General features: G+C 68.8%; 49 protein-coding genes, 1 other RNA gene and 1 pseudogene (1 of these 51 only partly in view). 29 read left to right on the top strand and 22 right to left on the bottom strand.

Features of this window, described 5'->3' with window-relative positions; all coding sequences use genetic code 11:
• The 3 genes from ACYVF6_RS31230 to ACYVF6_RS31220 form a co-directional block, all read left to right on the top strand.
• Positions 1–496, top strand: partial view of a hypothetical protein gene (locus tag ACYVF6_RS31230; RefSeq protein WP_460526218.1) — the 3' portion only. The gene continues 446 nt to the left of window position 1, outside the view; 496 of the gene's 942 nt are visible here — the last part of the coding sequence; the start codon falls outside the window, past its left edge; it ends in the stop codon at positions 494–496.
• Between the two features lie 63 nt (positions 497–559).
• Positions 560–2,173, top strand: coding sequence for a signal recognition particle protein (gene ffh, locus ACYVF6_RS31225; RefSeq protein WP_460526217.1), 1,614 nt, complete (start codon positions 560–562; stop codon positions 2,171–2,173).
• On the top strand, positions 2,170–3,243 hold the full coding sequence (locus tag ACYVF6_RS31220; protein ID WP_460526216.1) for an amidohydrolase family protein: 1,074 nt from the start codon (positions 2,170–2,172) through the stop codon (positions 3,241–3,243). The genes ffh and ACYVF6_RS31220 overlap by 4 nt, the downstream gene beginning before the upstream one ends.
• An 83-nt stretch (positions 3,244–3,326) precedes the next feature.
• Here the strand turns inward: ACYVF6_RS31220 and ACYVF6_RS31215 are convergent, their stop codons facing one another.
• The gene (locus tag ACYVF6_RS31215) at positions 3,327–3,581 is read right to left on the bottom strand and encodes a DUF4242 domain-containing protein (protein WP_460526215.1); all 255 of its coding nucleotides are present in this window, start codon (positions 3,579–3,581) and stop codon (positions 3,327–3,329) included.
• A 68-nt stretch (positions 3,582–3,649) separates the two neighbouring features.
• Here ACYVF6_RS31215 and ACYVF6_RS31210 point away from each other — a divergent pair, with 68 nt between their 5' ends.
• A complete protein-coding gene (locus ACYVF6_RS31210; RefSeq protein ID WP_460526214.1) occupies positions 3,650–4,654 on the top strand; it encodes an AraC family transcriptional regulator in 1,005 nt (334 codons plus the stop codon).
• Here ACYVF6_RS31210 and ACYVF6_RS31205 read toward each other — a convergent pair.
• Complete coding sequence (locus ACYVF6_RS31205; RefSeq protein ID WP_460526213.1) at positions 4,644–5,378, bottom strand: GNAT family N-acetyltransferase; 735 nt, start codon at positions 5,376–5,378, stop codon at positions 4,644–4,646. The genes ACYVF6_RS31210 and ACYVF6_RS31205 overlap by 11 nt on opposite strands.
• Positions 5,379–5,441: 63 nt before the next feature.
• Between ACYVF6_RS31205 and ACYVF6_RS31200 the strand changes: the two genes are divergently transcribed.
• On the top strand, positions 5,442–6,290 hold the full coding sequence (locus tag ACYVF6_RS31200; protein WP_460526212.1) for an LLM class F420-dependent oxidoreductase: 849 nt from the start codon (positions 5,442–5,444) through the stop codon (positions 6,288–6,290).
• A gap of 190 nt (positions 6,291–6,480) precedes the next feature.
• Here ACYVF6_RS31200 and ACYVF6_RS31195 read toward each other — a convergent pair whose 3' ends face one another.
• Positions 6,481–7,824, bottom strand: a complete 1,344-nt coding sequence (locus ACYVF6_RS31195; RefSeq protein ID WP_460526211.1) for an MFS transporter — start codon at positions 7,822–7,824, stop codon at positions 6,481–6,483.
• 71 nt (positions 7,825–7,895) lie between these two features.
• Here ACYVF6_RS31195 and ACYVF6_RS31190 point away from each other — a divergent pair, with 71 nt between their 5' ends.
• Positions 7,896–8,897 carry a GlxA family transcriptional regulator gene (locus ACYVF6_RS31190; protein ID WP_460526210.1) on the top strand — a complete coding sequence of 334 codons (1,002 nt, stop codon included), beginning with the start codon at positions 7,896–7,898 and terminating at the stop codon, positions 8,895–8,897.
• A gap of 166 nt (positions 8,898–9,063) precedes the next feature.
• Here ACYVF6_RS31190 and ACYVF6_RS31185 read toward each other — a convergent pair whose 3' ends face one another.
• Positions 9,064–10,326 carry an MFS transporter gene (locus ACYVF6_RS31185; protein ID WP_460526209.1) on the bottom strand — a complete coding sequence of 421 codons (1,263 nt, stop codon included), beginning with the start codon at positions 10,324–10,326 and terminating at the stop codon, positions 9,064–9,066.
• Between the two features lie 233 nt (positions 10,327–10,559).
• Here ACYVF6_RS31185 and serA point away from each other — a divergent pair, with 233 nt between their 5' ends.
• From serA to ACYVF6_RS31155, 6 genes are all read left to right on the top strand, one after another.
• The gene (gene serA / locus ACYVF6_RS31180; protein ID WP_460526208.1) at positions 10,560–11,780 is read left to right on the top strand and encodes a phosphoglycerate dehydrogenase; all 1,221 of its coding nucleotides are present in this window, start codon (positions 10,560–10,562) and stop codon (positions 11,778–11,780) included.
• A gap of 101 nt (positions 11,781–11,881) precedes the next feature.
• Positions 11,882–12,802: an aldo/keto reductase gene (locus ACYVF6_RS31175; RefSeq protein WP_460526207.1), complete on the top strand. Its 921-nt coding sequence runs from the start codon at positions 11,882–11,884 to the stop codon at positions 12,800–12,802.
• 2 nt (positions 12,803–12,804) lie between these two features.
• Positions 12,805–13,770 carry an aldo/keto reductase gene (locus ACYVF6_RS31170; protein ID WP_460526206.1) on the top strand — a complete coding sequence of 322 codons (966 nt, stop codon included), beginning with the start codon at positions 12,805–12,807 and terminating at the stop codon, positions 13,768–13,770.
• Positions 13,770–14,654, top strand: coding sequence for an NAD-dependent epimerase/dehydratase family protein (locus ACYVF6_RS31165; RefSeq protein WP_460526205.1), 885 nt, complete (start codon positions 13,770–13,772; stop codon positions 14,652–14,654). Before ACYVF6_RS31170 ends, ACYVF6_RS31165 begins: the two co-directional genes overlap by 1 nt.
• A gap of 75 nt (positions 14,655–14,729) precedes the next feature.
• A complete protein-coding gene (locus ACYVF6_RS31160; protein WP_460526204.1) occupies positions 14,730–16,208 on the top strand; it encodes an FAD-dependent monooxygenase family protein in 1,479 nt (492 codons plus the stop codon).
• Between the two features lie 34 nt (positions 16,209–16,242).
• Positions 16,243–16,836: a TetR/AcrR family transcriptional regulator gene (locus ACYVF6_RS31155; RefSeq protein WP_460526203.1), complete on the top strand. Its 594-nt coding sequence runs from the start codon at positions 16,243–16,245 to the stop codon at positions 16,834–16,836.
• A gap of 45 nt (positions 16,837–16,881) precedes the next feature.
• Here ACYVF6_RS31155 and ACYVF6_RS31150 read toward each other — a convergent pair whose 3' ends face one another.
• Entirely contained in the window at positions 16,882–18,840 is a 1,959-nt protein-coding gene (locus tag ACYVF6_RS31150; protein ID WP_460526202.1) for an acyl-CoA dehydrogenase family protein, read from the bottom strand.
• 186 nt (positions 18,841–19,026) lie between these two features.
• Here ACYVF6_RS31150 and ACYVF6_RS31145 point away from each other — a divergent pair, with 186 nt between their 5' ends.
• Complete coding sequence (locus ACYVF6_RS31145; RefSeq protein ID WP_460526201.1) at positions 19,027–19,908, top strand: hypothetical protein; 882 nt, start codon at positions 19,027–19,029, stop codon at positions 19,906–19,908.
• A gap of 33 nt (positions 19,909–19,941) precedes the next feature.
• Here ACYVF6_RS31145 and ACYVF6_RS31140 read toward each other — a convergent pair whose 3' ends face one another.
• Positions 19,942–20,892 carry an NAD-dependent epimerase/dehydratase family protein gene (locus ACYVF6_RS31140; protein WP_460526200.1) on the bottom strand — a complete coding sequence of 317 codons (951 nt, stop codon included), beginning with the start codon at positions 20,890–20,892 and terminating at the stop codon, positions 19,942–19,944.
• 99 nt (positions 20,893–20,991) lie between these two features.
• On the bottom strand, positions 20,992–21,978 hold the full coding sequence (locus ACYVF6_RS31135; protein ID WP_460526199.1) for a phosphatase PAP2 family protein: 987 nt from the start codon (positions 21,976–21,978) through the stop codon (positions 20,992–20,994).
• 269 nt (positions 21,979–22,247) lie between these two features.
• Between ACYVF6_RS31135 and ACYVF6_RS31130 the strand changes: the two genes are divergently transcribed.
• The gene (locus ACYVF6_RS31130; protein WP_460526198.1) at positions 22,248–23,027 is read left to right on the top strand and encodes a cellulose binding domain-containing protein; all 780 of its coding nucleotides are present in this window, start codon (positions 22,248–22,250) and stop codon (positions 23,025–23,027) included.
• Positions 23,028–23,122: 95 nt separating this feature from the next.
• Here ACYVF6_RS31130 and ACYVF6_RS31125 read toward each other — a convergent pair whose 3' ends face one another.
• Both ACYVF6_RS31125 and ACYVF6_RS31120 read right to left on the bottom strand, forming a co-directional pair.
• Entirely contained in the window at positions 23,123–23,563 is a 441-nt protein-coding gene (locus ACYVF6_RS31125; protein ID WP_460526197.1) for a PNPOx family protein, read from the bottom strand.
• Positions 23,564–23,619: 56 nt separating this feature from the next.
• Complete coding sequence (locus ACYVF6_RS31120) at positions 23,620–25,803, bottom strand: beta-galactosidase (protein WP_460526196.1); 2,184 nt, start codon at positions 25,801–25,803, stop codon at positions 23,620–23,622.
• 100 nt (positions 25,804–25,903) lie between these two features.
• On the opposite strand from ACYVF6_RS31120, the gene ACYVF6_RS31115 reads away from it, so the two are divergent.
• The 11 genes from ACYVF6_RS31115 to ACYVF6_RS31065 all read left to right on the top strand — a co-directional run bounded on the left by ACYVF6_RS31115 (position 25,904) and on the right by ACYVF6_RS31065 (position 38,699).
• Positions 25,904–26,920: a LacI family DNA-binding transcriptional regulator gene (locus ACYVF6_RS31115; RefSeq protein WP_460526194.1), complete on the top strand. Its 1,017-nt coding sequence runs from the start codon at positions 25,904–25,906 to the stop codon at positions 26,918–26,920.
• 165 nt (positions 26,921–27,085) lie between these two features.
• Positions 27,086–28,618 carry an ABC transporter substrate-binding protein gene (locus tag ACYVF6_RS31110; RefSeq protein ID WP_460526193.1) on the top strand — a complete coding sequence of 511 codons (1,533 nt, stop codon included), beginning with the start codon at positions 27,086–27,088 and terminating at the stop codon, positions 28,616–28,618.
• A 3-nt stretch (positions 28,619–28,621) separates the two neighbouring features.
• Entirely contained in the window at positions 28,622–29,614 is a 993-nt protein-coding gene (locus ACYVF6_RS31105; protein WP_460526192.1) for an ABC transporter permease, read from the top strand.
• A complete protein-coding gene (locus tag ACYVF6_RS31100; RefSeq protein ID WP_460526191.1) occupies positions 29,611–30,456 on the top strand; it encodes an ABC transporter permease in 846 nt (281 codons plus the stop codon). The genes ACYVF6_RS31105 and ACYVF6_RS31100 overlap by 4 nt, the downstream gene beginning before the upstream one ends.
• 3 nt (positions 30,457–30,459) lie before the next feature.
• The gene (locus tag ACYVF6_RS31095) at positions 30,460–32,289 is read left to right on the top strand and encodes an ABC transporter ATP-binding protein (RefSeq protein WP_460526190.1); all 1,830 of its coding nucleotides are present in this window, start codon (positions 30,460–30,462) and stop codon (positions 32,287–32,289) included.
• A gap of 68 nt (positions 32,290–32,357) precedes the next feature.
• Positions 32,358–33,359 (top strand): Gfo/Idh/MocA family protein, encoded by a 1,002-nt coding sequence (locus ACYVF6_RS31090; RefSeq protein WP_460526189.1) that lies wholly within the window; start codon positions 32,358–32,360, stop codon positions 33,357–33,359.
• A gap of 15 nt (positions 33,360–33,374) precedes the next feature.
• A complete protein-coding gene (locus ACYVF6_RS31085) occupies positions 33,375–34,688 on the top strand; it encodes a sugar ABC transporter substrate-binding protein (RefSeq protein WP_460526188.1) in 1,314 nt (437 codons plus the stop codon).
• 1 nt (position 34,689) lies between these two features.
• Positions 34,690–35,595 carry a carbohydrate ABC transporter permease gene (locus tag ACYVF6_RS31080; protein ID WP_460526187.1) on the top strand — a complete coding sequence of 302 codons (906 nt, stop codon included), beginning with the start codon at positions 34,690–34,692 and terminating at the stop codon, positions 35,593–35,595.
• A gap of 2 nt (positions 35,596–35,597) precedes the next feature.
• The gene (locus tag ACYVF6_RS31075) at positions 35,598–36,440 is read left to right on the top strand and encodes a carbohydrate ABC transporter permease (protein WP_460526186.1); all 843 of its coding nucleotides are present in this window, start codon (positions 35,598–35,600) and stop codon (positions 36,438–36,440) included.
• Positions 36,440–37,498: an ABC transporter ATP-binding protein gene (locus ACYVF6_RS31070; protein ID WP_460526185.1), complete on the top strand. Its 1,059-nt coding sequence runs from the start codon at positions 36,440–36,442 to the stop codon at positions 37,496–37,498. Before ACYVF6_RS31075 ends, ACYVF6_RS31070 begins: the two co-directional genes overlap by 1 nt.
• Before the next feature lie 4 nt (positions 37,499–37,502).
• Positions 37,503–38,699 (top strand): ROK family transcriptional regulator, encoded by a 1,197-nt coding sequence (locus ACYVF6_RS31065; RefSeq protein ID WP_460526184.1) that lies wholly within the window; start codon positions 37,503–37,505, stop codon positions 38,697–38,699.
• A gap of 24 nt (positions 38,700–38,723) precedes the next feature.
• Here the strand turns inward: ACYVF6_RS31065 and ACYVF6_RS31060 are convergent, their stop codons facing one another.
• The 6 genes from ACYVF6_RS31060 to ssrA all read right to left on the bottom strand — a co-directional run bounded on the left by ACYVF6_RS31060 (position 38,724) and on the right by ssrA (position 47,075).
• The gene (locus tag ACYVF6_RS31060) at positions 38,724–42,590 is read right to left on the bottom strand and encodes a phage tail protein (RefSeq protein ID WP_460526183.1); all 3,867 of its coding nucleotides are present in this window, start codon (positions 42,588–42,590) and stop codon (positions 38,724–38,726) included.
• Between the two features lie 90 nt (positions 42,591–42,680).
• On the bottom strand, positions 42,681–43,541 hold the full coding sequence (locus ACYVF6_RS31055) for a hypothetical protein (protein WP_460526182.1): 861 nt from the start codon (positions 43,539–43,541) through the stop codon (positions 42,681–42,683).
• Between the two features lie 196 nt (positions 43,542–43,737).
• The gene (locus ACYVF6_RS31050; RefSeq protein ID WP_460526181.1) at positions 43,738–44,868 is read right to left on the bottom strand and encodes a serine hydrolase domain-containing protein; all 1,131 of its coding nucleotides are present in this window, start codon (positions 44,866–44,868) and stop codon (positions 43,738–43,740) included.
• A 129-nt stretch (positions 44,869–44,997) separates the two neighbouring features.
• On the bottom strand, positions 44,998–45,933 hold the full coding sequence (locus tag ACYVF6_RS31045; protein ID WP_460526180.1) for a nucleotidyl transferase AbiEii/AbiGii toxin family protein: 936 nt from the start codon (positions 45,931–45,933) through the stop codon (positions 44,998–45,000).
• On the bottom strand, positions 45,930–46,520 hold the full coding sequence (locus ACYVF6_RS31040) for a type IV toxin-antitoxin system AbiEi family antitoxin domain-containing protein (RefSeq protein ID WP_460526179.1): 591 nt from the start codon (positions 46,518–46,520) through the stop codon (positions 45,930–45,932). The genes ACYVF6_RS31045 and ACYVF6_RS31040 overlap by 4 nt, the downstream gene beginning before the upstream one ends.
• 179 nt (positions 46,521–46,699) lie before the next feature.
• Positions 46,700–47,075: a transfer-messenger RNA gene (gene ssrA, locus ACYVF6_RS31035) on the bottom strand.
• A gap of 196 nt (positions 47,076–47,271) precedes the next feature.
• Between ssrA and ACYVF6_RS31030 the strand changes: the two genes are divergently transcribed.
• On the top strand, positions 47,272–47,454 hold the full coding sequence (locus ACYVF6_RS31030) for a hypothetical protein (RefSeq protein WP_460526178.1): 183 nt from the start codon (positions 47,272–47,274) through the stop codon (positions 47,452–47,454).
• Positions 47,455–47,502: 48 nt separating this feature from the next.
• Positions 47,503–48,330 (top strand): Rossmann-fold NAD(P)-binding domain-containing protein, encoded by an 828-nt coding sequence (locus ACYVF6_RS31025; RefSeq protein WP_460526177.1) that lies wholly within the window; start codon positions 47,503–47,505, stop codon positions 48,328–48,330.
• A gap of 48 nt (positions 48,331–48,378) precedes the next feature.
• Here ACYVF6_RS31025 and ACYVF6_RS31020 read toward each other — a convergent pair whose 3' ends face one another.
• Positions 48,379–51,507, bottom strand: coding sequence for an ATP-binding protein (locus ACYVF6_RS31020; RefSeq protein WP_460526176.1), 3,129 nt, complete (start codon positions 51,505–51,507; stop codon positions 48,379–48,381).
• Complete coding sequence (locus ACYVF6_RS31015) at positions 51,504–52,151, bottom strand: hypothetical protein (protein WP_460526175.1); 648 nt, start codon at positions 52,149–52,151, stop codon at positions 51,504–51,506. The genes ACYVF6_RS31020 and ACYVF6_RS31015 overlap by 4 nt, the downstream gene beginning before the upstream one ends.
• A gap of 200 nt (positions 52,152–52,351) precedes the next feature.
• On the opposite strand from ACYVF6_RS31015, the pseudogene ACYVF6_RS31010 reads away from it, so the two are divergent.
• Positions 52,352–52,659, top strand: a pseudogene (locus tag ACYVF6_RS31010) (adenylyl-sulfate kinase).
• A 10-nt stretch (positions 52,660–52,669) separates the two neighbouring features.
• Positions 52,670–52,912 carry a hypothetical protein gene (locus ACYVF6_RS31005; RefSeq protein ID WP_460526174.1) on the top strand — a complete coding sequence of 81 codons (243 nt, stop codon included), beginning with the start codon at positions 52,670–52,672 and terminating at the stop codon, positions 52,910–52,912.
• Positions 52,913–52,987: 75 nt separating this feature from the next.
• On the opposite strand, the gene ACYVF6_RS31000 is transcribed toward ACYVF6_RS31005, so the two are convergent.
• From ACYVF6_RS31000 to ACYVF6_RS30980, 5 genes are all read right to left on the bottom strand, one after another.
• Complete coding sequence (locus ACYVF6_RS31000; RefSeq protein WP_460526173.1) at positions 52,988–53,683, bottom strand: GntR family transcriptional regulator; 696 nt, start codon at positions 53,681–53,683, stop codon at positions 52,988–52,990.
• Between the two features lie 156 nt (positions 53,684–53,839).
• Positions 53,840–54,787, bottom strand: coding sequence for a catechol 2,3-dioxygenase (locus ACYVF6_RS30995; protein ID WP_460526172.1), 948 nt, complete (start codon positions 54,785–54,787; stop codon positions 53,840–53,842).
• 13 nt (positions 54,788–54,800) lie between these two features.
• The gene (locus ACYVF6_RS30990) at positions 54,801–55,874 is read right to left on the bottom strand and encodes a 2-methylaconitate cis-trans isomerase PrpF family protein (protein ID WP_460526171.1); all 1,074 of its coding nucleotides are present in this window, start codon (positions 55,872–55,874) and stop codon (positions 54,801–54,803) included.
• Entirely contained in the window at positions 55,871–56,554 is a 684-nt protein-coding gene (locus ACYVF6_RS30985; RefSeq protein WP_460526170.1) for an RraA family protein, read from the bottom strand. Before ACYVF6_RS30985 ends, ACYVF6_RS30990 begins: the two co-directional genes overlap by 4 nt.
• Before the next feature lie 103 nt (positions 56,555–56,657).
• Positions 56,658–57,410: a PIG-L deacetylase family protein gene (locus tag ACYVF6_RS30980; protein ID WP_460526169.1), complete on the bottom strand. Its 753-nt coding sequence runs from the start codon at positions 57,408–57,410 to the stop codon at positions 56,658–56,660.
• Positions 57,411–57,671: the final 261 nt, after the last annotated feature.

Raw genomic sequence — 57,671 nt, 5'->3', positions numbered from 1 at the left:
GACCGAGCCCGCCATCGCCGAGTTGTTCGGCCTGTGCGAGCGGATCTCCGAGCGGCCGCCCGCCGACCACCCGGCCTTCCTCGCTCAGGCGAGACCGCTGCTCGCCAACGGCGGCGGTCAGGTCCTCCGGAAGGCCGTGCTCGTCGCGCTGGCGCACGTGCCGGTCGACACGACCGTCTGGGTACGCGGCCGGCAGGAACGGCAGCGGATCTGGTGCCGTCACTCGACCCAGCGCGTACTCGACGCCGTGCTGCTGGCGCTCTCGGAGGTGCCCGAGCCCTGGGTCGACCCGCTGCTGGGAGCGATCGGCACGCGGGAGGTCCTCGCCCATCCGGCCCGGCGAGGCCGCCGTCCGCCGCTGCTGAGAAGCGCCATGCAGGCGCTCCTACGCCGCAAGACGGAGGCGGCGACCGGAGAGCTGGGCCGGATGTACTCCGCGTACCCGGACGAACTGGATCACTGGCGCTGGGTGATCGAGAAGCGCCTGAGGCGGTGACGGGTAGGCTGGGCCGAACCGACTCACTTCGCATACTCGACGGCCAGAGGGATCTGCCTACACGTGTTCGCCACACTTTCGGACCGCCTCGAGGCGGCGTTCAAGAAGCTCCGGGGGAAGGGCCGGCTCACCGACGCCGACCTCGACACGACCGCGCGCGAGATCCGGATCGCGCTGCTCGAGGCCGATGTCGCGCTGCCGGTCGTCAGGGACTTCATCAAGCAGGTGAAGGAGCGGGCCCGCGGCACCGATGTGCACCAGGCGCTCAACCCCGCCGAGCAGGTCATCAAGATCGTCAACGAGGAGCTCATCCAGATCCTCGGTGGCGACACTCGCACGCTCCGGTTCGCCAAGAACCCACCGACCGTGATCCTGCTCGCTGGTCTCCAGGGTGCCGGTAAGACCACGCTGGCCGGCAAGCTCGGTCGCTGGCTGAAGGGCCAGGGCCACACTCCGTTGCTGGTCGCGGCCGACCTCCAGCGCCCCAACGCCGTCGAGCAGCTCCAGGTGGTCGGCCAGCAGGCCGGCGTGCCCGTGTTCGCTCCCGAGCGCGGCAGCGGCGTCGGCGATCCGGTCGACGTGGCGCGGCAGAGCATCGACTACGCCAAGCGGCAGCTTCACGACGTAGTGGTCGTCGACACCGCGGGCCGGCTCGGCGTCGACGCCGACATGATGCAGCAGGCGATCAACATCCGCGATGCGGTCAAGCCCGACGAGATCCTGTTCGTCGTCGACGCGATGATCGGTCAGGACGCGGTGACGACCGCCGAGGCGTTCCGCGACGGCGTGGGCTTCGACGGCGTCGTGCTGGCCAAGCTCGACGGCGACGCGCGTGGTGGTGCGGCGCTGTCCGTACGCCACGTGACCGGCCGTCCGGTGATGTTCGCGTCCAACGGCGAGAAGCTCGACGACTTCGACGTCTTCCACCCCGACCGGATGGCCTCGCGCATCCTCGGCATGGGCGACGTGCTGACGCTGATCGAGAAGGCCGAGCAGGCCTTCGACGAGAAGCAGTCCGCCCAGATGGCGGAGAAGCTCAAGACCGAGCGCGGCTTCACCCTCGAAGACTTCCTCAGCCAGATGCAGGCCGTCCGCAAGATGGGCTCGCTGTCGAAGATCCTCGGCATGCTGCCCGGCATCGGCGAGATCCGTGACCAGGTCGAGAACATCGACGACCGCGAGCTCAACAGAGTCGAGGCGATCATCCGCTCGATGACGCCGGCCGAGCGCGACGATCCCAAGATCATCAACGGCTCCCGGCGGGCTCGGATCGCCGGCGGCTCGGGCACCACCGTGACCGACGTGAACCAGCTCGTCGAGCGGTTCATGGAAGCCCGCAAGATGATGAGCCAGCTCAGCCAGGGCAAGGGATTCCCCGGCATGGGCGGGATGCCCGGCATGCCGGGCATCGGCCCGGGTGGCGGCGGTGGCGGTGGAGGCCGGCGCGGCAAGAAGGGCGCGAAGGGCAAGAAGCAGAAGCGAGGCTCGGGCAACCCCGCCAAGCGGGCCCAGCAGGATGCCGCCGACCAGCAGCGCCGCGACGACTCCGACGATCCGGCCGGTCCGGGCGGGTTCGATCAGCTGGGCGGCCTCGGCGCCGGCGACCTGCCGGAGATCCCGAAGGACTTCGAGCTGCCCAAGGAAGTCCGGGAGATGCTCGGGAAAAAGAACAAGTGAGCCTTCGCTTCTCCGGGGTCGTCCTGCCCGAGGGGGAGCAGCGTGACCTCTACGTCGTCGACGGGACCGTGACGTACGAGCCGGTCGCTTCGGCTGCCACGGTGTCGCGCGGTGGGTTTCTCGTTCCCGGGCTGGTCGACGCGCACTGCCATGTGGGGCTGGCGCTCGACGGTGGAGTGCCCGCCGACGAGCAGGAGGCGCAGGCGCTGGCCGACCGCGACGCCGGCGCGCTGCTGTTGCGCAACCCCGGCACGCCGGTCGACACCCGCTGGATCGACTCGCGTGCCGATCTGCCGCGGATGATCCGGGCGGGGCGGCACATCGCGCGGACCAAGCGCTACCTCCGTAACTACGGCGTGGAGATCGAGCCTGCCGAGCTGGTGCCGGCGGTGGTCGAGCAGGCGCGTGCGGGCGACGGCTGGGTGAAGCTGGTCGGCGACTGGATCGACCGCGAGGTTGGCGATCTGGCGCCGTGCTGGCCGTTGGACGCGCTGCAAGCGGGGATTGCGGCGGCCCACGCCGAGGGCGCGCGGGTCACGGCCCACGTCTTCGGCGAGACCGCACTGCCCGACCTGCTGGCGGCGGGAATCGACTGCCTCGAGCACGGCGTCGGACTGTCGGACGCCCTGCTGGCCGACATGGCGGCGCGGGGCGTCGCCCTGGTTCCCACCCGGCTGCAGATCGACAACTTCGAGGGCTTCGCGGCCCAGGGCGAGGCGAGGTTCCCGGCGTACGCGTCGCACATGCGCGCGTTGCTGGGCCGGGTCGACGACATGCTCCGAAACGCTTACGACGCAGGCGTTCCGCTGTACGCCGGCACCGACGCGGGCGGCTTCCTGCCGCACGGGCTGATCGGCCAGGAGATCCTGGCGATGTCGTCGAAGTCGGGCATCCCGGCGTTCGACGCGCTCGGTGCGGGCTCCTGGCGCGCCCGCGAATGGCTCGGTCTCAACCCCACACTGGACGAGGGCGCTCCCGCCGATTTCGTCGTGTACGAAGCGAATCCGCTCGACGACCTGCGCGTCCTGCAGTCGCCGTCGCACATCGTGCTGCGGGGATCTGTTTACTAGCGTGAACGTCGGCCGCTGAAACGCAGAGCGGTGGAGGCTTCCGGCCTGTCGGCCGGGCAACCTCCACCGCTGCCGGGCAAGCCTCAGCTGCCCTCGGTGACCTCGTAGATGTGGTCGGGAACCAGGCCGTGGGCCTCCCGGTGCACCGCGATCGCCGCTTCGGCGTCGGGGGCGTCGACCAGGCAGAAGACCTTGCCTTCCGCCTCGTCCGCCCAGTAGCGCAGGTATTTCACGCCGTAGTCGCCCTGGACGCGCAGGTCAGCCTCGTGCGCGCTCGCGACGTCGGCCAGCTTGGCCCCCTCGGGCAGGTGTTCGTGTACATCCATGAACAGCGGCATCGCAGTTCTCCCTAACTACTTTCGGAGCTGTCCGGTTCAACGGCTCCTTCGTGCCAGAATCAAGTTTCGTGGGGGGCATCACACAGCACCATGACCAAGCCACCGCGGCGCCTGACCAGGCAGCCACACTCCAGGTGGCGCTCAGCCGGCTGCGGCTGCAGGGAGCGATCTTCCTGCGCGGCGAATACACCGAGGCCTGGGCCTACGACTCGCTACCGCCGGGCGACGCGGCCGCGTTGCTGGCGCCCGGTGCCGGCCGCGTGATCCTGTTCCACCTGATCGCCGCCGGTGGCGCGTGGATCGAGGCTGACGGCAGCGGACGCCACTGGGCCGCCGCCGGCGACGTGATCGTGCTCCCGTACGGCGACGCGCACCGGATGGGCGGCGCCGAGCCGGCGGACTGCGTGCGGATCGACAGCCTGATCCAGCCGCCACCGTGGGAACGGATGCCGGTCATCCAGCACGGCGGAGGTGGCGCCGCGACCGAGGTGATCTGCGGCTACATGGTCTGCGACGACCCGCTGTTCGATCCCCGGCTGCGCGCGTTGCCGCCGGTCTTCGTCGTACGGCCGCCGGACGGGCCGGTCCGGGAGTGGGTGCGGGCGAGCATCGGATACGCCGTCCAGCAGACGACGCTCGTCGCCTCGGATCGTTTCGAGGCGCCGACGCCGCTGTCGGAGCTCCTGCTGATCGAAGTACTCAAGCTGCACCTGGCGACGGCTCCGGTTGCCGAGACCGGCTGGCTGCGGGCATTGCGCGATCCCGTGCTCGCGCCCGCCCTGGCGGCGATCCACGGCTCGCCCGAACGCAAGTGGACCTTGCTCTCGCTGGCGCGGCAGGCCAACGTGTCGGTCTCGCTGCTGGACGAGCGGTTCCGGGAGGTGCTCGGGCTGGCGCCGATCCGCTATCTCACCGGGTGGCGGATGCACCTCGCCAAGGACCTGTTGCGTACGTCGGATCTCGGCGTCGCGGCTGTGGCGCGCCGGATCGGCTACGACTCGGAGGAAGCGTTCAGCCGGGCGTTCAAACGCGAAGCCGGCAAGGCGCCGAGCGTCTGGCGGGTCATGGCCTGACCGGCCGGCGGACGAGGCTGTCGTGCTCGCGGCGTTCGACGACTACGAAGCCGTGGGCGAGGAACAGGCCGAGATGACCGCGGTAGTTGGCGGCGGCCGACGTGTCCGGCTGGTTCAGCGGGCGGGCCTCGACGCTCTTCGCGCCGCGGGTTTGGGCGTCGGCCAGGACGTGGGCGAGCAGGGCGCCGGCGACGCCGTGCCGCCGGAACGGGGGCGCGATCGCGAAGCAGCCGATGTCGATCGTGGCGTTCTCGCGCATGGTGGCGTTGACCCAGCCGGCCGTACGGTTGCCGGCGTAGGCGAGATAGCCGTACGCGCGTCCGTTCCGCAGCATCTCGACCATGCACGAGCGATTCACCTGCCATGGCCGCGAGCTGGTGTCGCCGAGGAGGGGGCCCGTGCAGTAGCACACGGCGTCGACGGGATTACCGGCGAACGCGTCGTGGTCGAAGAACGCGAGCCAGTCCTCGATCCGGTCGTCGCGTTCGTTCCGGTCGTTCCGCTCGTCCACGACCGGGTGCACCTCGATCGCGCCGATGGTGTCGAGCCGCTCGGTCGAGCCGGTCAGGCGCTGCGTCGCCTCGGCCACGTTGCGGATCGCGATCTCGGGGAACGGCCAGTCGGGGTGCGCCTCGCGTACGTGCTCGACGTAGGCGTCGCTGAACGCACGCAACGTGCCGCCTTCCACCACGGTTCCGCAGCCGTCACACGCGAGACTCGCCATGGCAGGTGAGCCTAGACGACAAACAGGACAGCGAACGTCATGCTTTCGGGGTAGGTTTGCCCGGTGAAATTCGCGTTGTACGGGCTGCATCGTGGGAGCAGTGCCTCCCCTGAAACCATGGCGCGTCGGGCGCGTCGAGCCGAGGACGCCGGGTTCGAGGCGCTCTGGGTGGGCGACCACATCGCGCTCCCGGTCGGCGACGACACGAACGCCGCCGATCCGGTCGGCCAGCCGCGGATCGAGGCCGTGGTCACGCTGGCGCACCTGGCGGCGCTGACCAGCCGGATCCGGCTCGGGTTCGGCGTACTCGTCCTGCCGCAGCGGCAGCCGGTCCTGCTCGCCAAACAGCTGTCGTCGATCGACTTCCTGTCCGGCGGCCGGCTCACGGTGGGCGTCGGCGTGGGCTACGTCGAGCCGGAGTTCCGGGCGCTCGGCGTACCCCTGGCCGAACGCGCCGCTCGTACCGACGAATACCTCTCCGTGCTCCGCACCTTGTGGGCTGACGCTTCGCCGGCGTTCGACGGCCGCTTCGTGTCGTTCGACGGGGTGGCGCAGCAGCCGCAGCCAGTGCAGCGGCCCCACCCACCCATCGTGGTCGGCGGCCACTCGGCGGCGACGTACCGGCGCGTGGTCCAGTCGGCGAACGGCTGGTACGGCTGGGAGCTCTCGGTGGAGGAGACCACGGCCGCCCTCGCCCAACTCGAGGCGGCGCGAGCCCGCCACGGCCGCCCCTCCGACCTCGGCGAGATCGAGGTGAGCATCACGCCGCCAGGCATCCCGGACCTCGACACCGTCCGCCGCTACGCCGAAGCGGGAGTGCACCGCCTCGTCCTCCAACCACCGACGATGGACGGCACCGCCATGGACGACCTGATCGACCTGGCCGCCACCACCCTGATCGACCACGCCTGACCCGGCGACGATCCGCCGGCGTCGAGCCGACACCTTCGTCGCCACTGGTCCCGCCGCCACGCGATCTGCGGTGCTACCGCGTCGGTGAGGACGGGCCGCCAGAAGTCTATGGAACGTTCGATCAGGTGATGGCATCCGAGCTGGAAGAGCGCCGATGCCTTGGTCGCGCAAAGGCGGCGACGCCTGGCAGTCATCCCTTCTCGCCGGCAGCTACCGGCTCGTCGTAATCGTCTGCGCGGCCAGCGCCATGCTCGTCGCCTGCGGCCTGCTCTTTACTGGCACGGCGCGGGCCTCCGATGGAGATGGACATGGCGGCGGCCAGGAAGCACAGCAGTCCGGCACCGGTGAACGCCACGGTGTAGCTGCCCATGCCGTCCCGGATCAACCCGGCACCGGTGGCAGCGATCGCCGCGCCGATTTGGTGGGAGGCGAAGACCCAGCCGAACACGATCGGGCCGGCGTCGCCGAAATGCCTTCGGCACAAGGCGATCGTCGGCGGAACGGTGGCCACCCAGTCCAGCCCGTAGAAGATCACGAAGAACAGCAGGCTCGGATGCACCGTCGCCGAGAGGAGGAACGGCAGTACCAGCAACGACCCGCCACGCAACGCGTAGTAGACGCCGAGCAGAACGTTCGCGGGCAGCCGGTCGGTGAGCCAGCCGGACGCGACCGTGCCCACGATGTCGAGTACGCCCACCATCGCCAGCAGGCCCGCGGCGACCGGCTCGGCCATCCCGTGATCGTGCGCGGCGGGAATCAGGTGGATCTGGATGAGCCCGTTGGTCGAGATGCCGCAGATCGCGAAGCCGCCGACGAGCAGCCAGAACGCGCGGCTGCGCGCTGCGTACCGGAGCGTCGACAGCGCCTTGCCGGCCGCGGGGTGTGGGGTCGGCGTGGCTGCTTCGGGCGCGGCTTCGTCGGCACCGTACGGACGCAGTCCGATGTCGCGCGGGTAGTTGCGGACGAACAGCACGACCATCGGGATGATCGCCAGCGCCGCGACACCGACGGCGACCGACGCCGAGCGCCAGCCGTACGACACCGACAGCCCGGCGAGCAGCGGCAGGAAGATCAGCCGGCCGGTCGCGCCTCCGGCGGTGAGGATGCCGGTGACCAGGCCGCGTTGCTTGACGAACCAGCGGCCCGTGAGCGTGGCGACGAACGACAGCGCCATCGCGCCCGTACCGAGGCCGACCATGACGCCCCACGTCACGATCAGGTGCCAGCTGTCGGTCATGAAGATCGGCAGTACGGCGCCGAGCGCGATCAGGCCGAGCGCGGCGCCCATCACGCCGCGCATGCCGAATCGCTCCATCGCGGCGGCGGCGAACGGCGCCGTGAGGCCGTACAGGATCAGGTTGATCGAGATCGCGACGCCGATCGTGCCGCGCGACCAGCCGAACTCCTCCTGCAGCGGCGTGATCAGGACGCCCGGCGTGGCGCCGAACCCGGCCGCGCCGACCAGCGCGAGCAGTCCGACGGCGGCGACGATCCAGGCACGGTGGAGGCGGGGCACAGCCCTGGTGAGAGTCACACAGTCGAGCCTGCCGGAGCGGCGGGGCGCACGCGAGTGGCCTGATGGCCAATATGTGCAAAGATTGGGCCATGACCTCGACAGGGCGTCCGGAACGCACTCTGGTCGACCATCCCCACCGGATCGCGGTGCTGGCGATGGACGCGGTGGTGGCGTTCGACTTGGGTACGGCGCCGCAGATCTTCCGCAACGCCAAGGATGCTTCGGATCGCGGCTTCTACGACATCCGCGTCTGCACGGCCGACGGCGGCCCGATCGAGACCAACGCGGGCTTCCAGGTGATGCCGCAGTACGGACTGGAAGCCGTGGAGGACGCCGACACGATCGTCGTGCCCGGGCTCTACGACCGTTCGATACTGGTCGACGGCGTGCTCGACCCGAAGATCGCGTCGGCGCTGCTGCGGGCGGCGGAGGCCGGGAAGCGGCTGATGTCGATCTGCACAGGCGCGTTCGTACTCGCGGCCGCCGGCCTGCTCGACGGCCGCCCGGCGACGACGCACTGGTGGCATGTGGAGCGCTTCCGTTCGCTCTTCCCCGCCGTGGCGCTCGACCCCGACGTCCTCTTCGTCGACGACGGCGACGTGCTGACCTCGGCCGGCGTCGGGGCGGGCATCGACCTCTGCCTGCACGTCATCCGCCGCGACCACGGCTCGTCCGTCGCGAACGAGGCGGCGCGCAACTGTGTCGTACCGCCGTGGAGGGACGGTGGGCAGGCGCAGTACATCCAGCAGCCCGTACCGCCGGTGACCGGAGCGACGACCGAGCCTGCGCGCCAATGGGTGCTGCGGCGGCTGGACCAACACGTCACGCTGCCGGCGATGGCCGAGCAGGCCCGGATGAGCGTCCGCACCTTCACCCGCCGCTTCCGCGACGAGACCGGCCTGTCACCGGGCGAATGGCTGACCCGCCAGCGAGTCGAACGCGCCCGCGACCTCCTCGAGTCGACCGACCTGCCGGTGGACCGGGTGGCGAGGGAAGCGGGCTTCGGTACGACCGCGTCGCTGCGCCAGCACCTCCACACCGCGTTGGGCGTCTCCCCACTCGCGTACCGCCGCACCTTCCGCGGCGCCTAGACGATCTATTCCAAGGGGTCGCCTGACGCGCGACGCCTGGCGTCCACGCTGGCTGCGTTGTCGTCGATCGCCGGAGGCCCTCCTGGCTCCTCCTCCGGCTGTGCCCACCCCCACCAACGGCGCCATGCGCCGCGCGCTTGACCGGCGACCCCCTGGAATAGATCGTCTAGTCTCGACGGCGGGCGGGTTCGGTTGGGTCTTCGTCGGTCGCCAGGTCGGTGGCGGGCTGTTCGGCTTGCTCGCCGGCGGCAGGTCGATCGGTGGTGCGCGTCGCGCCTATGGCGAGGAGGCCGAGGGCGCCGAGGACGGCGCCGGCGGCGCAGATGATCATGACGAGGGTGTAGCTGCCGGTGAGGGTGCGGAGGTAGGCCGCGCCGAGGGGGACGGCGGCCTTGGTCACCATCAGCAGGCCGGCCATCAGACCGGCGAGGGTGGCGTAGCCCGCGACGCCGTAGCGGTCGGCGATCATGGCGGGGCGGGCGATGGTCCCCACGCCGAAACCGATGCCGAAGGCCAGGATGCAGACGATCGCGCCGGCGATGCTGCCGCCGAGGAACGGGAGCGCCACCGCGCCGCCCGCCTGCACCAGGAAGATCACCGCGACGATCGTTGTCATCCGGGTACGGCGCTGGGCGAACGTCGTGACGATGCGGCCGGTCACCGACAGCACGCCGAACAGCCCGGCGATCGTGGCGGCGAGCGTCGCCGAGTGGCCGAGTTCGACGAGGTACGCGACGATGTGCACGCTCAGCACGAAGATGCCGATCGACTCGGCGACGAACGAGCCGGTCATCAGCCAGTACGCCGGGTCGCGGAACGCCTTCGCCAGCACGGTCTTCCGGTCGCCGTCGCCGGCCACCGCGCCACCCGGACCGCCACGCCCGCCGCGTCCAGACGCCTCCGCTGGCAGGGCCATCGGCGGCCGCCGGACCAGCGCGTGCAACGGGATCGTCAACGCGCCATAGATGATCGCGAGCACGATCAGCGCATGCCGCCAGCCGTACGCGTCGACCAGGAACCCCGTCAACGGCAGGAAGATCGTCGACGCGAACCCGCCCGCGATCGTGATCGTCAACATCGCGGTGCCCCGCCGAGGCGGCTGGAACCACGTCACGACGACCGCGAACGCCGCTTCGTACAGCACGCCGACCGTCGACAAACCGATCAGCACGGCCACGGCGTACAACGCGAGCAGGCTGTGCACCTGCGACCAGGCCAGCAGCCCGACGGTCGCGGCGATCGAACCTCCGACCATCAGCCCACGCCCGCCGTGCCGGTCCAGCCAGCGCCCCGCCGGCACGGCCGCGAGCGCGGCGGCGAGCAGCGTCAACGTCGCCGCGAACGTGATCGGAGTCCGGCCGGGTGCCGAGATCGTGCTGCATGGGTACGAGAAAGACCGCGAAGGCGTAGGAGAGTACGCCGTATCCAAGCGTCGTCGTCACGGCCAGCGCGGCAACCAGTATCCAACCGTATGTCGGTCTTGATCCGGTCGAGTCCATCACTGTCAGTCTACGGACCGCTCAGCGCGATCGAAGGCGTGCCGTGCTGAACCGCAGCCGGTCGGCGCTGCGCCGCGGCTCTCGCCGGAGGGCCGGCCCCTGACCATGGGCCCGGCCCTCCCCGCGCACCGGCCGTTTGACTCCAAGCGGCACGATTGTCCTTATGGCCCAACACAACGGTGACAACCTTCGTGCCCTCCTGCTCGAGAACATCCACCCCGACGCGTCCGCTCTGCTGTCGGAGGCGGGCTACAAGGTCGAGACCTACGACGGTGCGCTGGGTGAGGACGAGCTGGCGTCGCGCATCGAGGGCGTTCACCTGCTGGGCATCCGATCGACCACCTACGTCACGCCGAAGGTCCTCGACCAGGCTGACTCCCTGCTCGCGGTCGGCGCGTTCTGCATCGGCGTCAACCAGATCGACCTGTCCGCCTGCACCGAGCGCGGCATCGCGGCGTTCAACGCCCCGTTCTCCAACACCCGTTCCGTCGTCGAGCTCGTGATCGCCGAGATCATCTCGATGGCCAGACGACTCACCGACAAGAACCATGCCATGCACAACGGCGTCTGGGACAAGTCGGCCAAGGGCAGCCACGAGATCCGCGGCCGCAAGATCGGCATCGTCGGCTACGGCAACATCGGCAGCCAGCTGTCGGTGATCGCCGAGGCGCTCGGCTTGTCGGTCTACTTCTACGACGTCGCCGACAAGCTCGCGCTCGGCAACGCCAAGCGCTGCGCCACGCTCGACGAGCTGCTCGAGACCGTCGACGTCGTGACGCTGCACGTCGACGGCCGGTCGGAGAACCGCGGCTACTTCGGCGAGCAGGAGTTCGCGCGGATGAAGCCGCGCTCGCTGTTCCTCAACCTCTCGCGCGGCTTCGTCGTCGACCACGAGGCCCTGCGCCGGCACATCGAGTCCGGCCACATCGCGGGCGCGGCCGTCGACGTGTTCCCGGCGGAGCCCAAGCGCCAGGGCGACTCGTTCGAGTCGGCGCTGCGCGGGCTGCCCAATGTCATCCTCACGCCCCACGTCGGCGGCTCGACGCAGGAGGCGCAGCAGGACATCGGACAGTTCGTGGCGGGCAAGCTGCACCAGTACGCCAGCGCCGGCAACACCTCGCTCTCGGTCAACCTGCCGGGCCTCGCGCTGCCCGAGCAGACCGGCGCGCACCGGCTGGCCCACATCCACGTCAACACACCTGGTGTGCTCGCCCAGATCAACAGCCTGCTTGCCGAGCACGGCGTCAACATCGAGGGCCAGTTCCTCGGCACCAAGGCCCAGACCGGCTACGTCATCACCGATATCGGCGCGCCGGCCGACCAGTCGGTGATCGACGCGCTGACCGCGATGGACGAGACGGTTCGCCTGCGCGTGCTGTCGTAGGTCCGACAAGTCCGAAAGTTCCGATTGAGCAAGCTGCCTGCTCGCGGCGAGCAGCTTTCGCTATTGGACACAGCGGGCCGGGCGTGAACAGGATGAGAACCATGCCTGAACAGCTCGAAACCCGCTCGTTCGGATCGACCGGCCTCCAGGTGACCCGCCTCGGCTTCGGCGCGATGGAGATTCGCGGCGAGCGGATCTGGAACGGCCGGCCGGTTCGTGACGAGCAGGCCCGCGACATCCTCGGCGCGGTGCTCGACACCGGCGTCAACTTCGTCGACACGGCAGGAGACTACGGCCGCAGTGAGGCCTACATCGGCCAGTACATCGCCGACCGCCGGAGCGAGTACGTCCTGGCCACCAAGTGCGGCTGCTCGATGGTCCCGGCCGGTGACCACGACGAGACACCGCACCAGTGGGACCGCGACCACCTGCTCGGCAACATCGCCGAGAGCCTGCGCCGGATGCGTACCGACTACGTAGACCTGCTGCAGCTGCACAACCCCGCGGTCGAGCTCGCGGAGGAGCACAACCTCGTCGACACGTTGCGCGAGATCCGCGACTCCGGTCGTACGAAGTTCATCGGGATCTCGTCGACCTCGCCGCACCTCGCGACGTACATCGGTTGGGGCGTGTTCGACTCGTTCCAGATTCCTTACTCCGCGCTCGAACGGCGGCACGAGACGTTGATCCAGAAGGCGCACGACGCCGGTGCCGGCACGATCGTGCGCGGTGGCGTGGCCCGCGGCGAGCCCGGCCAGGGCCTCGGAGCGGCCGACCGGTGGGCCACCTGGGAACGCGCCAAGCTCGACGAGCTGCTGGACCCGGGGGAGAGCCGGACCCAGTGGCAGCTGCGGTTCACGCTCAGCCACCCCGGCGTCGACACGATCATCGTCGGCACGCTCAACCCTGAGCACCTGGCCGACAACGTACGCGCCGCGCAGGCCGGCCCGCTCGCCGACGACGTGTACGCCGAGGCCAAGCGCCGCCTGGACGAGGCCGGCGAGTCCCCGGAGGAGAACTGAGCATGACGACTCCCAAGCGAACGCTCGGCCGCAGCGGCCTCGAGGTCAGCGCGATCGGCTTCGGCTGCTGGGCGATCGGCGGCCCGCACAGCCGCGACGGCAACCCGATCGGCTGGGGCGAGGTCGACGACAACGAGTCGGTCGCCGCGATCCACGCCGCGCTCGACGAGGACATCACGTTCTTCGACACAGCCGACGTCTACGGCTGCGGGCACAGCGAGCGCGTGGTCGCCCGGGCGCTGCGCGGCAAGCGCGACGGCGTGGTGATCGCGACCAAGTGGGGCTTCACCTACGACGAGGAGCGCCGCGAGTCGCCGGGCACGGACGCGTCGCCGGAGTACGTCCGGACCGCGTGCGAGGCGAGTCTGCGGCGGCTGGAGACCGACACGATCGACCTGCTGCAGTTCCACCTCGGCGGTGCCTCCCCGGGCGAGGCCGACGGTGTGCTGGAGGTGCTGGAGTCGCTGGTCGCCGAGGGCAAGATCCGGTCGTACGGCTGGAGCACCGACGACCCGACGCGGGCGGAGCAGTTCGCCAGCCGCGAGCACTGCTCGGCGATCCAGCAGGCGTTCAACGTGCTCAGCGGCAACGCCGAGACTCTGCGCGTCTGCGAGGCCAACGGCGTCGCCAGCATCGTGCGCGGCCCGCTCGGCATGGGGCTGCTGTCGGGCAAGATGCGCGCGGACACGACGTTCGCCGACAACGACGTCCGCCGCGGCTGGAACTTCCGTGGTGCCGACGCCGAGAAGCTGGCAGCGGTCGACAAGGTACGTGAGATCCTGACGGCCGACGGCCGGACACTCGCCCAGGGTGCGCTCGGCTGGCTGCTCGCGAAGAGTCCGGCGTTCGTGCCGATTCCGGGGATCCGGACGGTCGCGCAGGCGCGCGAGAACGCCGGAGCGCTGCGCCACGGGCCGCTGTCCGACAGTCAGATGGCCGACGTCGAGACGGCGCTGGGACGGGCCTGATGCGGATTCTGATCACCGGAGCGACCGGCAACCTCGGTAAAGGACTGGTCGCCCTGCTGCGCGCCGCCGGGCACGACCTCGTGCTGTCCGACCTGGGGACGGCACCGGACGAGCCGCCGTTCGACGGGCTGCCGTACCACCAGGCCGACATCCAGGTCGGCGTCGGTCTCGAGACGGCGGCGCGGGGCTGCGACCTGCTGCTGCACCTGCCGGCCTGGCACGGCATCCACTCGCGGACGAAGACCGAGGCCGACTTCTGGCGGCTCAACGTCGACGGGACGTTCTGGGCCCTGCAGGCCGCGCGCTCGGCCGGCGTCAAGCGGCTGGTGTTCCTCTCGTCGATGTCCTGGCACGGGCACTACGACAAGTACGGCTTCACGAAGCGGGTCGGTGAGGAGCTGTGTGAGTACCACCGGCGCAACCACGGCCTGGGCTACGTCACGATCCGCCCGCACGACTTCACGCCGTGGGGCTCGGACTATCTCAACCGCTACGGCGCTCGCCTGCTCTACGGCGGCGTCGACCGCGAGGACGTGCTGTCCTGCGTCCACGCGGCGGTCGACCACCTCGGCGGTGAGCCGGCCGGAGCAGAGCCTGAGGGTCTCGTCGTGAACGCCGTGCGTGCCAACGCGTTCGAGGAGGAACAGCTCGAGGGCTGGGAGGCCGACCCACGGGCCGCGGTCGAGCGGATCTTCCCCGGCGCGCGTGAGCTGGTCGAGCGGTACGCCATCGACATCGCCCGCCGGCCGTCGCTGGTGGACACCGGCGACGGCGACCGGATCGGGTACGCGCCCGAGCACCACTTCGGGACGTTCCTGGAGGAGCTGCGCAGGCTGGACGCCACGGGCCCAGAGGCCGTACGTCAGGTCTCCTGCTCGTATTGAGGCCGTCGGACGAGGGGTATACGCTACAGATGTAGCGCTACATTTGTAGCGGACCTTCGTTCGAAGGATGGCAGCATGCGAGAGACCGACGTTCTCGTCGTAGGCGCCGGGCCGACCGGATTGATGCTCGCCTGCGAGCTCGCACTCGCCGGAGTCCGGGTCCGAGTCCTGGAACGACGTAGCGAGCAACCCAACATCACGCGGGCGTTCGCCGTGCACGCTCGCACGATGGAGCTGATGGACGGCCGCGGGCTGGCCGGGCAGCTCCAGGAGAACGGAACCGCGGTGGTGAACGCGGCCCCGTTCCCAGGTGCGAACCTGGATCTGACCAAGGAGATCAAGACTCGCTATCCGATGATCCTGATCGTTCCGCAGAGCGGGACCGAGAAGGTACTGGAAGCTCGCGCGGAGAAGCTCGGCGTCGACATCGCCAAGGGCGCGAAGGTGACCGGCCTCCGGCAGGACGACAACGGCATCGAGCTCGACGTCGAGCACGACGGCAGGACCGAGACCGAGCGTGCGCGCTTCGCGGTCGGCTGCGACGGCGCCCACAGTACGATCCGCGAGCTGCTCGGCGTCGACTTCGTGGGCAAGCAGTACCAAACCCACATCATGCTGGCCGACGTGCGGTTCGACGGCGACATCCCGCCCGGCCTGTTCGGCATCCCCGGCGAGGACGGAATGGTGCTGAGCGTCCCGTACGGCGACGGCTGGTTCCGCGCGATCGTCTGGGACCGCAGCCGCGACACGGTGCCGCTCGACGAGCCTGTGACCGGGGCGGAGATGCGCTCGGCGTTCCAGCGGATCGCCGGCACCGACTCCGGCATGAGCGAGCCGAAATGGACCTCGCGGTTCCTCAGCGAGCGGCGGCAGGCCCGGACGTACCGCGTCGGCAACGTGTTCCTGGCCGGCGACGCGGCGCACGTGCACTCGCCGCTCGGCGGGCAGGGCATGAACACCGGGCTGCAGGACGCGTACAACCTCGGGTGGAAGCTGGCCGCGGTCGTCCAGGGCTGGGGGCCGGACTGGCTGCTCGACACGTACGAGAAGGAGCGGCACCCGGTGGGCGCGCAGGTGCTGGCGCTCACCGACCTGTTCGTCAAGCTCGTGCTGGGGTACGGCAAGATCCGCCGGGCGGTGCGCACGTTCACGATCCGGATGTTGCTGCGGATCCCGAGGTTCCGGCACGAGATCGCCGGACGGCTGACGGGGATCGGACTGCGCTACGCCCCGGCACGCAGATCCGGCGACACGTCCTGGAGCGGGCGGCGGATCCCGGACCTGCCGGCCGGTGACGGGCGGCTGTACGAGCGGTTGGCGACCGGTCGTTTCCTGCTGGTCGACACGACTGGGACCGCCTCGCTGGCCGGGCTGGTCGAGCCGTACAAGGACCGGGTCGAGCTGGTGAACGCCACGGCGACGGCCACGGTGCCGGCGGTGTCGCTGATCCGGCCGGACGCGTACATCGCGTGGGCGGCCAGGACGAGTGGTGCCGAGGCCGACGTGGAGGCACAGGTGAAGGCCGCGCTGGCCGAGTGGTGCGGCGAGGTGTGAGCGAAAGTGCAAGCGGTGAACGAGGTGCGTGGCGATGCCCCGGGCGAACCCTGAGCGGCGCGGCCGGCTGGCCGACGCCGCGATCGAGGTGCTCGCCCGGGACGGTGCCCGCGGGCTGACGCACCGGGCCGTGGACGCCGCGGCCGGTGTGCCCGCTGGTACGACGTCGCGTTACTTCCGTACGCGGGAGGCCTTGCTGCACGGCGTCGTCGAACACTCGGTGGGCTCGCTGACCGCCGCGCTGGCCCGCGCCGGCGAAGGCGTCCGCGAGCCAGGCGTCGAGGCGATGGCGGGCGCGGTCGCCATCGTGGTGACCGAGGCGGTGACGGGCCGGCGCGACCGCAGTGCGGCGATCTGCGAGCTCCTGCTCGAAGCCCGCCGCCGTCCCGACCTCGCGGGCCAGCTCAACCAGGCCCGCGAGGCGCTGCTGGACCTGCTGCGCCGGATCGCCAAGGCCACCCAGGTCGACGTGACGGACGAGCAGGCCGTCCAGCTGCTGGCGTTCGCGACGGGAACCGTGTTGACGACGTTGACCGGCCCGGCGCCGGAGAACCCGGACGAGCTGCTCGGACGCAGGGTGGAGCCGTTGGTGCGGGGTGCGGTCGCCGCGATCCTGCGGTCCGGATGAGCAGTCACCGCCCCCAGGCCTGGTAAGCACGCGCCCAGTGGTCTGCTAGCGGTTGAAGCGCCTGGCCAGGTTGGGCTTCTGCGACTCGCCCGGCTCCCAGGAGGCGATCCACGGCGCGTCCTCGTCGTACTGGTGCAGGACGCCCGCTTCGAGCCAGGTGTGCTCACCGTCCAGCACCCGGCGGGCCAGCTTGTAGTCGGTCGTGTCGGTGTTGCGCCACAGCCGGTCGAACAGCTCCTCGGCCCGGACCCGGGCCTGCTCGCAGAACGCGTCGGCCAGGGCGTACGCGGACTCGCCGCGCTCCTTGGACTCCGCGCGCTCCCGCTCGGCGCGCACGCAGGCCGCCGAGATGGCGAACAGCTCGGCGCCGATGTCGACCACGCGCCCGAGGAAGCCCTGCTGGAACTCCAGCTTCGCCTGCCAGCGCGCCATGCCGTAGAACGTGTTGCGCGCCAGCTTCCGCGACGCCCGCTCGACGTAGCGCAGGTGCTTGGCCAGCCGGCCGAACTCGGAGTACGACGTCGGCACCTGGCCCTTGCCCGCCACCAGCTTCGGCAGCCAGGCGGCGTAGAAGCCGCTGGCCTTGACCGCGGCGCGAGCCTTCTGCGACGTCGACGCCCGTACGTTGGCCAGGTCGCCGGCCGCCTGCAGGTGCGCGTCGACGGCTTCGCGGGCGATGAACAGCTGCATGATCTCGGTCGAGCCCTCGAAGATCCGGTTGATCCGCAGGTCACGCAGCAGCTGCTCGGCCGACACGGCCTTCTCGCCGCGGGCCGCCAGCGACTCGGCGGTCTCGTAGCCGCGTCCACCGCGGATCTGCACCAGCTCGTCGGCGATCTTCCAGGCCATCTCGCTGGACCACAGCTTGGCGATCGCGGCCTCCAGCCGGATGTCGAGGCCGCCCTGGTCGGACATCTCGGCCGACAGCTCGAGCATCGCCTCCAGCCCGTACGTCGACGCGGCGATGTAGGCGATCTTGTTGGCGACGGCCGCGTGCTTGCCGATCGGACGTCCCCACTGGACCCGTTCGTTCGACCATTCGCGGGCGACCTTCAGGCACCACTTGCCGGCCGCGGTGCAGAGCGCCGGAATCGAGAGCCGGCCGGTGTTGAGCGTGGTCAGCGCGATCTTCAGTCCCTGGCCCTCTTCGGCGAGCCGGTTCTTCGCGGGTACGCGGACCTGGTGGAAACGCGTGACGCCGTTCTCGATGCCCTTCAGGCCCATGAACGAGTTGCGGTTCTCGACCGTGATGCCCGGCGAGTCGGCCTCGACGACGAACGCGGTCACGCCGCCGCGGCGCCCGTCGGACTTCGGGACGCGGGCCATCACCACGACGAGCTCGGCGACCACACCGTTGGTCGTCCACAGCTTCACGCCGTCCAGGACGTACTCCTCGCCGTCCTCGGAGGGGACAGCGGTCATCGCGAGCCGGGCCGGGTCGGAGCCGACGTCGGGCTCGGTCAGCAGGAATGCGGTGATCGCCCCGGCCGCGCACCGCGGCAGGAACTCGCGCTTCTGCTCCTCGGTGCCGAACTGCTTCACCGGCTCCGGTACGCCAATCGACTGGTGCGCCGACACCAGCGCACCGATGCTCGGGTGCACCGAGCCGATCAGTTCCAGCGCCTGGTCGTAGGCCACCATCGACAGCCCGAGGCCGCCGTACTCCTCCGGGATCTTGATGCCGAACACTCCAAGCTCGGCAAGACCCTTGACGTACTCGTCGGGGATCACGGAGTCGCGTTCGATCCGCTGGCCGTCCAGCGTCTCGCAGTACGCCTCGAGCTTGGCCAGGAACACGCTGCCCTTGTCCGCCTTCTCCTTGGGAGTGCGCGGGTGGGGGTGGATCAGGTCGAGTCGCAGGCGGCCGAGGTACAGCTCCTTGGCGAAGCTCGGTTTGGTCCATCTGCTCTCCCGAGCGGCTTCGGCGACTGCGCGCGCGTCCTGCTCGGTCACGGCCTCGGGCTGGGTCTGGTTCTGGGCCTGCGGTTCCAAGTGAGTCGTCATCGTTCTCACACCCTCTGGCGGCACCTAGGTGAGTACTTCACGGGTTCTCAAGTGGTTACTGCCCAGTGTTACTCGTCGGTAGACGCATAGCCAAGATCCACCGCAAGAAACCCGTCACTCTCCGCCGCAATTTGGCCCACAGGCTTGACAGCAGTAATCGCCAGCTCACAGGCTGCGTAGGTGGGTTTGGGTGACATCAGAAACACGCCGGACGCGGTCGACGGCGAAGCGTCACAACAGTGGCGGGCGCGGCTGGTCGACCTGCTCGAGATCGGCCGGGCCTCGCGCGTCCTCGTGATCGGCGCGCGCACCGGCAAGACCGCGGCGTTGCTGTGTGCCCTGCTCGGAGACCGCCGGGTCGATGTCGCCGTGCCCGACGCCCTCACCGCCGGCCGGGTACGCGACCTGCTGGCCGGTGCCGGCTTCTACCCCTACCTCATCGTCGGATCCGCCGAGCTCGGCACGCATCCACGCCAGTACGCCCGCGTGGTGGTGCCGACGACCCATGCCGACTTCGACCACCGCTGGATCCGTACGGTCGAGCCCGGCGGCCGACTGCTCGCGGCCTGGTCCAACCCGTTCGGGCGGATCGGCCTGGTCCGGCTGACCGCGGGCGAGCACTGGGCCGCCGGCCCGTTCGCCGCCTGCGCCGACGACACCGACCTGTGCCGGGCGCGGCCGCGCTGCAGCGTGTTCGACTTCCACGCCGATCCGTTCGCCCCGGGCATTCCGGCACCCGTGGTGCTGGCCGAAGACCTGTGGAAGGACCTCGACGCGTCGTTCGTCGCCGGACTCCGGCTGCCGGGCGTCGGCGTGACCGAGCTCGAGGTCGACACCCGTACGTTCCGCTGGTTCTACGACGCCACCTCCTGGTGCCGGATCGAACCCGACACCGACGAGGTGGTCGCGTCGGGTCCGCGCCGGCTGGCCCAGGAGATCGCGGGCGCCTACAAATGGTGGGTCGACCGCGGGCGGCCGTCCTATCGGGAGTTCGGGCTCACGGTGGCGGCGTTCGGCACGTTCGCGTGGTACGACAGCCGCACCTCCGGCTACCTCTGGGCCATCTGAGCCGAGCCCGGCGCTCACACCACCATCCTCGGGCTAGTGGTCGTGCTTTCGGAGCCAGTCGACGTAGTCCGGCACGGCTCGCTCGACGTCGTACGCCGGCTCGAAGCCGGTGTCGGCCTGGAGGCGGGCGATGTCGAGGTAGGTGTCCGCGGGCCGGCCGGGGCTGCGGCCTGCCGGCAGGGTGAGGCCGGCACCCGGAACGGCGGAGTTGATCGCGGCGACGACCTCGTCGTAGCGCACCAGGCGTCCGCTCGAGATGTTGTAGACGCGATGGTTCAGCCGCTCGGCGAGCATGAGCAGCGCGATCGCCCGGCCGCAGTCCTTCACGTAACAGAGATCGGTGGCGTCGTCGGCGTACGCGGGCGGGCGTGGCGGCGTGAGATCCGGGTCCTCGCCCCAGACCGCCGCGCTGAGCAGGCGGGGGAGCGGCGTGAACGGGTTGTCGGGTACGCCCACCGGTCCCCAGACGGTGCCGATCCGCAGGCTCACCGTCTCGAACCCCGCGCTGTCGCCGGCCAGCTGGGTCCACAGCTCGGCGGTCTTCTTGAACGCCAGGATCTGGTGCGGCGCCATCGCCGGCAGCGGCATGTCCTCGCGCAACGGCGAGTCGCCGATTCCCGCGTACACGCCGATCGAGCTGGCGACGGAGAACCGCCGCACGCCCCACTCCCTGGCCGCCTCGAGCGCGTTGAGCAGGCCGAGGGAGTCGGCGCGAAGGTAGGCGACCGGATCGGGCAGGTCGAAGCGCGCCGCCGCGAGGTGCACGATGCCGGTGATCTCGTAGCGGGTCCCGAAGGCGAGGAACGCCGTCCGGTCCGTGGTGTCCAGCGGCTCGACGACGACCCGGCCGGCGGGCTCGTCGGCGAGGTAGTCCGGCAGCTCGGTCGACCGGTGCGCGGTCAGCACGACCGGCTCACCCAGGTCGAGCAGTGCCCGTGCGGTGTGCGACCCGATCGAACCCAGGCCGCCGGTCACAAGTATCACGAACCCCTCCCAACGTCTCTGAATCGATTCCCTTGATCGATTCAGAAGACTAGGCCAGCAACCGCCACAGCGCAAGGGCGGAGAACGAGAAACGGAGCGTCAGTCGCGGGCGTCCAGGCTGAGGTCGGCCGTTGTCGGCTGCGGACTCTGCCGGGGGATCGGGCTGCCGGCCGGCGCGGCCGCCTGCCCGCTCCGGCGTTGCTTCGGCGCCCGCAGGAAGCGCGGCACCACCCGGTGCAGCGTCGCCAGGGAGATGGCCATGACGATCGCCATCGTGCCGGCGATCCCGGCCGCGCTGCCTGCGTACGCCACGAACAGGCGTTGCCGCGACAGCTCGTCGATCGGCGTCGGGATGACCTCGTTGGTGAGGTAGAGCGCGGACAGCCCGATCACGACCAGGCCGGCGCCCGTCGCCAGCAGCAGGCTGACCGCGACCGGATGCGCGTCGTGTGAGGTGGCCCGCGCGTCGGAGCGTTGCGCGAGGACGAGCAGCAGCGCCACGCCGGCGGCCCAGCCGCCGACCACGAGGTAGGCCGCGATCGCATCGCTTGGCCGGTGCCAGCCGGCCGACAGCGTGGCCACGCCGGTGATCCCGGCATACGCCGCGCCGAACAGCGCCGCCGTTCCCCGCAGCCGGGGCGGGAGTACGAGCACCAGCGCCACCGCCACCGAAGCGGCGACCGTGGCGTGCCCGCTGGGGAGACTGTTCGCCGAGCCGCTCGACGGGTCGAAGCCGTACTCCGGCCGCCACAGCTCGCCGTACTTCAGGACCTGCGTCGTGAGGTTCGAGCCCCCGATCAGGACGACGGCGGCGATCGCCAGCACGATCCGGCGCCGGACCAGCGCGATGAAGCCGATCGCCGCGGTGGCCGCCGCGAGCGAGGCGACCGAGACGGCGTTCAGCACCTGGAGCACACCGTGGGAGATTCGCGCCTCACCGATCGTGTTGCCGGCCAGTGCCGTCGCCTCGACGTAGTGGCCGCGCTCGGTGTGGACGAAGCCGCGGTAGACCAGATAGAGCAGCCCGACATACGCCGCGGTCAGCAGCATCAGCCAGGCAGCCAGTCCGAAGCGGGATCGTTGCACGGCCTCAAGGTAGTTCGACAATCTGAGAACCCCGTTCAGCTTCGCTCAGCATGAGTGGAGCTGCCCAAAATTGGACGTTCTACGCCGGGAATGCGCGGACTGGGGTGATTTGGCCGGAAAAATCGACGGAACGGTTCCACTAACGTAGCCGTCGATGTACGTGACCAAGTTGTGATGTTGGTCGGGTTGGGGCACCGACGGACGCCAGACACTGGGAGGGTCTGATGGGTCGGCATGTCAAGCGGGTGTGGCCGCGACGGTGGCGCGCTGTGGCGATTTCCAGCGTGGTCCCGGTCGTGGTCGCGGGTTCCGCCGCGTACCTCACGCACGGCAACAGCGGCAGCGATCTGAACGCCAGCTGGCTCGATGCCGATCCGTCGGTCACCGGACCGGTCGACGCTTCGACGAAGCCCGTCGACCGGGAGACCCAGCGCGCGTCGCGTTCGACGACCCGGCCGTTCGAGACTCCGTCCGACAACCCGTCGGCCACCACGCCCTCGCCGAAGACCTCCACGTCACCGGCCGACCGCGCCCGGCCGACGGTCGAGGAGTCGCGCCTGCCGATCCCTCAGCAGGACCCGAACGACCCCGGCGCGCCGGCTCCGTCGCCGACCACCACCGGAACGCCTTCGCCGACCGGCACGCCCGAACCCTCCCCGACGGGCACACCGACCTCGACGCCCACACCCACGCCCACCGACACTCCGACGCCGAGCCCCACCACTCCCACTCCGTCGCCGACGGAAGAGGCCGCGGCCGTCGAGTTCGTCTACTCCGAGCAGAACGCCGACAGCTTCACCGCGACCGTCGAAGTCACCAACACCACCGACGCGCCGCTGGTCTGGACGCTGAACTTCGACTACGCCGGCGACGTGACGGTCACCGACGCCTGGGACGCGACCGTGGTCCAGCTCGGCGGTGGGGTCACCGTGAGCGGCCTGCTCGGCAAGACCATCCTGCAGCCCGGCGAGTCGACGACGTTCGGCTTCGAGGCCGACGGCTCCTCGACCGAGCTCGGCTCCTGCTCGCTCAACGGCTCGACCTGCTGAGCACGTAGCCGCCCAGGGCTCACGGGTCTCACTAGCTGGGAATTAATTAATTTGGGTGACCCGAATTAACTAATTTCCCCCGAGTTCCGAGTCGATCAGCCGCCGGTGGAGGGCTCCGGCCGGTTCACGCGCGGCGCGATCCGGAAGGTTGGATGGTCTGCCGGGTCGGGCAGCCGCGCGAAGCTGTCCGCGACCTTGGGCATCCGGTCGAAGCGGTCGCGGTAGGCCGCGATCAGTGGTGGACGTTCCTCCGGTGGCACCTCGATCGCCGTGAACTCCTCCGCGGCACCACGGCGAACCAGGCGGCCATAGCCGGCCGCGCTCAGGTTGAGCGCCCAGTCGGTCGCTCCGAACGGCGCGAGCAAGTAGCGCTCGCCGCCATGCTCCAGGACGACGATCGAGGTCGTGGTCGGCCGTCCGGTGACGCGGCCGGGCACCTCCAGCGTGGAGACGAGCTTCGGGTTGAACCAGCGCGCCATCCGGTTGCCGATCGCGCGCATCCACCAGGGTGGTGACAGATAGCTGCGACGGGTCATGCGAGGGCCCTACCCGTCAGGGCAAGGCCCTCACCCTGGACCTCGCCCGGCGGGCCTCAGGTCAGCGGGAGGATGACTCCCTTGCGTGGCGCGAGCTCGACCGGCTCGCCGCCGAACAGTGGCCGGCCGTTCTCGCTGAACGTGAGGCGCTGCGGGCGTCCATCCAGGTTGAGGACGTGCAGCAGCCGTTCGCCCGCCTCGTTCGAAGTCGACGTCACGACGACGTGGGCGTCCGCCGGCTCGTGCCGTAGGCCGGCCTCGGCGCCGAGTCCTTCCAGCAGCAGCCGGTAGAACTCGAGGTCGCCACCCGGGTAGTCGGTCGTCAGCACGACCGCGCGGCCCGCGCCGACTCGCAGGTCGAAGCCGCAGCCCGCGCCGGAGTCGTAGTCGTAGACCAGCAGCTCGCCGTCGGCCGGCGTCGCCTCGAAGAGCTGGGCGTAGCTGACCCGCACCTCGGGCCGCGGCGCCGCCCGTCCGCTCGCGCACACCGACAGGAAGAAGCGGTGGTCGGCGTAGCGAACCTCCTTCTGCGTAAGCCCGAACGCGTCCATCAGCACAGTGCACGACCGGCCCTCGAGGTCGAACGACGGCACCTCACCGCACAGCAGCAGCCGGCCGCCGTTGTGGAGGTACGAGACCAGCTTCTGCTGCACCTCCGCGGCCAGGTATCGCGCCGACGCCAGCACCAGCACCGGAGTCGTCGACGGCGACAAGGCCGCGCGCTGCACATCCACGGCACCGAAGCGGTATCCGGCAAGCAGCATCGACCGGGCCAGCATCTGGCCTGGCCCGCCGAAGCGGTGCCGCTCCAAGGCCGCCACCAGGTCGCGCATCGTCACGCTGCCGGGGTAGTACGACTCCGTCATGAAATAGTCCGGCAGGAACGCCATCGCGAGCCCGTCGTGCTCCTCGTGCATCGTCGCCAGCGACGAGGCCCGCGCCCCGAGCTCTCGCAGCACGTCACGCGTCTCGGCGTAGGTGAGGTTGAGCTGTCCCTCCGGACCGACCGGCGCCGCGAAACCGTGCCGCTCGCCGGTGAACGCGATCCGGTCGTTGCCGTCGCCGACCCGCATCGGCAGCCGCGGGTTGATGCCGCCCGCGAAAAGGTAGTAGTTGAGCAGCCGGTTGCCCTGCGCCACGCACAGCCGCGTCTTCAGCTCGGTGGTGCCCGGGCTGTGCCGGTGCGTCAGGTCGCTGCCGTAGTTGCCGTCGCCGGCCTCGAACTCCACCGACGTCAGCGGCTGGTCGGAGTCGTGCACCGCGTCCATGAACGCGTTGATCAGGTAGAGATCGACCGCGTTGGCCGTCGTGAGGTCACCGAGATAGTGGTCGGATCCCGACAGCATGCCGGGCAGTCCGGAGTACGACTCCATCAGCTGGCTGATGCCGATCGGGAACGGCCCGCCGCGACCGTCGGCAGTGCCGTGGATGTTGACGATGAACGGCACGCCGGTCACGCCGTTCTCCTCGGCGTACTCCTTCAGCGTCGCGATATAACGCGCGAACCGGTCGCGCATGTAGAGCCCGAGGTCGTGCAGCACCGCGAGCGCGTAGTCCTCCTGCGGTGAACGGACGCCGGTCGCCCGCGCGGCCGGATCCTCCAGGGAGAAGGGATATCGGGCGGCCAGCGAGGCGGCGTCGTACCGCCGGCCCAGGAACGCGGCGAAGTCGGCGAGCACGTGGTCGGTGAGGTCCGGCGAGTTGCTGACCCACGACAGCATCCCTACCTCGTTGTCCAGCTGGACGGCGATCACGTTGCCGCCGTTGCCACCGTCGCGGTACAGGCGCTCGCGGATCACCGGCAGCACCGCGGCGTACCACCGGCGGACCTCGGCGAGATACGCCGGCGCGAGGTAGTCGACCGTTCGCGTCGGCACCGGCTTGCCGTCCCACGTGACCGGCTGGATCTCCGGATGCTCGGTGTAGAGCCGGAACGGCAGGCCTTCGTTCTTCAGCTCCGCCATCACGAACGGTCCGGGTCTGGCCAGGAAGTAGAGGCCGTACGACGCCGCCAGGTCGATGAAGTCGGCCAGGTCGTCCAGCCCGGTGAACTCGCCCGAGGCGTCCTCGTGCCACAACCACGGGATGTACGACGCGACCGTGTCACAGCCCGCATCCTTCAGCTTGGTGAGCCGGTCCGGCCACTCTGCCCGGTCCACGCGGAAGTAGTGCACCTCGCCGCTGAGCAGCAGTCTCGGCGTGCCGTCGACGAGTATCCGTTTGCGGTCAAGAGAAATCACGTCGCGCCCTTGTCTTGGTGTTCCGTGCTGGTTACGATGCTGAAAACTAGCTGCAAACGTTTTCAGCAATCCATTACAAACTCTGGACGACGGCGGCGAGATGGTCAAGAGCGGACCCACATTGCAGGCGATCGCACGCGAAGCCGGTGTGTCGATCGCGACAGTGTCACGGGTTGCTCGCGGTGTCGGCCAGGTGTCGCCGGAGACCAGGCGAAAGGTGCAGGAGGCGATCGACCGGCACGGGTTCCGCCCGAGCCGGTTGGGCAGGGCGCTGGTCGAACAGCGGCACGCCGCACTGGGCATCGTGTTTCCCGGCCTGTCCGGTCCCTACTACTCCGAGGTCATCAACGGTTTCGAGGAAGAGGCCGTCCAGGCCAAGGTGTCCGTGCTCATCATGGGCACGCACCTGCTGCACGAGTCGGTCGACCTGATCTTCGACATGGCCGACCGAGTCGACGGGCTCGCGGTCATGGGCGGGGTCCTGCCCGACGACTCGGTACGCCGGCTGCAGGACCGCGGTGAACCCGTGCTGCAACTGGCCAGCCGTCCGCTCGTAGGCGTGCCGACCGTGCGAACCGAGAACGTCTCGGCCGCGGCCAGGCTCACCACCCACCTGCTGGCGGACCACTCTCTCGAACGGCTCGCGTTCGTCGGACACCCCGACGGATCGCCGGACACAACGTACCGCTGGCAGGGCTTCCTGCAGGCGCATCGTCGCGCCGGACTCGCCGGGCCCGTCGAACCCATTCGCGTCGGGCTGCAACAGTCCGACGGGTTCATCGCGTGCAGCCGGCTGCTCGAATCGGGCGAGCCGCTGCCGCAGGGCATCGTCTGCGCGAACGACGAGACCGCGCTCGGCGTGATCGTCGCTCTTATGGACAAGGGAATCCGGGTGCCGCAGGACGTGGCGGTGACCGGATTCGACGACATCCCGATGGCCGGCCTGATGGCCTCGGGGCTGACCACTGTGCACCAGCCGATGCGCGAGCTCGGGGCGGAGACCGCGCGCTTGCTGCTGGGGCACATCGACGGACGGATCGACGCGACGCTCGATCGTGTACTCGAAACCCAGCTGGTCATCCGGGGGAGCTGTGGTTGCGGTGACGTAGAGAGCTGATCCAAGCACGGAGCCGGGAGGGTTCCAGCCATGCAGAACAGATTCACACGACTTGCCACTGTGGGATCGATTGCACTTCTCCTGGCGGCGACAGCGGCCTGTCAGCGAGGCGACTCGACATCCGGTTCGTCGGCCAACTCCGGCGGAATGATCGCCCAGCTCAATATGGGTGACTTCGGAGGCGGAAACGCGCCCCAGGCCAACTACAACCCCTACTCCCCGACAGCGCTCACGACGACGTTCACGTTCGAGCCGCTGTTCGTGATGAACAAGGCGAAGTGCGAGCTGACTCCATGGCTCGGCACGTCCTACGACTGGGCCGGCCCCACGAAGCTGGTCGTCAAGACCCGTTCCGGTGTGAAGTGGTCGGACGGCAAGCCCTTCAGCGCCAAGGATGTGGCGTTCACGTTCAACCTGCTGAAAAAGAGCCCCGCGCTCGACACCAACGGCCTGTGGGGGAAGCTGTCGAGCGTCTCGGCCTCCGGCGACTCGACCGTGACGTTCGAGTTCAAGGAACCGGCCATCCCGACACTGGCCCAGATCAGCGAGGTCCGGATCGTTCCCGAGCACATCTGGGCGAAGGAAGCCGACCCGGCGAAGTTCACCAACACCGGTGCGGTCGGCACAGGCCCGTTCAAGGTGAAGAGCATGAACGGCCAGCAGCTCGTCCTCGAGCGCAACCCCGCGTACTGGCAGGCCGACCAGATCAAGGTCCAGCGGCTGATGTTCAAGAAGGCCACCGGTGGTGCCGAGGTCGACAAGCTGCGACTGGGGCGCGGTGAGTACGACTGGAACGCGATGTTCGTGCCCGAGGTCGAGAAGACCTTCGTGGCAAAGGATCCGAAGCACAACAAGTACTGGTTCCCGCCGGGCGGGCTGATCAGCTTCTACCTGAACCTCACCAAGGCTCCGTTCGACGACGTGGAGTTCCGCAAGGCGATCGCCTACGCCATCGACCGCGAGGAGATCCGCGACAAGGCACAGTTCGGCTACGTCGAGACGGCGAGCCAGACCGGCCTCGTCGTGCCGGCACAGAAGGACTGGCTGGCGCCAGGTATCGAGAACGACGGCAAGATTCCGTACGACCCTGCCAAGGCCAAGCAGATCCTCGCCGACGCCGGCTACAAGACGGTGGGCGGAAAGCTGGCCGGCAAGGACGGCAAGCCGTTGCCGACGTTCTCGTTCAAGACGCCGAACGGCTGGGTCGACTGGGTGCAAGCCGCGCAGATCATCCAGAAGAACCTGCGTGACATCGGCATCGAGATCCAGGTACAGACGCCACAGTTCGAGGTTGTCGACAACGATCGCAAGACTGGCAACTTCGAGATGGCGTTCGAGGTGTTCGGCGGTGGCTGCAACATCTACCAGGCCTACAACAACCTGCTGGCGAGCTCGCAGACCGCACCTGTCGGCAAGCCCGCGGCCACGAACGTCGAGCGCTGGAAGGATCCGAAGACCGACGAGCTGATCGGTCAACTGGCCAAGGCCGAGGACGAGGCGCAGCAGAAGCAGATCGTCCAGCAGCTGCAGCAGATCATGGTCGACGACTACCCCGTCGTCCCGCTGTGGTACGGCGCGATCTGGTATGAGTACCGCACGGCCAAGGCGGTCGGCTGGCCGAGCAAGGAGAACCAGACCTCGTACCCGGACGACCAGCTGCTGGTCATCACGAAGCTCCGGCCGGCAACGGGCGGGTAACAGATGGCGTATTTCCTACGCCGGATCGCGTTCTTCTTCCTGACGCTGTGGGCCGCGGTGACGTTGAACTTCATCATCCCGCGGCTCCAGCCGGGAGATCCGGCACAGAGCATGGTGTCCCGGTTGGCGGGGCAGAGCGAGTCGATCGACCCGGCCGCGGTGAAGGCGGTCCAGGTCATGCTCGGCCTGCCGACCGGGAGCATCTTCGAGCAGTACGTCGACTACCTCAAGTCCGTCGTGCGGTTGGACTTCGGGCTTTCGTACACCTATTTTCCCTACACCGTCATGCACATGGTCGGGCAGGCGATGCCGTGGACGATCGTGCTGGTGGGCGTCACCCAGATCGTCGGGTTCGTGGCCGGCACGCTGCTGGGCGCGGCGGCGGCGTGGAAGCGTAACGGGAAGTTCGACTCGGTTGTCAGCCTGGGATCGACGTTCCTCGGCACGCTTCCGTTCTTCTGGATCGCGCTCATTCTCATTTACGTGTTCGCGTTCACGCTGCGGTGGTTCCCGGAGGCGGGTGGATACAGCGAGACGACGCCGGGGTGGTCGCCGGCGTTCCTGTCCGACGCGGCGTACCACTCGATTCTGCCGGCGCTGTCGTTGCTCGTCACGGCACCGATCGGCTGGATCCTCGGCATGCGCAACAACATGGTGCACACGCTCGGCGAGGACTACACCAGGCTCGCGCAGGCCAAGGGCCTCCGGCCTCGACGGGTCGCGCTGGCCTACAGCGCGCGCGTGGCGGTGCTGCCGAACGTCACGGGGTTCGCGATGTCGCTCGGCGGTATCCTCGGCGGCACGGTGCTGGTCGAGATGATTTTCGGCTATCCAGGCATGGGGAAGCTGATGTTCGACGCGGTGTCCAACCGGGACTACCCGTTGATGCAGACACTTTTCCTGTTCATCACGGTCGGCGTGCTGCTGGCGAACCTGCTCGCCGACATGCTGTACGGCGTGCTCGATCCGCGGGTCCGGCGGGAGGCGCAGGCATGAGATCTGCTTCCTGGGCGTCGATCCTGTGGTCGAACGGCAAGAGCCGGGCCGGCTTGATCATGCTGGCGGTGTTCGTGCTCGCCGGCGCGTTCGCGCCTTTGCTGGCGCCGTTCGACCCGAAGGTGACCGACTTCGGCTCGTCGTTGCCACCGAACGGGAAGCACCTGCTGGGCACGACGGCGGCCGGGCAGGACATGCTGTCCCAGCTGATCTACGGCGCGCGGACGTCCATCATCGTGGGCCTGCTGGCCGGCCTGTTGGTCACGATCATCGCCTTGCTGATCGGCCTCTCGGCCGGCTATCTGCAGGGCTGGGTCGACGAGGTGCTGTCGTTCGTCATCAACCTGGCGCTGGTCGTTCCCGTGCTGCCATTGATGATCACGATCGCCGCGTACTCTCCGGTGCGCGGGCTGGGCCTGATCGTGTTCGTCATCTCCATCACCGGTTGGGCGTGGGGCGCGCGGGTGAAGCGGGCACAGATCATGACGCTGCGGTCGCGCGACTACATCACCGCCGCGCGGTTCGCCGGCGACGGGACGATCCGGATCGTGTTCCGCGAGATCATGCCGAACATGATGTCGCTCGTCGTCGCGGGCTTCCTCGGCGCGGCCGGTGGGGCGATCGGAGCCGAAGCGGGCTTGGAGTTTCTCGGCCTTGGCGACCCGACGACGGTGAGCTGGGGGACGATGCTCTACTGGGCGAACAACTCGGGCGCGATGCTCACCGGGCAGTGGATCTGGCTCGGCGCGCCGGGTCTGTGCATCGCGTTGCTGCTGACGTCGCTGACGCTCGTCAACTTCGGTGTGGACGCGTTGAGCAATCCGCACCTGCGGGAGGCATGAGGCATGACCCAGTTGCTCGAGGTTTCGGACCTGTCGGTGAGCTACGGCTCCGAACACCGGCGGCCGACACGGGCGGTACGTTCGGTATCGTTCGAGTTGCGTGACGGTGAGTTCGTCGGCCTACTCGGCGAGTCCGGCAGTGGGAAGACGACGCTGGGCAACGCGTTGCTGCGGTTGTTGCCTTATCCAGGGCGGATCAGCGGCGGCGCGATCCGCTTCGACGGCAAGGACATCACCACGGCGTCGGAGGAGTCGCTGCGGGAGCTGCGGTGGCGCGACATCTCGACGGTGTTCCAGAGTTCGATGAACTCGCTGAACCCCGTGCTGAACATCGAGACGCAGTTCCGCGACGTGATCGAGGAGCACACTGCCCTCCGTGGCGAGGCGGTGCGGGAGCGGATCGCCGAGTTGCTGGCGATGGTGATGCTCGAGCCGCACTACATGCGGTTCTATCCGCACGAGCTGTCGGGCGGGATGAAGCAGCGGGTGTGCCTGGCGCTGGCGCTGGCGCTGGAGCCGCGGTTCGTCCTGCTGGACGAGCCGACGACAGGGCTCGACGTCATCGTGCAGCGGTCGATCCTGTCGAACGTACGCGCGCTCCAACGCCGGCTGGGCTTCGCGGTGATGCTGATCAGCCATGACCTCGGCACCGTGATGGAGGTGTCGGACCGGGTGATGGTGATGTACGCCGGGAAGATCGTGGAGGACCAGGCGGCGGCGTCGATGCTGTCGTCGCCGATCCACCCATATACAAGGGGTTTGCTGGGCGCCTATGCCGATCCGCGGTCGGAGACGGTGGAGATCGCCTACATTCCCGGGCGGCCGCCGGATCTCGGCGGGCCGTTGGCCGGGTGCATGTTCGCGCCGCGCTGCAAGGAAGCGATCGACGTCTGCCGTACGACCGAGCCCGCGCTGTTGCGGATGGGACCGGGGGAGGCGGCGTGCCATGTGGCCGAGGCGGCCTACAGCGGCGGCTACTCGCGTACGGCGGCGGACGGCGAGGTCTTCGCCAAGTCGGCGGGCGCGTTGCGGCGAGCCGCGTCTGCTTCTGCCGCGGAGGTGCTGCGGGTCGACGGCGTGAACCGCGTCTACCGCACCCGGCGAGGGCTGACGGTGACGGAGACTGTGGCCGTCGACGACGTCTCGTTCGCCTTGCGGGCGGGCTCGGTGACCGCCTTGGTGGGGCAGAGCGGCAGCGGGAAGAGCACGATCGCGAAGCTCGTCACCGGCGTCGAGAAGCCCGACTCGGGGTCGGTGTCGTTCGGGTCGGTGCGGGTGGACCGCCTGCGCGGGCGGCGGCTGCGGGCGTACCGGAAGAACGTGCAGCTGGTGTTCCAGGACCCGTTCGCCGCGCTGAATCCGGTGCGGACGGTGGGCCACACGTTGAGCCGGCCGGTGGCCAACTACCAGGGCCTGCGGGGCTCAGCACTGGCCGGGCGGGTGACCGAACTGCTCGAAACCGTGGGCCTGTCGACGTCGGACGCGGCGAAGTTCCCGCACCAGCTGTCGGGCGGCCAGCAGCAGCGGGTGGTGGTGGCGCGAGCGCTCGCGCCCGAACCGTCGATCATCGTGGCGGACGAGCCGGTGTCGATGCTGGACGTGTCGATCCGCGCGGAGATCCTCGAGCTGCTGGACTCGCTGGTACGTTCCCGCGACATCGCGATGCTGTACATCACGCACGACCTGCTGAGCGCCCGCGTCCTGGCCGACCAGGTGCTCGTCCTCCACCACGGCAAACTCGTCGAGTCCGGCGACACCCTCTCCGTCATCCGCGACGCGCAGGACGCCTACACCCGCGAACTGCTGGAGGCCATCCCCAACCCGTTCGCCTGAGCGTTACGTCTCTGTTTCGCTCGCGAACGGGGCTGGACATCGAAGGTATGGCATGGTTCCATACATACATGGTTGACGTCGGTGTGGTCGGTGCGGGGATCCGCGGGCAGTTGTTCGCCTCGGCGCTGCGACAGTGCCCGGACGTACGTATCGTCGCGTTCGCGGATCCGTCGCCGGCTGCTGAGCAGGTCGCGGCCGGGTTCGGTGCTCAGCTCCACAAGAACCACCAGGACCTGCTCGCCGCGCACGTGCTCGACGGTCTGGTGGTCGCCACGCCGGACTTCGCACACCGCGATGCGGCGGTCGACGGTGCCCGGGCAGGGGTGAACCTCCTGATCGAGAAGCCGTTGGCGACCGATCCCGGACAGGCCCGCGAGATCCAGCAGACCGTCTCCGAGGCCGGCGTGCGGGCCATGGTCGCCTTCGAGAACCGGTGGAACCCGAAGTTCGTCGTCGCGCGGCAGCAGATCGACGAGCAGGCGCTGGGCGACGTCCTGTTCCAGACAGCCCACCTGAACGACACGCGTTTCGTTCCGGAGCAGATGCTCTCGTGGGCCGACCGGAGCACTCCGGCGTGGTTCCTCATGCCGCACACGGTCGACCTCGCGCTGTGGCTGTCGGGGAACCAGCCCCGGACGGTCTACGCCACAGGGCTGCGCCGCGAGCTGGTCAAAGCCGGGGTCGACACCTACGACGGCATCCACGCGCTCGTGACGTTCGACGACGACACCACGCTCGCGCTGCAGTCGCACTGGGTGCTGCCCGAGTCCTACCCCAGCGTCTTCGACTTCCGCTTCGAAATCGTTGGCAGCAAGGGAACCTTGCGCGTCGACGGCTCCGACAGCGGCGTCCACTACGCCGGACCGGCCTGGAAGTGGCTGCACCACAGCACACTCGACGTCGGCGGCCGGATCACCGGCGTCGCGGCCGAGATCGCCCAGTGCTTCGCCGACCTGCTGGCAGGGAGGGCCGTGGACGTGCCGTCCATCGCGGAGGCGGTGCTCGTCACGGACGTCGTGGCGGCGGTCCACGCCAGTGTCGTTTCGGGGGAACCCATCCAGCTCACGTAGCTCGCAGGAGTTCTCATGTCCAACTCGTCATCCGTTCCAGCCCAGATCTCTCGCCGGCGAATGCTTTCCTACGCCGGCGCCGCCCTCGGCGGGCTCACCGCGACGGCCGCGGCGGCCTGTACGCCGGAGACGACCAAGCCGTCGAGCTCCGGCGGCAAGAAGCAGATCAGGATCCTGGACGACAACACCAACGCCCTCTTCAAGAAGAGCGTGATCGCCGACTTCGAGAAGAAGACGGGTATCGAGGTCGTTCGCTACGAACAGCTGAACGTCAACGACCTGCACGACCGCCTGGCGACCCTGTTCGCGGCCCGCGACTCCTCCTACGACGTCGTGATGACCTGGGCCGCCTGGAGCGCGGAGTTCGGTCAGGCCGGCTGGCTCGAGCCGATCGACAAGGCCGACGTGCCGGACGACCTGAACCAGTCGGCGCTGGACGCGGTGAGCTGGAACGGCCAGGCGTTCGGACTGCCGAAGTTCGCCAGCGTGCAGACGATGTTCTACAACAAGAAGCTGTTCGAGGCCGCGGGCGTCGACCCGGACGCGCCCCCGGCGTCCTGGCCGGAGTTCCTTTCCGTGCTGGAGAAGACGACGACCGGCGGCCGGTACGGCTTCACCTGCGACATGGGCAACGTCGACGGCGCGTACCAGAACTTCCTGCGTACGCTCCTGTGCGACGGCGGAACGATGTACGACGATCACAACCGCCCTACGTTCGCCGGTGCCGCAGGTGTCGACGCGCTGAAACGCCTGGTCGACCTGCGCAACACCAGCAAACTGATGGCACCCACCAGCCTGCAGATCACGCACTCCGACGACCTCTCGACGTTCTTCGTCAACGGGCAGACGGCGGTCGTCTTCAACTGGCCGTTCCAGTACGCCCGCGCGATGGCGAAGGGATCTACGCTCACCAAACAGACGCTGGGCAACGCCATCATTCCCGGCATCAAGGTACGCAGCGCCTCGATCGACGGCTCGGAAGGCTTCGCGATCAACGCCTTCTCCAAGAACAAGGGACCCGCGATGGAGTGGCTGAAGTTCGTCACGACTCCCGCGGTGCAACGCACCATGGTCCTGCAGGAAGGCTGGCTGCCGGTCTCCACGGCCGTGATGCGGGACGAGCAGGTCGTGAACGCGTTGCCGGTCGTCGAGACCTACGCCGAGCAGTCGAAGTACGCCGTCCGCCGCTACGGCGCTCCCTGGTACAACGAAGTCGTCGAGGATCTCTCCGCGAACATCACCAAGGCCATGCTCGGCCAGCTGGAGCCCGCGGAAGCCCTGGAGTCCTCGGCGGCGAAGGCACAGCAGATCATCGACAAGCACAGCTGACATGGCGACCGCACATCATGTACGTACCGGCGATCGCCGCTTCGCACTGCTGCTCGCGCTGCCGGCCGTCCTCACGGTCGCCGTCATCCTGGTCTACCCGGTCGGTTACGCGGGCTGGCTCTCGCTGCACGACCGGATCGAGTCCAGGGCGGGCGCGGCTCCGTTCAGCGGGCTCGACAACTACGTCCGGCTCGCGAGCACGGGTGAGTTCTGGGCGGCGCTGGGCCGGACGGCGTACTTCACCGTCGTGACAGTCGCGCTCGGGTTGGTGATCGCGCTCGGGCTCGCCATCCTGCTCAACCGCCAGTTCAAGGGCCGAGCGGTCGCTCGTACGCTGCTGCTCGTTCCGTGGGCCGTGCCTCCGGTCGTCAACGGCATCATGTGGAAGTTCATCTACGACCCGAACTGGGGCGTGCTGAACGCGGTCGGTCGCGGGCTCGGGCTGATCGACCAGAACATCGCGTGGCTCGGCACGCAGTGGCTCGCGATGAACTCCGTCGCCTTCGCCGAGCTCTGGAAGCTGCTGCCGTTCCTCACGCTGCTGCTGATCGCCGGCCTGCAGGGCATCCCCGACAGCCTGTACCGCGCGGCGCGGATCGACGGTGCCGGCTCATGGTCGAGGTTCGTGCACGTGACGCTGCCTGGTGTGCGCTACCAACTCGTGTTCGCGCTGATCGCGCAGACCCTGTGGTCGATCAAGATCTTCGACACGGTCTACGTCCTGACCCAGGGTGGTCCGGCTCGCGGCACCACGATGGCCAACTACTACGGCTATCTGCAGACGTTCAAGTTCCTCAACACCGGCTACGGCGCGGCGGTCGCGATCGTCCTGATGCTCGTCATCCTGCTGCTGGCCGCCGGATACACCAGGCTGTTGCGGGACTCTCCGGCGTCGGGAGGGCGGTGACGATGACGACTGTGGCACAACGCAGACGGCTTGCGGGCAAGGTCGTTCACTGGGTGCTGCTGCTCGTGGCGATGGGCTACGTCCTGGCTCCGCTGGCGTGGATGCTGCTCACCAGCGTGCTGCCGGCGGGGGACCTGACCCGGATGCCGCCGCGGATCGACTTCTCGGCGGTGAGCCTGGAGAAGTACCGATCCCTGCTGGCCGATCCGAGCTTCTACCTTCCGATGTTCAACTCCGCGGTGGTCGCGGCGGCGACGACGGTGCTGTGTGTCGTGCTCGGCGCGCCGGCGGCGTATGCGTTCGCCCGGTTCAGGTTCCGTGGCCAGCGGGTGCTGTTGCTGTCGATCCTGGCGACGCAGATGATTCCGGCGATCGTGCTGGCCGTGCCGCTCTTCCTTATTCTGCGGACGTTCGGCTGGCTGGACACCCAGCAAGGGCTGATCGTCACCTACACCGCGTTCATCCTCCCGGTCGTGGTGTGGATGCTGGTCGGCTTCATGCAGGACCTCCCGCCGAGCCTCGAGCGGGCGGCCCGGATCGACGGGTGCAACCGCCTGCAGGCGCTGGTGTGGATCGTCCTCCCGCTCTCGGCGACCGGGCTGGCGGCGACCGCCATCTTCGCGTTCATCACGGCGTGGAGCGACTTCTTCCTCGCGCTCGTGCTGACCAGTGACCGTGCGGTGACACTGCCGGTGCGCGCGGCGCAGTTCCAGGGCCTGTTCGCCCTGGACTACAAGTCGGCGGCGACCGCGGGTTTCATCACGACCATCCCCGTTCTGCTGCTGGCGCTGGTGTTCCAGCGGTGGATCGTACGAGGACTGACAGAAGGTGCGGTGAAGGGCTGATGGGCCGGATCGTCCTCTCGGACGTACACAAGTCGTTCGGTCAGGTCGGCGTCGTGCACGACCTGTCGTTCGTCGTGGAGGCGGGTGAGTTCGTCACGTTGCTCGGACCGTCCGGGTGCGGCAAGTCGACGACGCTGAACCTCGTCGCAGGGTTGGAGGAGCTCGACGCCGGCACGATCACGATCGACGGCAACCGGGTCGACGAGCTGCCTCCGGACAAGCGGGACCTCGCGTTCGTCTTCCAGGACTACGCGTTGTACCCGCACAAGTCCGTGTACGAGAACATGGCGTTCGGCCTGCGGATGCGCAGGACGCCGAAGCCGGAGATCGAGACGCGGATTCGCTCGGCCGCGCAGCGGCTCGACATCGCCCACCTGCTGGAGCGCAAGCCGCGCGCGTTGTCGGGCGGGCAACGGCAGCGGGTCGCGCTCGGGCGGGCGATCGTCCGGCGGCCGAGTGTCTTCCTGTTCGACGAGCCGTTGTCCAACCTGGACGCGCTGTTGCGGGACCAGACGCGTAGCGAGATCAAGCGGCTGCACCTGGAGCTGGGCGCGACGAGCGTTTACGTCACGCACGACCAGGAGGAGGCGCTGTCGCTCTCGGATCGGATCGCGGTGCTGAACGGCGGCCGGCTGGAGCAGTACGGCTCGCCGGAGGAGATCTACCGGCGGCCGGCGACGGAGTTCGTCGCGGGCTTCGTCGGCAAGCCGCGGATGAACCTGTTCGACGCCGAACGCCTTTCCGAGCGGCGCGTGCGGGTCGCGGGAGCTCTCGTACTCCAGGCACCGGGCGACGTTCCGGCGCGGGCTCGGGTGGGACTGCGGCCGGAGGAGCTCGTGCTGCGGCCGGCGCGGGCGGACGACAGTGTTCGCGCGACCGTTCAGCTGGTCGAGCCGATGGGTGCGGCGACCGACGTCACCGTCGCGGTGGGCGACAGTTCGCTGGTCGTCCGTACCGGCGGATTCGGACGGGTGCGTGTGGGCGACGAGCTGTCGCTCGACACATCCGGCGCGATCGTCCATGTCTTCGACGCTGAGACCGGTGTTCGGAGAGGATAGGCGAGTGCCGACGAACCATCAGCCCGTGCGTTCCCGCCTGATCACACCGACCCGGGTGGGTGAGGTCAACCGGGCCAGGGTGCTGCAGACGCTGTACGAGCTCGGGCCGCAGTCACGCGCCGGGCTCGCGCGCGTGCTCGGCGTACCCCGCGGGACGATCCAGGCGATCGTGCAGCCCTTGCTGGACTCGGGTTTGCTGGCCGAACAGGAACCGGTGGCGAGCTCGGCCGCCGGCGGCAAGCCCGCGCGGCCGTTGTGGTTCACGCCGGCGTCGCCGCCCATCGCCGCCGCGCACCTGTTGCCGGGCCGGGTCCGGGCCGCGTTGGTCAGCGCGGACGGCCGGATGCTTTCCGAGACGTCGGCGACGTTCCGGCCGTCGACGCGGGACAGCGCCGCAGTGCTGTCCCTGGTCGCCGACTGCCTGGCGAACGTGATCGAGGCGGCGCGTACGCGTCCGCTCGGCGTGGGGATCGCGGTCGCGGGCATGGTCGACGCCGACGAAGGGACGATCGTCGAGATCAACCTGGCGCCGGGTCTGCACGGCGCACCGCTCGGCGCCGTGGTGTCCTCGCGCCTGGACCTGCCGACGTACATCGACGTGCATCCGCGCGTGCAGGCGCTGGGCGACCTGTGGTTCGGACTGGGGCGCGGGCGCGACTCGTTCGTGTCGCTGTACACCGGTGAGGCGCTCGGCGCCGGCTTCGTCATCGACGGGCGCATCCACCGCGGCCCGGGCGGCCTCGGCGGCGAGGTCGGCCACACCACGGTCGCCGTCTCCGGTGAACGATGCCGTTGCGGGCAGGTCGGATGCTGGGAGACCTTGGCGACGTATCGCTGGCTGCGTGCGGAAGCGAAGCTTCTCGGCCTGCCGTCCGCGACCCGGATGACGGCGGAACGCCTTGCGGGGCTGGCCGCTGAGGGGTCGTCGCCGGCAGCGGAGCTCCTGGACCGCTATGCCCGCAACCTGGCCTACGGCATCGCCAACCTCCACCAGACCTTGGCGCCGGAGGTCTTCCTCCTCCATGGCGACGCCGCCCACACGACCGACGACTTCCGCGCGGCGATCGAGTCGCACGCGCGCGACCTCACCCCGATGCACCCCTCCGGCCGCCCCACCATCATCCCCTCCGACCTCGACGACGCCACCCTGCTGGGCGCGGCAGGGCTGGTGATCTCCCACACCCTGCACCTCCGCGTGTGAGACCGGTGACTCGAGAGGAGCTTCCTACGGCGGGGCCACGCCTTCGTCCTTGCCGCGGAACTTCCGGCCGACCTTGTAGGACTTCGGGTCTTCCTCCCCGCCGCCCTTGCCGGAGTTGCAGCTGCGGCACATCGGATCCAGTTTGGCGCCACTTGGACCCTTGCCGTTGTACCAGTCGTTGCGTTCGACCTGGCTGCAGTTGTTGCCGGTGGTCTTCCAGTGGTTCACGACAGATGGACTGTGGTCGAGCGTCAGCTCTCCAGCGGTCTTGGCCTTGTCGATCTGGATCTTCTTGCACTCCGGGCAGTGGTACGCGTCGCTGTCGGCCAGTTCGGGTGAGCCGGCAGGGATGAGCGCGCGCAGCCGGTTGAACTGCGCGTCGCGGTACTTGCCACCGGTCTTGTTGTTGGAGTCCCAGCTGCCGTAGACCTTGGGCCGGAAGGACGTCCCGCGGTAGCCGGTCTTGAGCTCGCCTTCGATCGTCACCCACTCCGAGGCGTGTCCCAGGTGCGCCAGGCTCTTCAGCCCGAAGTCGCGGCCGATGTCGGCGAGCAGACCAGCGGCCAGCACGACATCCTCGTTGATCCTCCGCTCGATATCGGCGGTCATCTTCACGCCCTGATAGGTCGAGTCGTGCAGGGTCGTGGCACGGCCGAGAGGCTCGTAGACCTTCTTGAGCGCCTTCCGCAGACCCTTCTTGGGGGTGTTCGCCTTTTCCAGCTCCGTTGCCTCGTCCTCGGCGCGCCCGAGCAGCGTCCAGAGCTCCTCGCGGCGGGAGGCCATCTCGATCAGCAGCTTTCCGTTGGTGGTCTTGGCGAAGAGGGTGTGCGATGCGCCGTCCATCGACAATGGCTTCTGCAGGTCGACGTGGGCGCCGTCAGCCGGCTGCGTGGCAGGGGCCTGTTCGCGTCCGCCACCGGTGAGTCGTGTCTTGGCCGCGTCGACCTTGCCTTTGACCCAGGCCTTGCCGGCGGCGACCTTCGCCTTGACCTTGCTGCCGATGCCCTTGATGCCGCGGATGATCGGGCCGGCGACCTTGAGGCCGGTCTTGATGAGGAAGTCGAGTGCCTTGTTGACCGGCTTCTGCAGCTTCTCGATGATCTCGCGGATCTTCTGTCCGATCCCGCCGAGGCCGATCGCGCTTGCCAGGAAGCCGATGATGATCGGCACCATCTGGCCGAGCACGTCGTTGATCTTGTCGATCACGCCGCCGACGTTGCCGCGTACGATGTCGGCAACCGAGTCGAGCACGGTGTTGACGAACTTCATGATGCGGCTGCCGTTGTTCACGAAGAACATCACGATGTCGTAGATCAGCTTGCAGGCCTTGATGAACGCCGCCGCCGGGTTGAGCAGGCCGATCAGCCAGGTGATGCCGGCGACGATGATCTTCGTGACGACGAACTCCTTGACCTGCTCGAGGATCATCTCCTTGATGTCGCCGACCTTCTCGACCAGCTTCTCCCACAGGCCTCCGACGCCTTGCGTACTGATGATCTGGAAGATCTCGACGCCCTTTTCGATCGCCGACATCGCGGGCTCGCCGACCTGCTTGACGATGCGGTTGCGGATGTTGGCCCAGGTGAGCCCGAAGATCGAGGCGAGCAGCTTGACGATGCCCTTGACGTCGAAGGTCTCGGGCAGCTCGATGCCACCCTCGGCCAGCGCGCCGAACAGCCAGCTCATCAGGCCCTTGCGCAGGTGGTCGAGGATGTTGTCCTTGAACTTGAGGATGCCACCCTTCACGCCGGCGATCAGGTTGCCGAGGAACTTCACCGGCGCCTGGATGATGTCGCCGACCACGGCGGCCGCGCGGGCGAGCACGTTGGTCAGCATGTCGACGAGCTCGCGGATCGTGTTGATGACCGCCTTGATGCCGTCGATCGCCTTGTCCACCAGGCCCTTGTTCTCGGCCTGCAGCTCCTCGATCCGGTCGTTCAGGCCCTTGCGCGCCTCGACGTACTTCGATGCGAGGTTCTCGACGGTGGCGTCCTGCTTGGCGGTGACGTCGCTCTCGAGCTGCTCGAAGCGTTCACCGATCTTCTCCGACTCCTCGCTGCCGACCTTCTGCAGGTCCTTCGGCAGGGTCTTGACGTACTCCGCGATTTCGCCACGTCCCTTGGCGATCCGCAGCTTCGCGGCGGTCAGGTCGTTGCCCACGATGTCGGCGACGCGCGAGATGACGCCGTCCATCTGCTTGAGGTAGAGCTCGCGGCCGGCCTCGTAGAACTCGTTCACCTTGTCCGGCATACCGAGCAGCTTGTCCTTGGCCCAGCGCAGGCCGCCGAGCCAGCCGCCATACCGATCCTTCTTGTACGCCGACATCTTCGCCGCGACGTAGCTCTCGAACGTCGCGCGCGCTGCCGCCTCGCCCTGTTCGAACGCCGCGTCCACCTTGGGGTCGATGCCGTCGAGCAGCTTCTTCACGTCGGTCTCGGCGGCGGCGAAGATGCCCTGGATCTTGGTGGTGACCTCGGCTCGCTTGGCCTCGTCCCTCGACTTCGTCTTGCCCTTGTCGCCCACGAGCCCGGCCAGCGCGGCGGCCTGGGTGGCCTGCATCCCGGCGGTCGCGGCGGTCGTCTGCGCGGTGGCTTCGGTCTTGCCCTGGGCGATGACCTGCTGCTCCTGCTGGCGGAACTGCGCCGGCGCCCGGTCGGCGTGGGCAGCGGCGGTCTGCTTGTCGGACAGGGCCTGCTTGAACTCGTCCTCGTTCGACTCCTCGAGCTGCTGGTCGGTGACGTTGGCTGTCGTCATCTCCTCGTTGACCGCGGCCTTGCCGGCCTGCAGGTTGGTCTGCTCGGCCGGCGCCGGCTTGGGCACGGCACCGTCGGCGGGGATCTGTACGGCAGGACTCGCGTTCTCCGGGCCCATCGGCGTGACGGGCTTGGGCACGGCCTTCGAGGTGTCCGGCGGCGCGTCCGTCGCGGTCTCGATGTCCTTGGCCTGGCCCTCTTTGCCCTGCGTGACCAGGCCTTTGACGTCACCCTTGACCTGGCCGGTCGACTTGGGGTCGTCGGCCTCGGTCAGCGTCTTGGGTGCCTTGGCCTCGATCGCGGCCTTGACCGCGGCGATGAAGGCCTTCTTGTCGAACGTGCCCGGTTGCTGGGCGTCCATCGTGTCGACCTTGGCGGCCTTCGCCTGCCCCTGCAGGTCGTCGGACGGTGCGAGGGCGGCGTCCTGGGCTTCCTTGGCCTTGGCGGTGGCCGGCGCGTGCGCCTTCTTGTTCTTCGCGAAGCCCTTCAGGTTGCCCTTGACCTGCGCGAAGGCTGGGTCGGCGTCCGGGCGTACGTCGGTCGGCGGCACGGGCGGCAGGAGCAACTGATCGGGCGCCAGGGGAGCGGGGGCCGCGGGCGCGGCTCCGCCGGCCGGCGCGGGCGCGACAGCCGCGCCGGTGGGTGTCGCCGCCGCCTTGCCTCCGCCGGTCGTGGGCTTGGGGGCCTTGGCACCGGCCTTGCCGAGCGGGCTGACCGGCGCCACGCTCTTGGGCGGCGGGACCGGCTGCTTGGCCGGCACGGCACTCGGCCCGAAACCGGTCTTGGTGACCGCGAGCGCCGAGGCCGGAGGCTTGGTGCCTTCGAGGTCGACGGGTACGCCGGTCTGCTGGGCCGCCTTGAGCCCCTTCTCCACCGGGTCGATGGCCGGCTCGTCCCGGCGTAGCTCGCGGATCGCGGTGTCGATCTCGACACCCTGCTGCTCGGCGGGGGAGCGCAGCTTGGCGGCCATCAGGGCGCTCACGGCCTGGTTGCCTGCGTAGCGTTGCAGCGCGAGTACGGCGTTCGGCCCACTGATCACACGCGGTGGCGCGCCGTCGGCCGTCTTCCGCTTGCCGTCGGCAAGAGCCCGGCCGACCTCTTGCTTGGTGGAGTCAGCCGTCTGTCGCGCGCCACCCATTCCTTGAGGGTGACTGATGGCCGCCGCTCCACCGTCCGGTACGTGGGCAGCCCGAAGGGCAGACCGCGTTGCCCGAAAGGGCAACCAGGGTCACCCTGCTGCCGGCGGCGTTTCTGATCCAGGCTCGGGTATCTGCTCGCGCATCGCCCAAACGCTGTCGAACCGGCGGATCAGCGCGGCCACCTCGTAATCGCGGATCGTGAACCGGTGGAAGACCGGCTCGCCGCCCGCGTTGACCTCGGTCTCGAACCCGCAGACCTCGTCCCAGATGCCCGTGTTCACCTGGAGGTCGGACGTGAGCAGGGACGCTTTCACCCGATACACGTGGATACCGACGGACCGCTGCTCGTTGGCGATCGCGTCCAGTTCGGGATGCCAGTCCTCGTACACGATGACGCGGTCGATACGTACACCTCGCGCGACCGCCTCGCGCTGTGCGTCGAAGTACTGCCGGCCTACGGGAGTCAGCCAGAAGTGCGGCCGGACGGTCTCGATCGTCAACGCCCGAAGGTGATGCCGCATCTGCCCGCAGACCTCGATGGCGAACCCCTTCTCGTGCGCCGGCAGCTTGATGTGCCCCTCGGACAGCTGCGCGACGTCGGATGCGACCCGCGCGAACGTGTTACGGCACACGACGTCGATCGGGGAGTCGCGGAAACGGCGTTCGGCGCCTTCCATGAAGCCGAGGATCCGACGTACGTCGGCGGACAGCCAGCTGGTGCTCTCGAACGCGGCCACGGTCCGGCCGTAGAGGGTCTGCCGGTCCAGGCGTTCGTGATCGGTGAGGATGAGCTGGAGCAGCAGCGTGGTCGCGAACAGCAGCAGGCCGACCAGCACGCTGAACTCACTTTCCGCGCCGCGCTGGTAGAACACCAGCGGAGTCACGATCGAGATCAGCGCACCGATCAGGAGCACCGGATCGAGGAAGACGCGCCGCAACCGATCGAGCATGGCCCCCACCACCCGTTCCGCGTGCGAGTTGCCGGCTGATCCATTTGACGCGCTGACGTCGAAGCTCGTCAACCAGGCTGTCCAAGGACTGTCGCTCGACAGCTCTCGAGCAGACGAGGGGAACGTGTGATGAGACGAGCGCGAACCTGACGCCGCCCGGCCCACGCCTGGCCGGGACGGAACCGCTGCCGGCTGGTCAGCCGCAGATGGCCCGGTCCAGGAACGCGTCGATCGCGTCGTCGGGGTCGCCGTGGAAGTTGGGGGTGAGGGCGAGGGTGACCTGGCGGCTGCGGTCCTCGGTGGTGAACGAGTAGGCCTGGTACGCCAGCGCGTCGCCGTCGTTGCCGTAGACGGTGACGCCGCAGGTCGTGTCGTGCCAGGCGAGGCCGAGTCCGTACGTCTTGCCGCCCTCTATGCCCTGCGTCTTCATCTCACGCAGCAGGTTTGGCGGGAGCAACCTTCCGCCGAGCAGGGCGGCGAAGAAACGGTTGAGGTCCCTTGCCGACGAGATGACCTCGCCGGTCGCGCCCATCACCGACGGGTTCATCTCGGTGAGGTCGACGAGCTCGGGCTCGCCGCCCGGCTGCTGCGCGATCGGCACGTATCCGTGCGGATGCGGCCCGCGGATCCGCGGGTTGGTTCCCGGCAGCTCGGTGTCGTGCAGGTGCAGCGGCCGGATGATCCGGCGTTCGATCTCCTCGTCGTACGAATGGCCGGTCGCGCGCTCGACGACCTGGCCGAGCAGGGCGTAGCCGGTGTTGGAGTACGAGTAGCCCGATCCCGGCGGGAACGTCGGCGGGTTGGCCAGCGCTCGTGCCACCAGCTCGTCGGGCGTCCAGGTTCGCCAGCGGTTGTCCAGGAACACCGGCGACGGCGGGAACGGCAGCGTACGCAGGTAGTCGTACACCCCGCTGGTGTGGTTGAGCAGCTGGCGCAATGTGATGCCGTCGCCGTCCGGAACGACGCCGGGCAGCCACTTCTCGACGGAGTCGTCCAGTCGCAGCCGGCCTTCGTCGACGAGTTGCAGGACGACCGTGGAGAGGAACGTCTTGGTGATGCTGCCGGCCCGGAACCGCCCGCGGACCGGCACCTCCCGCGCCGTCCCCAACTCGGCGACGCCGCTGGTGCCCCGCCAGACTCCACGTTCGGACCGCACCTCGGCCAGCGCGCCAACCGCACCCGCCGCCACGACGGCATCGAGCTCGGACTGCGGCCCGCCCCGATCCACCTTCCGGGGCGAGACGGTCGACGCCGCCGCGGCCGCGGGTACCGCGATCACCGCCAACGCCGTCGTCGCGGCCACCAGCGCCCGATGTGCCCGCCGCATACAAACCCACTTCCGTCAGCTCGTCAGTTCGTCAGAACACCGAGCCTGGCGGAGAACGCGCGCCGGACATATCCGGGAACGCCCCCGCTTGTCCCCTGAGTTGACCCGGGCATCCTCAGATGGCCAACGTCATCGAGCAGGGCTGGGACGGACCGTGGTACCGCGTCCGGAGTCCCAACGGCGGTTCGCCGCCAGCCACATGGTGTCCTCCGCGGCCGGTACGACCAGTGGATCCGCGAACGCTGTCACCGCCGAGACGACATCGCCCAGACTCGAAGGCAGGTGCTCACCGTCGACGCCGAGCGATGTTCGGTAGGCGGTGAAGGTGCGCCGCCGGAGGTCGACGAGGTTGTCGATGGCCGATGACAGTGGCATCAACCGCGTGCCGCGGAAGGCGGCGGTCGCCAGCAGCGCCTCGCGCGCCGCGGCATGCGTGATGTCGTGGCGGCCGGTCAACACGTAAAGGTCTGCGTAGTCGCGGACTCTGGTGTTGGCAGCGCCGAGGGTGAGGGCGGTCGTGACCTTCTCGGCGAGGACGGTCTCGATGGGATACCCGAGGACGCGGACCGCTCGCCCAGGTCGCAGCGACGGCAGGTCGATCAGCGTCGGCGCGGGCGTGATCGGATCGCCGAAGTTCACGTCCAGCCGGAACTTCACTGCCGCGGTCGCGATCCTCGCGTCCATCGTCACGCGAACGCCTGCGTAGAGCGCCTGGTCGCGAATCGTGCGCGTCGCGACGGTTTCGGGAAGAAACTCGACGCCGTCGTCGGCCCGTACACGTGCGATCTCGACGACTCGGGCGGCGATCGTCGCATCGTCGTTGGCCAGATCGCGGGCCAGCGTATCGGCGTCCGCGGTTGGACGACGTGCGCCGAAGGCCGCCAACAGCACGCCGCCCTTGAGGATGAACTGTGCGGCGTACGGCGAGGCGCTCAGCCTGGCCAGCCAACGCTCGACGACGTAGAGGGTGAGCAGCTCCTGCGTTCCACGCCGCTCCCGGCGGGCACGATTCTGCAGGTCGAGGTAGGCCTGCCCCGCAGCCGTCTCGCGCGTGATCCGGCTCATCCGGTGCCCACCGTGTCCAGGGCGAGCCGCACTGGTCCCTCGACGCCGAGCTTGGTTGCGAGCCGGAGAACGACGGACGACTTCGCGCCTCTGCCGCGGAGGTAGCGGCGTAACGCCTCGTACGCGAGCGGCTCACCCAGGCGATGGCGGAGCCGCATCAGGTCGACGACGGTGCGTTCCGGATCGTAGATTCGTACGCTCTCCCCGTCAGCGGCTTGCAGGCTGGACAAGCCGAGCTCGAAGCCGGACTCCTCGAAGCGGAAGACCTCTGTCGGTGGGTAGGAGATGCGTGGTGGCCGGTCCCGCTTGGGCACGGCGATCTGCGTTGCCGCGGGGAGCTCGTCGGTGAGGTCGTGGACGGCCGCCGCGGACACGCAGCACACGACCGCACGCGGCGCCCGATAGGCCACGGCCAGCAGATCGGGATAGGTCGCCGGCGGCGCATCGGCGCGCCGGAACACCCCCCGCGAGAGCTCGACGATGGCGCCGTCGTCGCGCAGCCTGTACAGGTCACGCGGATGCACACCAAGCTGCCGCGCGGTCTGAGTGGTGAAGGTGGCAGGAACCATCTCCCAGCCGGCAGTCATGGATAAGAAGGTAGCACAGAACGACCAAGCGTGCGACAGTTATATCCAGAAGGGGTGCCGCAGGAAGCAGCGGACCGCAACCACAGCTGTCCGCGGGGGGTTCGGGGGGTCGTCCCCCCGTACAAATGACGAAGGAGAGGTGGGCTCGCGCGTTTCGCGAGCACACCTCTCCCCTCTCCGAGTGGAGGTGGCGGGAATTGAACCCGCGTCCATCGTCGATGGATCAGGACTTCTCCGGGCGCAGCTTACGATGTCGTTCTACTCGGCCCCGGCGCTTGCGTAAGCACATCGCCGACAGGCCCAGCCGCAGTTAGGTGTTCCCGCACGGCCCCGCGGCCGTTCCGTGCGGGTGAGCCTCCTAGATGAGGCCAGGCTCCGGGTAGGAGGCATTCCCGGGCTGACCCTTCGCGTTTAGCTCGCCTTAAGCGGCGAGAGCGAAGTCAGTGCGCTTGTTATTGGCACTTATTGGTTTCCAAGGATCGTTAACGAGATGACCCTGGGTCCTCGGCCCGCTTCTCCTGAAGCGATCGTCCGATGTCGAAACCGATCACCCCCATGTTCAGTTGTCAAGCAACCGCACAGGTGACGAACCCCTGCCCGGCACCACCCATCGTACCCACAACGTTCGCCCGAAGCATCCCTATTCCGGGTGGCGGCCGGCCGGCGTGCACGAACCGTCACCGCATGGTCGCGGAGCCGACGGGTACTTCGTGATCACCCTGTTAGCCCACGTGGCCCAAGGAGGCTACCCATGGCTATACGCGTGCGTGGAACGATCGGCATCATCGCGCTGATCTATCTCGTGATCGGCATCGTCATCGCGTGGCAGTACGACTACCTGACGCCAGGTCTGCTCAGGCTGCTCCTCAGCTGTCTGCTCGCGATCATCCTGTGGCCGCTCGTCCTGCTCGGCGTCGGTCTGCATCTTCGGTAGGTAGGGTTGGCGACCGTTCCTGACGTTGCACTTGGGGAGGGTCGCCACATGTATCTGGTCGCGGGCGCCACGGGAAACATCGGTGGTGAGGTGACTCGAGCGCTGCTCGCAGCCGGGGAGGAGGTACGCGCCCTGGTACGCAACGACCAGTCTCACGTCCCCGAGGGCGCTCGGGCGGTCGTCGGCGATCTCAACCGGCCCGACACGCTCGAACCGCATCTCGCGGACGTGCGGGGCGTGTTCCTCCTTCCCGGCTACGACGGCCTGGCGAAGCTGCTGGAGCTGGCCAAGGCCGCCGGCGTGGCGCGCGTCGTACAGCTGTCCGGCGGCTCGGCCGCGAGCGGCGACGAGACCAACGCGGTCACGCGCTACATGGCCGCGACCGAACGCGCGGTCACCCGGTCCGGTCTGCCGTGGACGATCCTGCGGCCGAGTGCGTTCGCCACGAACTCACTGGAGTGGGCGGACCAGCTCCGGGCAGGCGACACGGTGCGGGCGCCGTTCGCCGGCGTACGGATCGCGGTGATCGACCCCGCCGACATCGGCGCGGTGGCGGCGGTGGCGCTGACCAGCGGTGCGCACGAGGGCCAGATGTACCACCTGTCCGGCCCGGAGGCGACCACACCCGCCGAACGCGTGGCGGTGCTCGGCGAGGTCCTCGGCCGTCGCCTGACGTTCGAGGCGCAGCCCAACGACGAGGCCCGCGCGGCGATGGAGGCGTCGATGCCGCGCGAGTACGTCGACGCGTTCTTCGACTTCTACGTCACCGGCTCACTCGACGAGTCTCAGGTGCTGCCTACGGTCGAGCAGATCACCGGACGCCCGCCGCGGTCGTTCCGCGACTGGGCCACCGCCCACGCCGCCGCGTTCGTCTGACGTAACAACTCTTCGATGCGCTGGAAACGGCTCCAGGGCTGACCGCCCTCAAGCCTGCCGAGCCTTGGCGATGACCTCTTCCTCCGTCAGCGGGCTGGACGGGTGGTAGCTCAGGCACATCGGCACCTGGGTCTTGCGGAACCCCCGCCCTTCCGTGGCCAGGTAGAACTGCCCTCGGCTCAGCCGGCTGATGTCCGGCACGTCGCCGCCTTTGGCGCGGGCCAGGGAACGTGCGGCCTCGATCTGCACCGGGTGGTTGAGCAGGCCGAAGAACTGCGTCGTCGCGTTGCCGGGGATGTGGTTGTGGAGGCCCTTCGGCGCCTGGGTCGCGAACACCAGGCCCAGACCGTACTTCCGCGCCTGCGACGCCAGCATCAGCGTGCTGCGCGTCGACACCGTACGGCCGGCGGACGGCGCCAGCGTCTGCGCCTCGTCCATCACCAGCAGTCCGCCGAGGGGACGGTCGCCCGCCGGATGTTTCTTGATCCACGAGAACAGGGCCAGCTGCAGCTGGTTGACGAAGCTCTGCCGCTGTTGCTCCGACGGCAACCCGACCATGCTGATCACCGAGATCCTGGCCCGCTTGCCCGGGGCAGGCGTCAGCAGCGACGACGGGTCGGCGGGTGTGCCCGAGCCACCGAAGAGGGGGTCGTTGACGCGGGCGACGGCGAGGCGCCTGGCCAGGTCGGCGGCGGCAGCGTACGCCCCGGGCAGGTCGCTGGCCTGGTTGGGCAGATCGGAGAGCATCTCGATGAAGCCCGGCAGGCCGCCGTCGCTCATCCGGCCGAAGTACGACAGCGACTCCGTGAGCACGGCCCGCTCCAGCCGCGCCTTGTCGGACGTCCGGTCGGCGTTGACCCGCGGCGCCACCGCCTCGACCGCGGCGTAGACCGCGGCCCGGAACTCGTCCTCGTCGTCGCGGATGTCGGCGAAGGCCGGCAGCGGCTGGAACACCAACGGACGGCCGTTCTCGCGCAGCGGGGTCCACACGACCACGTCGGTGCTCGCGTGGAACTCCCGGGCGCGCTCGGCGTCGATCTCCAGCCACGACGACGGAGGCTCCGGCCACGTGTCGCCGAGGCGGGCGAGGTCGTTGTTGGGGTCGAGTACGATCGCCGAAACGCCTTGCAGCGCGCACTCTTCGACGATGCGTCGCAGCAGCACGGTCTTGCCCGATCCCGATCCGGCGAAGACGACGGCGTGCTTGCGTAACGACTCGAGCTCGAGCTCCACTGGCGCGCCGCCGGCCATCGAGGTGCCGACCAGCACGCCCGGCGCTTCGGTCACATCCCCACGATGCTTCGGTTTCGAGGCCCGTCGAGGCGGGCCGGCGACGTCAGGTTCGGGCTCGGCCTCAGATTCCGGCGCGGCCCGCGGCGCGACGTCGGCCAGCGCCTTGCCCAGCAGGTCGGTCGACCCCGCCGGCTGCCGCGAGACCAGCCAGGAGTCCAGGTGAGGCGGTCGCTCCGCCAGCAGCTTCCCCAGCGCGTCGAACGTACGCAGGTCGTCGCCGGTGAAGGCGAGCGCCACGCCGCCCTTCTCCGCGAAGTCCGCCGTCACCTGCTCGGTGACCCGTCCGCTCGGCCAGCGCTGGTTGCGCAGGACGTACAGCCGTCGTTCCGTACTCTCGCCGTCGAGTCCTGTCCGCGCCACCGCATTACGCAGGCGGGCCTGGACGTTGCGCCCGTTGTCGCTTCCGATCGCGCGGAACGCCCACTGTCGTTTGCGTTCCGTACGTTCGTCGATGACCTGCCGGAGACTCGCGTGCAGGGCGGGGTTCTTCGTACGCGGCAGCAGGTCGTGCTCGAAGGCCTGCTCGTCGCCGCCTCGTTCGCGGATCCACGCCTCCAGCGCCGCGTCGAGCAACGGTGGGACGCACGTGTCCTCGGTCTTCGGGTCGGACGCGCCCGCCACGTCGGCGGCCGCCCGTAGCTCGGCGAGCCGCTTGTCCAGCAGCGCGAACGCCTCGTCGTCGACAGCCGGCCCGCCCTCGGCGAGGTTGCCGTGCTCCCACTCGCCGAGCCGGTCGAGCTCGCGTACGACACCGTCGCTCAGGCAGCGGTTGACGTGCGCCTCGATCCGCTTCAGCAGCGCGCGGGCGGTGAACCGGCGTGACTCCTCGAACGCCGCCGGCAGGATCGGCCAGGTCGGGTACGGCGGCTCGAACCCCACGTTCGCGAACTCCACCGTGAACCGCTTGGCGATCATGCTGAGCCCGATGTCGGGATTGGGCAGGTTCTTCAGCTGCCGGGCCGGCCGGAACCGATCGGTGACCGTGTCGACGGCGTATGTACGAATGTAGTTCCAGCTCTCCGGTAGGCAGGAGATCACTGTCAGCGTGCGGCGGGTGAGGTCGCGTAAGGCCATCAACCCGCTGGCCACCTGCGGGACCAGGCCGTCGGGATCGGACGCGGCCCCGGTCCGGTTCACGTCGTCGATCAGCGCGTCGATCTGGTCGACGGCCACCACCGTCGGCCCGGACAGGGCGAACAGCCGGGACAGCTCGTTGATGAGGTACTGCAGCGACTTCGGCCTGGACCGGATGCCCCACGCGCGGCGTTCGCTGAGCTCAACGTCGTCTCCGGTGAGGAAGTAGTAGCCGATGTCCTGGTGCTGCTGGTCGGGCGAGGCGAGCAGGACGAGCGCCCGCGCCATGTCCTGCGCGGTCAGGCCGACCGTGCGGTCCACGTCGCGAAGGGCGGCGATGAACGTGTCGATGTCGGCTCGTACCGGCGGCGTCCTGCCGGTCACGGCTTCGCGCACGGCGCCGGTCAGCTTCGTACGCGAGGCGAGGTCGTCCAGTAATCGCTCGAGCTGGCTCTGGTCGCCGCCCGTGTGCGGTTGGAGGCCGTCGAGGATGGAGCCCAGGACCTCCTCCCAGAACGTCTGCTTGGACGAGATGCCGACCAGGAAGAAGTAGCCGCCGGCTCGCTGTACCTGCTGCCGGGTCCAGCCGAGCAGGTGAGTCTTGCCGACCCCGCGTTCGCCCTCGATCGCGATGCCGAGCGGGCTGGACGCCGGACCGGCCGCCGCCTCGTCGATGCCGCGCCTGATCAGGTCGGCGACCTCGGCGTGCAGGCCTTCGACGTGGTAGGGCGAAGGCGCCCAAACGTCTTCCTGCGAACGTGTCCAGTTGAACGTCAGCGCTCTCAGCGCTTCGAGCTCACGGGTGCTCATGGTTTCTCTATGGAGATCAGGTGCTTGTCCTCACCGCCGATCCGCAGCGCGGACTCACGATCCGCCGCCGTCAAGGCGCGCTGATTGGACTGCGGAATCAGGTTGACGTATTGCTCCTGGTAGAGCCGGTCCAGCGTCGCGTCCAGCTCGTCGCGGCCGATGCTGGCGAGCTCGCGGCGTAGTTGCGAGAGCTTGATGAAGTCGCCGGGCTCGCCGGCCAGCTCCTGATAACCGGCGAAGATCGACGCTTCGATGCTGCGGGTCTCGGGACCGCTGTCCTCGGCCGGCCGGCTCGGAGCGAAGAGGTCGGCAAGGGATCGGTCGGACCGGTCGAGATAACGGCCGAGCGCGTGGAGCAGGGTGTAGAGCGCACGCTCCATCGGTTTGGCGGCAGATCCCCAGTTCGCGGAAAGCTCGTCGGTGCAGCGATACCACCCCGCGTCAGTGAGCTCGTGGACGTACATACGCCCCGCCTTGCGGCTTTCGACCAGCTTGAGGTCGTTGAGGCGCATGCGTGCCTGTCCGCTCAGCCGGAAACCGACGCGCTCCTCGATTTCTGCGTTGGTGAGCTCCCGGGCTTCGGCGAGGAGCACGAAGAGTGCTGCTCGCTCCTTGGTGGACAGTGCCTCCAACTGCACGACCACGCCCCCCTCCCATCTCAACAGGCGTCAACCGAGCGGCTCGAGGCCGTCGGTGCCGGCAAATCTGCTCGATCCGAGATCCCAGCGTAGACAGTTCTCCTTGCGCTCGCAGGGGTTGCCGAGAACGATCTACCGAGACCGCATCGGTGCCGCCGGCGAGGACGAATTCGACGTGACCGAACCACTTTGGGCGGTTTTCGGCCGTGTCTGAAGGGCTGTGGTCGGACCATGGACGGCTGGTCGTCTTCCTCAGCGGGTTGCCGGGTTCGGGCAAGACGACGGTCGCGCAATGCTTGCGGGATCTCGTACACCAACGCACCATCCGCCCGGTGACCTTGCTCGACGGCGATCTGGTACGACCGGCGCTCTCCGCCGGCCTCGGCTACTCCAGGTCGACCGCGAAACGCACACGCGGCGAGTCGGCTGTGTGGCCGCGGAGATCGCGCGGCACGGTGGCGCGGTGATCTGCGCGATGGTCGCGCCGCACGCCGCGTCGAGGAGCGAGGAGTGAGGTGCGCCGCATGGTCGAGGACGCAGGCGGAACGTTCGTCCTCGTCCATCTCGCGACGCCGATCGAGGCGTGCGAGCTTCGGCGTGAAGAGCAGTACGCCCTGGCCAGGGCGGGGAAGCTACGGGTGTTCACGGCGTGTCCGAACCGTAGGAGGAGCCGTCCGACGCGGAGCTCACCATCGACACCACTGCGCTCGAGGTCGTCACCGCGGCGGAGTGGCTGCTCCAGGCGTTGGCCGAGGCGGGACTGCTGACGCTCACCCGCGCCGGCGGCGTAGGAGCTAAGGGCGCCGGAGTGGGCGGTCACGCGGATCCGCGCGGCGGCTGATTCAGTTGGCGTGGAGCTGGGGCTGCTGGGCGGCTTCCACCTGCGGCAGGGCATCGATGACGCTGCGCAGGTGCTCGCGCATCGCGCCCTCAGCGGCGACGGGCTTGCCGGCGCAGATCAGCTTGATGATCTCCAGGTGCTGGGGGAGCGAGACGTTCGGACGCCCGGGATGCATCGCGAGCCGGAACTGATGTCGGACGTTCTGGCCGCGCAGACGTCCGATCACCTGGCGGGCGGTCTGCTGCCCGCTGATCCGGATGATCAGTGCGTGGAGCTGCTTGTTGAGCTCGGAGTACCCGAGTACGTCGCCGCCCGCGACCGCCTTCTTCATCTGGTCGCCGAGGGCGCGCAGCTCGCGGCGGTCGGCGTCGGTGGCGCGGGAGGCGGCGCGTGCGGCGCACAGGCCCTCGACCACCATGCGGATCTCGGTGATCTCGATGGCTTCCTCGAGCGTGATGGCACGTACGCGGGCGCCGCGGTTCTGGATCCGCTCGACCAGGCCTTCGCCGGCCAGTTGAACAAGGGCAGCTCGAACGGTCGCACGTCCGGCGGAGAATCGTTCGGACAGCTCAGCCTCGACCAGCCGCTGGTTCGGCGCGAAGCCGCCGCTGGTGATGGCGTCGCGGATCGCGTCGACGAGCGTTACGGGGTGGCCTTCGGCGGTTTTGGCCACCGCGGCCCTTTCTGTCGCAGACATTGGTTACACCTTTGCTGACACGATCGTCGACAATCTTGTCAACGATCTCAAAGACGATAATGGTGACGATTTCATAGATCATCCTGTAGACAATCTTGGCTACAAGATTGTCTACAGAAACGTAGCCATCTGCCCGGGGGTGCCGGGCTGCGGCTTCTACGTCGGCGGGGTGCCGTGCGTGTGGAACGACTCGATCGTTTGCAGACCCCACGCCTGGCCCTTTGCCCGTTCGGCCTCGGTCCAGGTGATGGGCTCCCAATCCGGCGCGAAGATCAGCCGCGCGGTCGGGTTGCAGAGTTCGATCCGGTTGCCGCCGGGCTCGTAGACATAGAGAAAGAAGGTCTGCTGAATCGCGTGTTTGTGCGGCCCTGTCTCGATGAAAACGCCGTTGTCGATCGCGATGTCCGCAGCCCGGAGGATGTCTTCGCGAGTGTCGGTGGCGAATGCGATGTGGTGCAGGCGTCCGCTCGAGCCGGTCAAGTCGTTCGTGTAGACCAGATCGTACGACTTCTGGGCGAAATGCGTCCACTGCCCCGAGATCACGCCGCTGTCGAGCTGGATCTGCTCGGTCACCCGCCCGCCCAGCACGTCGCACACGAACCGGCCGTTGTCTGAGGCGGAACGCGCGAGGTAGTTGACGTGGTCGAGGCGGCGAACGCAGACACCGCGCGCGGGGTAGGCCTGGGCCTGGTTCTTCAGCGCCGGCCGCAGCTCGTCCTGCGCCTGGTACCACGACGTCTCCCAGTAGACCTCCATCGCGTGCCCGTCCGGATCGCGGAAGCAGTACGCCGGGCCGATGCCGGTGTCGCTGGAGCCGTCGCTCCAGCCGATGCCCACACCGGACGCCTCGATCGCGGTCACCAGCCGCTGCAGGGCGTCCGCGCTCGACGCACGGAACGCCGTCACGCCGATGCCGGACGTCGGCGCGGCCGTGAGCGTGAGGCTGTGCTGCTCGTAGTCGTCCCACGTACGCAGATAAACCGAGTCGCCGGAGCTGCCGTTCTCCGTCAGGCCGAGGACCCGGACGAAGAAGTCCAGGCTGCGTTCCGGCTCGGGCGTCAGCAGCTCGACGTGTCCGAGGTGCGCGATCTCGTGCCGAAGCAAGGGCTTCTCCATTTCAGGGCCGGGGATAGACGACGCCGTCGAACAGCTTGCGGGCCGTACGGATGACGGTCGAGCGTCGTACCCGGATCGGGCCGGACGACGGCCGGTCGAGCTCGACGCCGACCGCGAGCTTCCCGGTCGGATGCTCGATCTCGACGGCGGACCCCTCCTGCGGCGGTACGAAGAGCTCGTGGCCCACCGCGTCGTCCAGGAGCAGGGCGGTCACGACGCTCACGCCGCCGAGTACGCCGATCGACGAGTGGAGGCGTACGGGGATGAACGTCCACGTGCGGATCGCGCCGCCTTCGGTGGGTGCGGCGACCAGCGTGGTCTTGGGCACGGAAGTGGTGGTGACGTCGCCCAGGCCCATCTTCTCGCCGGCCTTCGTACGCAACGACTGGATCCGGTCGGCGAGCGCCTTGTCGTCCGCCAGTGCGCCGGCTGTCTCGGTGCCGGTGACGCCGAGGTTGGCTGCGCGCGCGACGACCACCGGCATGCCGTTGTCGACGCAGGTCACCTCGATGCCGTCGATCTCGTCGCGGACGTTGCCGGTGGGGAGCAGGCTGCCGGCGATCGAGCCCTCGGTGTCCTCGAAGTCCAGGTCGACGGCGGCGGCGGTGCCGGGTACGCCGGAGATGGCGGTCGTACCCGCGTAGCCGACCTCGCCTCCGGGTGTGGCGAACGTCGACACGGCGATGCTGTCGGTGTTGACCAGCCGGATGCGAACCGTCGTACGGTCGGGCTCGGCCGGGACAAGACCGCGCTCGACGGCGAACTGGCCGACGCCGGCGAGCAGGTTGCCGCAGTTCTGGCGGTCGGAGACGGTGGGCTCGTCGACGCCGAGCTGCAGGAACAGGTAGTCGACGTCGCGGTCGTCGCTGCCGGGCGGTGCGGGCGAGACGATCGCGACCTTGCTGGTAAGGGGATGCGCGCCGCCGATGCCGTCGATCTGGCGCGGGTCGGGGGTGCCCATGATGCGCAGCAGCAGGTCGTCGCGTTCGGCAGGGTCGGTCGGGAGGTCGGCTGCGAGGAAGTAGGCGCCCTTGGAGGTGCCGCCGCGCATCAGCATGCAGCGGACGCCGGTCACTGCGCTCTCCGGTAGACGACGCCGAGGTCGGCGAGCTTCTGGCGCAGGTCGTAGCGGTCGAGGCTGAGCTCGCCGGCTTCGAACGCCTCGCGGGCCTTGGCTTCTGTGTCCGTACGGGTGCGGGCGGCGCGGATGGCCTCGACGACGGCCGGGCGGGGTACACACATCGCGCCGTCGTCGTCGGCGATGATCGCGTCGCCGGCTTGGACGATCTGACCGCCGATCGCGATGGGGACGTTCACGGCGCCGCCGGTCTCCTTGACCGTTCCTTGCGCGCTGACGGCGGCGGACCAGACGGGGAAGCCCATCGCGCGCAGGTCCATGACGTCGCGTACGCCGGTGGTGGTGACGAGACCGCGGACGCCGCGGTGCTTCAGCGCGGTCGCGAGCAAGTCGCCGAACAGGCCGTCGCTGCACGGCGAAGTGGTCGTCACGACCAGCAGATCACCGGTCCGACACTGCTCGACGGCGGCGTGGATCATCAGGTTGTCGCCGGGCCAGCACAGCGCGGTGACGGCGGTGCCGCCGACGCGTACACCGTCCTGGATGGGCCGCAGTTGCGGACCGAGATAGCCGATCCGGCCAAGGGCTTCGTGCACGGTGGCAACGCCGAACTCGGCGAGCTTGTCGACCGCCTCGAGCGGCGCACGCGGCGGATCGGTAACGATGACAGGTTTCATGCGAACGCCTTGCTGGCTCGGGAACTGGGCAACTGCGAACGACCGGCCGCACCGGCCGTGATTCTGAGCGCCGTCGGCGACGGCGGCCGCTGGACGGACGGCTTCATGCCAGCACGCTCGTCACCTGGGGGAACAGGCGCTGGTAGGCCTCGCCCATGGTGGTGTGGGGGAGGCCGAGGTTCGGGCCGGCGTTGCGCTTCAGCTGCACACCACGGCGCTTGGCGAGGTCGGTGTAGTAGTCCCACATGTGTTGTTGCGCCGGCAGGCACTCCATCGCCTCGCGCTTGCGGTCGAAGACGTCGGTGATGTCGAGGAGTACGTCCGGGTGGAAGTCGCACTGTTCGGGTTGGTGGGGCTCGAAGCAGAAGACTGGTGGTGCGCCCAGCGGTGAGCCCGGCGCGTCGTATCCGATCGCCTGGGCCAGGATCCTTGCCTGCAAGGCCATCCGGGCCGCGGCGGGGTGATCGCCGTTGTACGGGTCGGCCAGAGTGTGGGTGAGCACCACCGTCGGCGCCAGCTCGCGATAGACGTGCACCAGGCGGTCGACGAGCTCGGGGGACTCCGCCAGCGGATAGTCGCCCGCGTCGAAGAAGCGGATGTCGGCCCCCAGCGCGGCGGCCGCCGCGGATGCTTCGGTACGGCGGATGGCCTTGATTTCCTCGAGCTGCTTGCCTTCCCGCCAGGCCCGCGCGGACTCGCCGCGTTCGCCGTAGCTGAGGCAGACCACCGTGGCGCGCTCGCCGCGTTTGGTGGACAGTGCGATCGCGCCTGCTGCCCGCCACACGAAGTCGCCGGCGTGGGCGCTGACCACGAGCAGGCCGCCGCCCGGCGTCGCACGTTCTGGAGTCTCGGACATCCGTCCCTCCTCGACCGGTTCCGCCGAGCCCAGTATCGGACCGGGCGCACACGATAGTCAACGATTTCGTCTACAAGATTGTCTACATTATCGTCGGCAATCGCGTCGGCAATCGCGTCGGCAATCGCGTCGGCAATCGCGTCGGCAATCGCGTCGGCAATCGCGTCGGCAATCGCGTCGGCAATCGCGTCGGCAATCGCGTCGACAATCGCGTCGGCAATCGCGTCGACAATCGCGTCGACGGAAGTGCGTGCAATCAGC

This window comes from Flindersiella endophytica (assembly GCF_054779015.1).
Note: the sequence above shows the minus strand (reverse complement) of the source record. Positions and strands in the feature narration are given on the sequence as shown.

Bases quoted from the DNA above. Each gene is read 5' to 3' on its own strand.
- ACYVF6_RS31100 (WP_460526191.1), top strand. From the start codon at position 29,611: ATGAGATCTGCTTCCTGGGCGTCGATCCTGTGGTCGAACGGCAAGAGC.
- ACYVF6_RS31125 (WP_460526197.1), bottom strand. From the start codon at position 23,563: ATGACCCGTCGCAGCTATCTGTCACCACCCTGGTGGATGCGCGCGATC.
- ACYVF6_RS31030 (WP_460526178.1), top strand. From the start codon at position 47,272: ATGGCTATACGCGTGCGTGGAACGATCGGCATCATCGCGCTGATCTAT.
- ACYVF6_RS31080 (WP_460526187.1), top strand. From the start codon at position 34,690: ATGGCGACCGCACATCATGTACGTACCGGCGATCGCCGCTTCGCACTG.
- ACYVF6_RS31155 (WP_460526203.1), top strand. From the start codon at position 16,243: ATGCCCCGGGCGAACCCTGAGCGGCGCGGCCGGCTGGCCGACGCCGCG.
- ACYVF6_RS31190 (WP_460526210.1), top strand. From the start codon at position 7,896: ATGACCTCGACAGGGCGTCCGGAACGCACTCTGGTCGACCATCCCCAC.
- ACYVF6_RS31205 (WP_460526213.1), bottom strand. From the start codon at position 5,378: ATGGCGAGTCTCGCGTGTGACGGCTGCGGAACCGTGGTGGAAGGCGGC.
- ACYVF6_RS31060 (WP_460526183.1), bottom strand. From the start codon at position 42,590: ATGGGTGGCGCGCGACAGACGGCTGACTCCACCAAGCAAGAGGTCGGC.
- ACYVF6_RS31160 (WP_460526204.1), top strand. From the start codon at position 14,730: ATGCGAGAGACCGACGTTCTCGTCGTAGGCGCCGGGCCGACCGGATTG.
- ACYVF6_RS30980 (WP_460526169.1), bottom strand. From the start codon at position 57,410: ATGTCCGAGACTCCAGAACGTGCGACGCCGGGCGGCGGCCTGCTCGTG.
- ACYVF6_RS31005 (WP_460526174.1), top strand. From the start codon at position 52,670: ATGGTCGAGGACGCAGGCGGAACGTTCGTCCTCGTCCATCTCGCGACG.
- ACYVF6_RS31095 (WP_460526190.1), top strand. From the start codon at position 30,460: ATGACCCAGTTGCTCGAGGTTTCGGACCTGTCGGTGAGCTACGGCTCC.
- serA (WP_460526208.1), top strand. From the start codon at position 10,560: ATGGCCCAACACAACGGTGACAACCTTCGTGCCCTCCTGCTCGAGAAC.
- ACYVF6_RS31040 (WP_460526179.1), bottom strand. From the start codon at position 46,520: ATGACTGCCGGCTGGGAGATGGTTCCTGCCACCTTCACCACTCAGACC.
- ACYVF6_RS31115 (WP_460526194.1), top strand. From the start codon at position 25,904: ATGGTCAAGAGCGGACCCACATTGCAGGCGATCGCACGCGAAGCCGGT.
- ACYVF6_RS31075 (WP_460526186.1), top strand. From the start codon at position 35,598: ATGACGACTGTGGCACAACGCAGACGGCTTGCGGGCAAGGTCGTTCAC.
- ACYVF6_RS31170 (WP_460526206.1), top strand. From the start codon at position 12,805: ATGACGACTCCCAAGCGAACGCTCGGCCGCAGCGGCCTCGAGGTCAGC.
- ACYVF6_RS31025 (WP_460526177.1), top strand. From the start codon at position 47,503: ATGTATCTGGTCGCGGGCGCCACGGGAAACATCGGTGGTGAGGTGACT.
- ACYVF6_RS31175 (WP_460526207.1), top strand. From the start codon at position 11,882: ATGCCTGAACAGCTCGAAACCCGCTCGTTCGGATCGACCGGCCTCCAG.
- ACYVF6_RS31090 (WP_460526189.1), top strand. From the start codon at position 32,358: ATGGTTGACGTCGGTGTGGTCGGTGCGGGGATCCGCGGGCAGTTGTTC.
- ACYVF6_RS31020 (WP_460526176.1), bottom strand. From the start codon at position 51,507: ATGAGCACCCGTGAGCTCGAAGCGCTGAGAGCGCTGACGTTCAACTGG.
- ACYVF6_RS31045 (WP_460526180.1), bottom strand. From the start codon at position 45,933: ATGAGCCGGATCACGCGCGAGACGGCTGCGGGGCAGGCCTACCTCGAC.
- ACYVF6_RS31085 (WP_460526188.1), top strand. From the start codon at position 33,375: ATGTCCAACTCGTCATCCGTTCCAGCCCAGATCTCTCGCCGGCGAATG.
- ACYVF6_RS31000 (WP_460526173.1), bottom strand. From the start codon at position 53,683: ATGTCTGCGACAGAAAGGGCCGCGGTGGCCAAAACCGCCGAAGGCCAC.
- ACYVF6_RS31050 (WP_460526181.1), bottom strand. From the start codon at position 44,868: ATGCGGCGGGCACATCGGGCGCTGGTGGCCGCGACGACGGCGTTGGCG.
- ACYVF6_RS31150 (WP_460526202.1), bottom strand. From the start codon at position 18,840: ATGACGACTCACTTGGAACCGCAGGCCCAGAACCAGACCCAGCCCGAG.
- ACYVF6_RS31055 (WP_460526182.1), bottom strand. From the start codon at position 43,541: ATGCTCGATCGGTTGCGGCGCGTCTTCCTCGATCCGGTGCTCCTGATC.
- ACYVF6_RS31105 (WP_460526192.1), top strand. From the start codon at position 28,622: ATGGCGTATTTCCTACGCCGGATCGCGTTCTTCTTCCTGACGCTGTGG.
- ACYVF6_RS31215 (WP_460526215.1), bottom strand. From the start codon at position 3,581: ATGCCGCTGTTCATGGATGTACACGAACACCTGCCCGAGGGGGCCAAG.
- ACYVF6_RS30985 (WP_460526170.1), bottom strand. From the start codon at position 56,554: ATGAAACCTGTCATCGTTACCGATCCGCCGCGTGCGCCGCTCGAGGCG.
- ACYVF6_RS31110 (WP_460526193.1), top strand. From the start codon at position 27,086: ATGGGTGACTTCGGAGGCGGAAACGCGCCCCAGGCCAACTACAACCCC.
- ACYVF6_RS31070 (WP_460526185.1), top strand. From the start codon at position 36,440: ATGGGCCGGATCGTCCTCTCGGACGTACACAAGTCGTTCGGTCAGGTC.
- ACYVF6_RS31165 (WP_460526205.1), top strand. From the start codon at position 13,770: ATGCGGATTCTGATCACCGGAGCGACCGGCAACCTCGGTAAAGGACTG.